Below are 57,671 nucleotides of genomic sequence, written 5' to 3'. Positions count from 1 at the left end.
TGTTGGTGTAGGTGTCCTTGTCGAAGAACGCCTTGACCGTGCCCATGTTCTGGTAGGCGAAGTTGCGCCCGACCACGCCTTCGTTCTTGACCGGGTCATACGGCTTGCCGATGCCGGACAGCAGCATCAGGCGCACGTTGTTGAACTGGAAGGCGGCGAGGATGACGATGTCCGCCGGCTGCTCCACTTCGCGGCCCTGGGCGTCGATGTAAGTCACGCCGGTGGCCTTGCGCTTGCTGTCGTCCAGGTTCACCCGCAGCACATGGGCGTTGGCGCGCAGCTCGAAATTCGGCACCTGGCGCAACGCCGGCAGGATGTTCACGTTCGGCGAGGCCTTGGAGTACATGTAGCAGACGTAGCCGCTGCAGAAGCCGCAGAAGTTGCACGGCCCCATCTGCGCGCCATACGGGTTGGTGTAAGGCCCGGAGGTGTTGGCCGACGGCAGGTTGTAGGGCTTGTAGCCGAGGCTGGCGGCGGCCTTTTCGAACAGCTTGGCCGACACCACGTTCTTCTGCGCTTCGAGCGGGAACGGGCTGGAACGGTCGGGTGCATAGGGGTTGCCGCCCTTCCCTTCGCCAACCCGCTTGCCGTTGACGGTCCAGGCCTGGCCGGAGGTGCCGAAGACCTTCTCGGCAAAGTCGAAATGCGGCTCGAGATCCTCGTAGCTGACGCCAAAGTCCTGGATGGTCATGTCTTCCGGGATGAAGCGCTTGCCGTAGCGTTCCTCGTAGTGGCTGCGCATGCGCAGCTCCATCGGGTCGACCCGAAAGTGCACACCCGACCAGTGCAGGCCCGCACCGCCGACGCCCTTGCCCGGCAGGAAGGCGCCGAGCTGGCGGTTGGGCAGCGCGACATCGTTGACGCTGTGGCGGATGGTCACGGTCTCTTTCGACACATCAACGAACAGCTTCTTGCGCACGCTGTAGGTCAGTTCGTCGATCACCTGCGGGTAGCTGCCATCCGGGTAAGTGTCCTGCATCGGCCCGCGCTCCAGCGCCACCACCTGCAGGCCGGCTTCGGTGAGTTCCTTGGCCATGATCGCGCCGGCCCAGCCGAAACCGACGATCACCACGTCAGCCTTCTTCATTGCATTGGCCATGCCTTATGCCCTCTCGCCGCGAATCGAAACGGCCGGGAACGGGTACGGCTCGTTGCGCTCGACCCAGTCCATGAAATCTGCCCGGGCGCCCGGGAAGCCGATCTGCGTCCAGCCGACCATGCCTTTGTTGCCGCCGTGAATCGGGTCGCAGAAGAAGCCCTCGCGGGTGTTCTGCACCAGCAGGCTGAAGAACACCTTGGCCGGCAACTGCTCGAAAACGATCTCACCGGCTTCGATCTTGCCGAGAATCTTGTCTCGGGTAGCGCTATCTTGCTCGGCAAAGGTTTTACCACTGGCGTTTCTGCTCCATGCCTCCGTGGCGGCGATGCCCAGTCGGTAGATCTGTTGCGGGCTGAGTTGCAGCTGGTAACCGAGCTCCGGGGCGGCATCGGCCTTGAACGGGCCTTGCATGTACCACTGGGCGCCGGTGGCATAAGGCGTGTTCATCTGGCGGTCGATGAACTCGGCGGCGCCCGCCTCCAGCGCACCCGGGCCGAGCTCGTCGGCGGGGATGATGCGTGACACGGCCGCTTGCACGAAGGCCCACTCTTCGGCGGTGAAGAAGGTTGGCTGATAGTTGCCCGCTGGCGGCGTGGCCGGCACCTTGGGTTCGCGCACGGGTTCGGCGAGCAACTGACTGGCACCGAGGCCGGTACTGGCCATGGTGACCACCGGGATCAGGGTCAGGGTCTTGCGCAGGAAGTCCCGGCGCGGGTTGTCGGGGGCATGCTCAGGCATTTCGGGTCCTCATCAGCATTAGGGCGGCCTTGGGTTGCGCCATCTGGTGTCCGGCCAGGGCCGGCAAAGCCGCGTAATCTAGCTGGTTTGGAAATGTTTTGAAACCGGTTTCAAACCCTGCGACATCCTGAGCCTTGACACTCTCCCACAGGAGACCTGCAGCACGTTAAAAATCGAAGGTGTAGCCCACAATCACCCGGTTCTCGTCCGCCGCATCGGCAAAGTTCGAGCGCATGCTCGCATTGCGCCAGCGCAGCGACACGTTCCTGAATGGCCCCGACTGCACCACATAGGTGATGTCCGTGGTCCGCTCCCACTCCTTGCCCTCGCCACCCCGAGCCTCGAGCGCCCTGCCCTTGCTCGTGGCGATACGCTGCGGGTCGACCTGGTCACCCTTCACGTAGCGCACATTGAAGGTCAGCCCGGGGATGCCCAAAGCGGCAAAGTTATAGTCATAGCGCAGCATCCACGCACGCTCGTTGGCCAGGGCGAAGGTGCTGATCTGCTGCTCGCTGAACAGGTAGGTATCGGTGCCGCCCACATAGGCGTAGGCGGTAGCGCCGCTGACCTTCTGGTAGCCACCACTGAAAGTATGGCCGTGCAGGCTGTAGCCAAAGTTGGTGCTCAAGGTGCGGTTGTCGACCGCCCCCAGCAACGCCCTGCCCTGTTCCCGGGCGTTGAACCAGCGCCATTCGGTGAATACCTCACCCGGCCCCAGGGCAACGCGGTACTTGAAACCGGCGAAATCACGCCGGAACAGATCTTCGAGCTCGCTGGTGTGCAGGCTCACAGACAGGTTCTTCAGCGGCTGGTAATCGGCCCCGGCGTAATACAGCCGGTCACTGCTCACCGTCGCTGAGTAGGCGCCCTGTTGCGCCATCGCCGTCAGGTCTTCGAAATCGGTGGAATCTCGCAGTTTGGTCACATCCACCTGCAGCACGGTGAAGGTGAAATCGTCCAGATCCTTGCTGACCAACTGTGCCCCGTTGAACCACTGCGGGAACAGGCGACTATAGTTCGATGCCAGCAGCGGCAACTGCGGGCTCAACCCACCCACCTGCAGCTCGGTCCGCGACAGTTTCGCCTTGAGCGTGGCAACCGCCTTGGCATACTCGTCCGCCGCGCGCTTGTCGCTGCCCCGCGGCAACAACCCGGTGCCGCTGCGGTCGGGCGAAGAATCAAGCTTGATACCCAGCATGCCGGCCGCATCCAGGCCAAGGCCGACGACCCCGTCGGTATAGCCGGACTGCCACTTGAGCATGAAGCCCTGGGCCCACTCGCCGCGCCGCGACTGGGTGGCGGTAGCGCCATGGAAATCGCGGTCGAAGTAGAAGTTGCGCAGCTCCAGGCTGCCCTTGCCATCGTCGACAAAGCTTGCCTGGGCCGCCTGGCACGCGCAGCCAAGCGCCGCGAGCATCAGCGATGCCCGCCGGGAGAGGGAAATGTTCATGGTTACGCCTTGTTGTTGTTCTTGTTGGAAAGCGTTGCTGTTCAGGCTTTGGGGTTTCTGACGTAGTGCATCACCACCAGGCAGGCGATCAGGATCAGCGGGGCAATCGACAGCATGCCCATGTAGCTGCTACCGGTGAGGTCGTTGATCTTGCCGACCATCACCGGTGCGACGATGCCGCTCAATTGGCCGACCGAGTTGATCGCCGCCGTGCCGGTGGCGATGGCCAGGCCCGAGAAGGTCGACTGCGGGATGGTCCAGAAGATCGGGATGGCGATGAAGGTACCCGCCGTGGCCAGCACCAGCGCGGCCATCATTGCCCAGGACGAGTCCGCGTACAGGCAGGCCAGCAGGTAACCCAGCGCCGACGCCAGCAGGCAGTACACCAGATAACGCTTGCGCTCCCCGGTGCGGTCGGAGCGCCGGGTCAACAGCACCATGCCGATGCAAGCCACTGCGTATGGCAGCGCCGACAACACGCCGACCCAGAGCATGTCCTGCACACCGGACGACTTGATCAGGTGCGGCATCCAGAAGTTCAGGCCGTAGGAAGCGGTTTTCACCACGTAGTAGATGAACGCCATGATCGCCACTTCACGGGTCAGCAGCACCCGCCAGATCGACCCTAGCACCGGCTTCTGCACGCGCCGGTCCTGGGCCAGGTTCTCTGCCAGCAGGTCTTTTTCCTGGCGGCTCAGCCAGCGGGCCGACTCGATATCGCGGTCCAGCTTGCACACCACCAGCACGCCCAGCAGCACACACGGCAACCCCGACATCAGGAACAGCCAATGCCAGCCGGCCAGGCCCAGCACGCCGTCCATGGTCCCCAGCAGGAAGCCCGCCGCCGGCCCGCCCACCGCACCGGCCAGGGGCACGGCGAGGAACCACAGGCCGTTCATCTTCGCCAGGTGTTTCCTGGGGAACCAGCAGGCCAGGTAGAACAGGATCGCCGGGCCGAAACCAGCCTCCATCACCCCGATCAGAAAACGCAGGAAATACAGCGTGTACTGGGTGTAGGCAAACACCAGCGCCGCCGTGGCCAGGCCCCAGGACACCATGATCCGGCAGATCCACGCCGGCGCCCCGTAGCGCTTGAGGCCCAGGCTGCTGGGCACCTCGAACAGCACGTAGCCGATGAAGAACATGCTCGCGGCGAGGCCATAGGCGGCGTCGCTCAGGCCCAGTTCAGCCTGCATCTGGGTCTTGGCGAAGCTGATGTTGATGCGGTCGAAGTAGGAAAACAGAAAGCAGATGATGGCCAGCGGCATGATGCGCCAGGCCACGCGGCGGTACAGCAGCAGTTCATCGATGTGGCTGTCGGCGCGCTCGCGCGCCACTTCGCCGGTCAAGGCAACCATGGTGGATCTCCATTCTTGTAATTATCGGAGAGCGACGGCGCCCGTTGTGGGCACCGCGTGCAACGGGTCAGGCAATGCGCACGAGCTTGTCCTTGAAAGCCTGGCCCTTGCGCACATACCCGGCGGCATTGGCCTGCATGCCGGCAATGGCGTCAGGGCTCAGTTCACGCACCACCTTGGCCGGTGCCCCGAGGATCAGCGAATTGTCGGGGAACACCTTGCCTTCGGTCACGATGGCGCCGGCGCCGACCAGGCAGTTGCGGCCGATCACCGCGCCATTGAGCACCACGGCCTGGATCCCGATCAGCGCGCCATCGCCGATGCTGCAGCCGTGCAGCATGGCCTGGTGGCCGATGGTGACGTTGCGGCCCACGGTCAGGGCGAAGCCCGGGTCGGCATGCAGCACCGCCCCTTCCTGCACATTGCTGTGCTGGCCGATGCGGATCGGTTCGTTGTCACCGCGCAGCACCGCCTGCGGCCACACGCTTGCGCCCTGCTCCAGGGTGACATCGCCGATCACCGTGGCGTCCTCGGCAACGAACGTTTCCGGATGAAGGGTCGGTGTCAGCGTGTCGTATCGGTAGATCGCCATTCAGTGCACTCCCTGGGCCTGGTCGTCGGTTTTCAGCACGCCGGCTGCACACAGCTCGGCGATGTGTTCATCGCTGTAGCCCAGCTCGCGCATGACTTTGTGCGTGTGTTCGCCAATCCGCGGGATCGGCCGGCGCGGCTGCAGGCGCTGGCCGTCCAGGGACAGCGGCAGCAAGGGCATCGGCGTGCTGCTGCCATCTTCCAGCTGCAGGTCCGCCATGCCGCCGCTCTGGGTCAGGTGCGGGTCGTCGAACAGCTCTTCCGGGCGGCGGATCGGCGCAAAAGGAATGCTGTTGGCCTCCAGTTCCACCGCCAATTGCCGGGCATCGCGCGTGGCGAACACCTCAGCCAGGTGCGCCAGCAGCCGCGGCCGCTGCACTACCCGGTCATTGTTGGTCGCCAACGCCGGGTCATCGAGCAAGGCTGTCTGGCCCAGCAGCTGGCACAGGGCCCGCCACTGGCCTTCACCCGTGGCCGCGACGAACATCTGCTCGCCGCCGGCGAAGGTGAACACGTCATAGATGGCCCAGGCGCTGATGCGATTGGGCATCGGTGCCGCCGCCTGGCCGGTCACCACGTACTGCTGCATGTGCTGGGCCGCGAGCAGTACGCAGTTCTCGTACAGCGCGCTCTGCACCTCCCGACCGACGCCCGTGGTATTGCGCTCGTTGAGCGCGGCCAGCACGCCGATGGCGCCGAACATGCCGCCCATGATGTCGTTCACCGAACTGCCGGCGCGCAGCGGGCGGCCCACCGGCCCGGTCATGTAGGCCAGGCCGGCCATCATCTGCACCACTTCGTCCAGGGCCAGGCGGTTGTCGTACGGGCCGCTGAGGAAGCCCTTGTGCGAGGCATAGATCAGCCGCGGGTTGCGCTGGCGCAGCGTGGCCTGGTCGAAGCCCAGCGTACGCATGCGCCCGGGCTTGAAGTTCTCGATGAACACGTCGGCGCTGTCGATCAGCGCCAGCACCGCCTCACGGCCCTGGGGCGTGTCGAGGTCGACGGCGATGCACTGCTTGTTGCGGTTGAAGGTGCGGAAGAACCCCGCTCCCGCCCCGAGCAAGCGGCGTGTGCCGTCACCACGGGTGGGCTCGATCTTGATCACTTCGGCACCCAGGTCGCCAAGGATCATGCCGCAGGTCGGGCCCATGACCATGTGCGAAATTTCGACGACACGAATGCCGTCCAAGGGGAGTCTGGACATTACGCGTTTCCTGGGTAGTTGAGCGGCAGGCCGGCACGGGCGATGGCGCCGTAGAGTGGTTCATCGGGCAAGGCCTCGTGTAGCTGCTGGCGCGTGGCGATCAGCGCCGGCAGGTCGATGCCGGTGTCGAAGCCCATGCTTTGCAGCATGAACACCAGGTCTTCGGTCACCGTGTTGCCTGACGCGCCCGGTGCAAACGGGCAACCGCCCAGGCCGGCAAGCGACGCATCCAGCTCGCGAATGCCCTGCTGCACCGCCACCAGGCTGTTGGCCAGGGCCAGGCCACGGGTGTCGTGGAAGTGCGCGGCGCGCAGGCGCTCGCCGGCAATGGCGCGCACGGCCTGGATCACCGTCGCCACCTGCCCGGGGTTGGCATAGCCCGTGGTGTCGCCCAGCGAAACCAGGTCGCAGCCGGCCTCGATCACCTGACGGGTCAGCGCGCAGAGGTCGCCCAGTGGTACCTCACCCTGGCGGGTGCAGCCAAAGGCCACCGACATGCCGGCGATCATCTGCACCTCATGCCGCCCCAGTTCGCTGCGCAGCTGGCACATGCGCCCCAGCTCCTCAACCATCTCCTGCGGCGTGCGGCGCACATTGGCCAGGCTGTGGGCCGTGCTGACCGATACCGGCGCAACAATGCGCTGGGCACCGGATTCCAGTGCATCCTGCGCACCGCGCAGATTGGGTGCCAGCACCGTTACCAGCAAGTCGGGATACGTCAGGGCGTGGGCCACCACCTGCCTGGCATCGGCCATCTGCGGCAGCAGCCGGGCCGGCACGAACGAGGCGACTTCCATGTGGCGCACGCCAGCGGCATAGGCGCTGTCGATCCAGCGCAGCTTGGCGGCGGTCGGCATCACCGTGTGCAGGCTTTGCAGCCCATCACGCATGCCGACTTCATTGATTGTTATTGTTGTCATCGGGGTCTCTCTGTCTGAAGCGTGGAGCCAGACTAAGAGCAGGACGACAGGCAGAAAAGACGTGTTTCACGGGCTGATCCATCGCCAGCCGCGATGGATCAATCCCGTGTTTGCCAAACCGGTGCCCGCAGCAGCAGGTGGTCAAGCAGGCGGCGTGCAGAAAGGCTCAAGGCATGGCGGTCGCGCATGCAAATGACGAACTCGCCCAGCGCCCAGTCATCGGTCAGCGGGATCACCCGCAGGTCGAACAGCTGCGCATAGCGCGCCACCGCTTCCTGGGGGAACACCGCCAGACCCAGGCCGAACTGCACCAGGCGATAGGCCGCGTCGAACGACGACACGTAGGAACGAAAGCGCAGTTCCTTGCCGGCCGCCTCGGCGCTGTTGCGCATGAAAGCATTGAGCGTGGCGAATGCCGACAAGCCCAGGTGCTCGTAATCCAGCGTCTCTTCGAACGCGATGCTGCCGCACTCGGCCAACGGGTGATCGGCGCCGACCACCACGGCCAGGTGATCCTGCCGGTATGGCACGAACTCCAGGTCGCCAACGGCCATGGACTTTCGGCAGATACCCAGGTCGGCACTGCCCTCTGCTACCCCACGTACCACGTCCGGGCTGAAACGCTCCTCGATATCAGCCTGGATCAGCGGGTTGTCGAGCATGAACGCCGACAGCTCCTCGGGCAGGAACTCCATGATCGACGACACGTTGGCCAGCACCCGCACATGCCCGCGCGCGCCTTCGGCGTACTCGCTCAACTCACTGTCCAGGCGCTCCATGGCGCGGGTCAGGCCGCGCGCATGGCGCAGCAGCGCGAGGCCCGCCGGGGTCGGCTCGACGCCGCGCTTGCTGCGCTTGAGCAGCGCCGTGCCAAACCGCGCTTCGATATCCGAAATCCGCTTGCTGACCGCCGACGGTGCCATGAACGCCCGCTCGCTGGCGCGGGCAATGGTGCCGGCTTCGCAGACCACGATGAACAGGTGCAACGACAGGTGATCGAGGGGTTGCATGGCGGTACCTGATGCTCGAATGGCAGCATCCTAGCACCTGCGTGGCAGGTCACGCCGCTGCATGGGCACTTCAATTCAGAGAGATACCGTCAATACCGATTAGATCGGCCGGCGGAGAGTTTTTTTGACAAACAGTTGCTCCGCGACCAAAGCCGTTTTCAAGGCATGCGTGGTGAGCTCGGCAACCTCTCTTCACGCGATTTTGTATTTTTTACATTCCGAAACATTATCAAATAGATTGAAAGTCTCCAGCCTGCCGTTCCCAGGCTAAGCCCGAGCGGACGCAATCAGAACAATCCTGGCCGTGAAAGAACTAGTTCCTACACAGTAGGCGGCCCTTTCTTACAGCCAACACGGAGTGCGACCGTAAATTTAAAGATAACCCGAAATTTCTGAAAGAATCTTCCTGCAAAGTTGAGGATGGCAACAAGCTGCCGACTTATAAGTCTCAACCGATCAAAACCCCGAGCTATCTTGACTTTGCTCGACAGCTCTTCAACTCTGAAAGTGCTCCGGCATTTCGGAGCAACAACCAAGGAGACTTAAATGGACAATCAATACGGCATCAATCTTATGACGTTGTCACTAGAACCTACCGGCGAAATGGAAGCGGAATTCTTTGGCGGTTCCGGTAGTGCTGGTGGGTGTGGTGGAAGTGGTGGGTGCGGAGGCGGCGGCGGTTGTAACGGTGGCAGCGGTGGCTGCTCCGGAGGCAGCAACTCCATTGACAACAAAGAACACACCCAACAATAACTAGAATGCGGGTGCCATCTTGACGAATGATAAGATGGCACTTGCCCGCAGGACCATATAATGAAAACCTTGAGAGTTTATAACTACGAAATACTCAACTTCGAACAAGAACCCGTCATCTTTACATCAACTGGCTTCACAAAACTGGTTGATCCAAAAATGACCAGCACCCTGGTTCGCCTGGGAAGCATGAACACTCAACATCTCTCCGAGGGCGATCTGGAGTCGCTTCTTCGCTCAGAGGATCTCCAACCGGAGCCTGCAACTGAATTTCTCAAATCCTTATCAGTGCTCGGAGACGAAGTTAGCTTACCCTATTTGAAGAGAGTCGTAATTTTCACCGACATGGTCATTTCTGAGTCTTTAAAAAAATTCCTAGAGGAACAGCGGCGGCAGCGACTGCAGATACTCCCTCTTCCCAATGATTTACCAGCCATTGCCTCAAGCCCTACATTATTTGTATTTGCATGCATGAAATTGCGACCCAACTCAATAAAAAAAATGTACACCACCGTACTCCAACAGAACCCAGGCTCAGCGGCTAGCATTGGATTCGTGAGCGGCAATTACTTCCATCTGACTGAGGCGCATCTACCGGAAATTGGAAATCCCTGTGCATTCTGTACGTTCGATCGAATCTCGCACTATGAAAGATTGAGAAGTAGCCACCATTATTGGAGCCGGATATGGGCATTCTGTAGCGCGCAGAATTTAGACTTACCTTTGACCCCTATAAATGAGTACCAACGCACACTTATTTTTGGAGCCATCGTGGAGTTCGCCGATAAGCTTACGCAAGCTCCAAAACTCAGGAGCACTCAAGACCGAATACTTCTCTCACGAACTGTGAATTTACAGAACGGCTTCCTTACTGAAGACAGCAGTATCCATTGGCCTCTTTGCGAATGCATAGGAGCTGAGCAATGAGCACTTCGCATGATCAATATTTAAAATTTGTCAGCAACGAGCTTATCGATGAGGTGCTAAATTTTCATGCTAAAGGGAATTATGTCATACACCCAGCCACGCAACACTTAAGTACGCTCCATCACGTCCCCGCTGCCGATCTTGCTACGCTCTCAGGCAATGAGCTATCACTACATCCACTGCCATCATGCAGCGACAATCCATCTCTAGCCCCTCAACCGCTACCTCATCACCATCCGCTACGGCGAAATGATTCTTGCAACGACTTCAAAGCCAGTCGAATTAACTTCGAAACAACCAAGGCAATTCTTGCTCCTCTGCTGAGAAAAGACAGCAGTAGCAAACGAGGCTATCCAAGCGGAGGCGCTCTCTATCCAGTTGAAGTATTCTGCGTAAACTTGAACAACCGGGTTGAGGGCTGGCCGAAAGTGCCCAGTGCATTGCACCTCTTAGCAAACTCTAGAACACTTGAAGTCCACAGCCAGACAATTGACGCCCACAAACTTTCCAGCGCCATTATAGGTTCAAGCACACAGATCGGATCGCCTGCGCTCGCACTTGTATATTACATATATTTACCCAAGGCACTTTTTAAGTATAGGCAAAGGGGATACAGACTTGCATTGATGGAGGCCGGATCAATGTACATGCTTACAGATCTTCGCTGTAAAGAACTAGGACTCAACAGCCGTCCTTGGGCTGCGTTCACCGACCATCAAGTCACAAAGCAGCTTAATCTCAACCCCACATTATTCCTGTCCACATGCATTCAACTTATAGGTTGACCCATGAATAACTACAGCGAAATACATAATCCAGGCATTGCGGATTTTGAATTGCTTCGACCGAGTGCGGTGACATATATGCCGCACAGTGCAGAGTTTGGCTCACGGTGGAGCACATACGGGTCGAGCAGTGGATGGACTTCGGAGGTAGCCGCTACCGCCTTGGGGGAGCACCTTGAGCGCAAGCACTTCTACCTTGACATTCCGATTCATGACACTGGCCCAATGGGCAAAACCTTGACACCTGAAGAGTGCGGAGCATTCAGCAAGGCATTTGCTCAGACATCGAGCCAGATCTCAATTGACACTATCGAAAACCATGCCTTTGATCTAACTCGCGCATTTAGAATAACTGACCTCACCCCCTGCAAAATACCAACAGCTTGCATTTCACTTACGCACTCAAAAAACAATATAGACAATGCGATCTACCCTGCAAGAGACACTTGCGGCTGCAGCGTTCACCTCACTCTGGAAGCGGCAATCTTAGGCGCAATGAAGGAGTCTTTCGAGCGGCAGTTCCTGCTTCGCTTCTGGTTAACTAAAACGTACACAGAAAAGATTGAGTACGATCAAGCCTGCGAACTACTGAAACAAAGCCGAAGCCTGCCACTGCTCCAGCAATTGCAATCATCTGGAAATTTGTCAATTCTGGATCTCACTGATAATCGTTTTCCTGGAAGCTGTATTCTCCTTTGCTATGGTAACGCTCAGCAAGGTTACGTGCGCGTCAGGTATTGCGCAGGCATGGCTTATGGGGACACTCGCTGCAGTGCACTGGAAAAATCAATAATTGAATTGTGGCAGACATTTCGATTCATGCAATCTTATAACGAGAAAGAAAAAATCACGGACCCTTACCTTCGACATTTCATGAACTGCAATAAATATGAAACCTTTCAACGCATTATCAATACTCGCCAATCACTGCCCTCTACCCCACCACAGTCCGTCACTGAGCACTTGACAGCCAAGAACCTTATAGATGCTGCAAGAACACATGGCATAAATGGCTATCTGTACTTAAATCACATAACCACCACCCACAAGATGTTGTTTTTCTGCAAGTACATTTCACCTAATTTATTCATGCACATGAACAATGCAAGCGGACTCAACATCAACAACCACTACTCAGCCGCCTTTCTCAAGGAGGTAATCGAATCTCAACTAAATGATATGGTGCCATTTCCATGAATCAATCTGCGCACCCAAAAACTCTAAAAATCAACGCCATACCGGGCATCATGAAACTTTTTCTGATTGAACATCTACGTGAACCCACCACACTGCTGTGGACAGGTATGGCACCCTGCTTGATGTTCATCCTGGTGACAGATCGCACCTCCAACGCCTTTGACCAATCTTATGTAAATGCTGCGGCCTGGTTTTATTCTTACTTATCATCAAGTTTCGCTTTTTTCGGATTCAGCTTTTATCTGGTTGGAAGAAGAGAAAGCGGCTTCGTTCGTTCCTTCATCTATCAGCAAGGTGCTGTCCGCACATTTCTGGTATCGCACACTCTCAGCTACTCACTCCTGAGCCTGATCTATGTGACAGGATTCTATCTTGTAACCAAACCGCTATATGGGAATTACGACTTGATAGAGTACCTGCATCTGGCTGCCTGTTTCTACACAGCCTACTTGGGATTTTGTTGTATAGGCTTGCTCGTGGTGGCGCTCCCCTTGAAATTCAGCACCACAAGCACAGTTTTTTCTCTCCTGTCATTCTGGATGTTGATTTCCGGATACGCCGGCGCCTCTCAGCATGGAAAGCTTGCTTCATCGGTTGCCTATTTCAACCCACTGTCCCTTAGCGTCCAACTTTACGATAGTCGACTACCGCTTTTTATCAGCTTTGCTATTGCACTGACGACCCTGTTGATTGGGCTTACCACTTCTATTAAATATTTTAGAATACAACCTGTCTGGAGCCGGTATTAATTGAAAATCTTAACCCTGACGGACCTCACATTTTCCTACCCCGCGCGCCCATTATTCGAGTCCATCAATCTTCATGTCGCACGAGGCGAGGCGGTCGGATTGCTAGGGATGAATGGTGCAGGCAAAACAACGCTTTTCGACCTGATATGTAAACTCAAAGCACCACAGGAGGGAGGCATTGTCAATCAAGCACAACAGCAGGCTTATCTTACTCAAGTTCTCACGCCGCCTCCTTTGCTGCGGATGCATGAGGTTGGCAAATTGATCAGGCTGTTTAATGCCAGAGCATTTACTCGCGCTGACGAAGCACTTACTCGTTTAGCCAGGTGGTCCGCACCGTTGGCCAAACGATACGCTGATATCGGACAAAAACGGGCGGCGACTTGCAGCTATGGCGAAGTACGCAGTTACTTCACACTGACGCTACTTTTGATGGAGTGCGATCTCATCATCCTTGATGAGCCCACTGCAGGCGTCGACCCTGAATTCAGGCACTTTATCTGGCTGGGCATCCAGCATGCCTGCCGTGAAGGTGCCGCCGTATTGGTATCCTCACATTACACCGAGGAAATTGCTCAACATTGCCATCGTTTTTATATGCTGGCCAACAGAAGAGTTACGGCCTTTGAAAGTGCCCAGCAGTTTCTATCTCATTACGACGCGCACTCGCTTGATGATGCGTTTATTAAAGCGTTTGTTTGATAAGCCAGTCTTCACGCAATCAACCTTACTTTCTCGACACGGTGCTGAGCGCAGCGGTCGCCGCAGGTGCCCGGAGCCCGTATGATGGCCGTCCACATCCGAGGCCAGCCATGTTCGACTGGGAAGACCTGCGTCACTTTTCCGCCTTCATCAGCACCGGCTCACTGTCAGCTGCGGCCAGGCAGCTGGGTGTCGACCACGCCACCGTGGCCCGGCGCATCGCCGCGCTGGAGGCCGCCTTGAGCCTCAAGCTGGTCGACCGCCGCCCCAGGGCCTACGCGCTGACCGAGGAAGGCCGCCGGGTTGGCGATTACGCCGAGCAGATGGCCCAATCGTCGTTCGCCCTGGAGCACTTTGCCAATGCCGGCCAGCAGCAGGTGGAAGGCGAAGTGGTGCTGGCCGCCCCGCCGGCGCTGCTCGGCAGCATCATTGCCCGGCGCCTGGGTGCGCTGATGCAGCGCTACCCGCAACTGCGCCTGAAGCTGGTCGGCAGCAAGTCGCGGGCCTCGCTGGCGCGCCGCGAGGCCGATATCAGCATCACCCTGGCCAGGCCCACAGAGCCGACACTGGTCGCCAGCCTGCTGGGTTACCTGGATTACCGTTTGTACGCCGCGCCCGCCTACCTGCGCAGCGCTGGCACGCCGCGCTACATCGGCTATGACCAATCCCAGGCCAGGTCACCGCAGCAGCAGTGGCTGCTCAGCCAGACCGGCAACCAACCCTTCATGTTGCAGAGCAACGACCTGCGCATCCAGGCCCAGGCGGCCGCAGGTGGAGTTGGCATCGCCTGCCTGCCGGCCTTCATGGCGCAGGAGCATGGCCTGGAGGTTGCCGACGCAGATGAACAGACCATGAGCATCGAGATCTGGCTGGCCGTGCACGAGGATGTGCGCAACACGCCGCGCATCAAGGCTGTCACCGACTTCCTGCAGCAACAGGTCAAGCCGCTGCTGCGCTTGTGAATTTATGCGGATGGCGCCTGCACCGATTCGGAATTTTCGCAGCCATCCATCACCGCTAAGCTTCCCTGCGTCGCACAACCGATTACTGAGGAGCCGCGGATGCAATACGTCAAACTGGGCAACACCGGCCTGGACATCTCGAAACTGTGCCTGGGCTGCATGACCTTCGGCGAGCCGGACGCCGGCACCCACCCATGGACCCTGGGCGAAGCCGACAGCCGCCCGATCATCCGCCACGCTGTCGAGCAAGGCATCAACTTCTTCGACACCGCCAACAGCTACTCGGCCGGTACCTCGGAAATCATCCTCGGCAAGTTGCTAAAGGAATTCACCCGCCGCGACGAGACGGTGATCGCCACCAAGGTGTTCTTCCCCGCCAACATGTGGGAAGGCAGCACCCGCCCCAACGAACAGGGCCTGTCGCGCAAGGCGATCATGGCCAACATCGACGCCAGCCTGGCCCGGCTGGGTACCGATTACGTCGACCTGTACCAGATCCACCGCTGGGACTACCACACGCCCATCGAAGAGACCATGGAAGCCCTGCACGATGTGGTCAAGGCTGGCAAGGCACGGTACATCGGTGCTTCGTCGATGTACGCCTGGCAGTTCGCCAAGGCCCAGCAGGTCGCAGCCAGCCACGGCTGGAGCCGCTTCGTGTCGATGCAGAACTACCTCAACCTGATCTACCGCGAGGAAGAGCGCGAGATGATCCCGCTGTGCCTCGACCAAGGTGTTGGCCTGATGCCCTGGAGCCCGATGGCCCGCGGCCGCCTGACCCGGCCCCATGGGCAGCAGACCGAGCGGACCCGCACGGACATTTCCGGGCAGTCGTTTTACGAGAAGACCGAAGTGGAAGATGGCCGGGTGATCGATGTGGTCGAGCAGATTGCCGGCGAGCGGGGTGTGCCGATGGCGCAGGTGGCGCTGGCCTGGGTGCTGGGCAAGCGCGGGGTGTCGGCGCCGATTGTCGGGGCCTCGAAAGTGGCGCAGCTGGACGATGCGATTGCGGCGTTGGCGTTCCAGCTGAGCGCCGAAGAAATTGCCCGGCTGGAAGCGCCCTATGTGCCGCATGCGGTGACGGGGTTCAAGTAAGCCTTGCAATGGCTTCTACGCGGGTGAACCTGCTCCTGCAGGTTCACCCTAACGCTGAAGATGATTCGGAACCCGTGTGGTTTTATCTGGGAGCCATTTGTCCGTTGGATCACCACGAGCCATAAGGAATCCCGTACCGTTCGATGTACGCCTTGGACTCCGGTTTGAGGGGCAAGGCATATTGGCCGCCGCTTTGGCCCCCGTCCGGGCCGATTTTCACCACCGTGCCCTGCACCCGCGCGACATCGAGCGCGGGCAGGCACGGCCCCATGAGCCAAACCCGGGCCACACCGCCTGGTGCCAGGCCAACACTTAGCATCTTGCGATAGTCCGTGATCCATTTGCCATCTGCTCGGCAGTACGCTTTTTCACCCACGAGCATCACCTTGCGAGTCGCCTCAGAAATCACGATATAGGCCTCATAGGTCTGCGGCTCGGCCAACGACTGCCAGCGGACGTAGAGCAGGCGAGGCAAGTCGGCACCCAACACATGTTTCCCTGCGCCAGCGCCAGGTTCCTGCGGCCAACCGCGTGGGTTGCCTTTGAGCTCCTTGGGGGTATTGATCGCGGCGATCCCGCTCATCGCTCGACGGAACACGCGGTCCTTTACGTCCACGGCATCGGCGGTCTCGATCCACACTTCCATGTAGTTGGGCGCGAATAATCCGAGATACCACGAATCGTAGGGGAAAGGAGGACCGCCAAGGGAGCAGCCGCTCAGGCACAGCATCAGCCCCGAGAGCACCAACGCCTTGAGCCTACTCATTGGGGTGCTCCCGGCGCACCATCCCCTCAGCCGGGCGATTGATGAACAGCACATCCAGCGCACTGTTGTTCCAGCCTTTGGCAGCATTCCAGTTCGCCGAAAGGTGGATGTAGCGGCGCCGAAGCAACGCAGCTTCATTAAACGTCAATGGTGTGTACGCCTCGCGCAGGGCAAAGGCCTGGAGCTTGGCAGCGATGGGTAGCAACTCATCGGGGAGTTCGAAAGCCTGGGTACCGGGGATATCGTTGAATGCCACTCCGGCGCGTACGGCCAATTCACGCATGATGCGCAGGTACACCAACGACAGCTCCCCGCGCACTTCGCGTTCGCCCGTGATGGCGACATACACGCGTTTGTCCGCCACGGTATCCCGGCGCCGCTGCTGGAGCGGTACTGACCAGGTGGCGATGCCCAGACCGGATGGGGGTATATAGTCCAGCCAGTGTTGTAGTTCGCGATGGTAACCCTGCCGGGTTCGCGAAAAGGCGGCACTGCGTTCGTTGGCGAGCATGTCGATTTCAACGCTGCTGTCTGGCTTGGACAACAGCAGCTTCTCGCGCATCAGGGGCAGGTAACCCCCACCGATGTCCGAATGACAGCCTGGCAGCTCGATATCCACTTCGGCCTGGGTCAGGGAGAAGTTGTGCCGGTATTCGTCACGCGCTGTCAGGTGGATGACCTGGCGTGCCATACCTGGCGCAAGGCGCAGGTTGAGCCCGGGGTTGTCGGCATTGTGCGGACTGAAATCACCGTCACCCGGCGAAACGATACCGGCCACGGTGTCGAACAGGCCGATGAAGTTGAGGGCGAAGTCGCTGTGATAACGCCAGGTGAATGTCGCCGTCAATAACGGCGAGCCGGCAGGCAAGGCACGGGCCAACAAGCTGTCCGGCCCCTTGAACAGCTCATTGGCGCAATGCCGCGCTGCCGCCGCCCCTCGGCTGAAACCGAATAGGTCGATTTCAATCCGGCGGATCTTGATCTGAGGGTTTGCTGCAGCAAACCGACGCAACTTAAATATGACCAAGGCCGGGACTTCTTCGACCCGCGCCACCACACCCGTGCTACCCCTCCCGGTGCCCTGGCTGTAAACCGAGTCGGCCAGGCCGCTGCGGGTGCCTATGCCTTCGAGATAGACTCTGAGATATGCCTGCTCCGCCCCTGAGAGCAATTTTTCCTCGCTCTGATCAGGATACAGGTCATGCAGACGCGCCACATTGCTGACGCCATTGCCGTAACTGTTATCCGGTGTGTTGCCTTGTCCGTCATAACCGTAGGTGGCGCAATACTTGAGCACATCCTCGGCGACCGGCTGTTCCATACCCAGGTTGAGTGCATGGCAGCCCTCGGTTGCGATGCTGTTGGCCAGCCCGCTGGAAGAGGAGGAAGAAGAGGAAGAGGTACAGGAGGAGGCAGGTATCGTGTTGCGCCTGGGCCTGTTCTTCGACGGTACCGGCAACAACCTGGCCACGACTGGCAGGGGTGAAGCCTGCCTTGAAGCCGTAGGAAGCGGGCCCATTGCGACGGTATCTGGCGAGGTTGAAGAGGCGGAAGCCCGAGGGCCACTGCGTGCTGGCTGGTAAGTGGCGCTGAACAAGGACGGCAGCAGAGCGGCCCGGCACGGGCAACCGCTGATGCTGTCCTCGGTACCTGCCAACCGGGCCCGGTCGCTTCGCATGGGCGCAATGCCACCGATGATCCTGTAGACCTTGCCGTCTTTGCCGCAGGTAACCCGATCGCCTTCGCGCGCCTGGGGCACGCCAGACATTCTGAATGCACTGCTCCCTTCCAGTACCACACCACCGCAGGAGGTCTTGTCGCCTTCACGAATGAAATAGCCTATTGCCACTGAATTCCCTCTCTACAAACCGCCTGCGAATGCGTTGGGCGCAGGCTTGGTTGGCGATGAATCACCGATGCACCGCAGTTGGCCGGGGGCATCGGGTGTCGAGTCGCAAGGGTCAAGGAGTGGTGTCTGAATGGTAAATAGGATGCGTCTTTCTGTGGTATAGGAGAATTCGTCTTTACCATCCAGGCCCTGACGCCCAAGGCATTCAGGTACTACCTCAGTGGCTGGCACGGGCTTCGCCCCTGTTCGCGGGCAAGCCCACTCCCACAGGAGAAATGCAAAACCTGTCGATTTGCCCGCGAAGGGGCCGCCATAGCAAAACAGCATCGCCGGACGAATTTAAGTCACCCTCACGACAAATGGAGTACATCTGTACTCTTCCCCATGTTTTCGCGCCACCCCTGCAGCAACACCGCCAGTGCCGCCATCCCCGCCGGTACCAGCAGCGAGGCGAATACCTGGGCGAAACTCCACCCAGCGCCAGCATCTGGGCACCGGCAAAGGCGCTGAGGATGGCACCGAAACGGCCGATGCCACTCATCCAGCTGGCCCCGGTGGCACGCGCCTCGGTCGAGTAGAACGCCGCCGCCAGGGCATTCATGCCCACGCTCGCGCCGTCCAGGCCAAAACCCACGGCCGAGGCGATGGCGCAGAGCCAGGCGAAATCACCGGCCACCTGGCCAATGGCGAAAATCACCGCGCCACTGAACAGGAAGGTCAGCATCAGCACCCGTTGCGGGTGGCAGCGGTCCATCGCCCAGCCCACCGAAACTGCACCGACCGGCCCGCCGATCTGGAAGCAGGCAGTGACGATGGCCGCTTACGACACCGAGAAGCCACCTCCCTCCTTCACCAGCGTCTGCAACCAGCCGCTGAACAGATAGACCAAGAACAGCGCCAGTACATAGCCCGTCCACAGCATCACCGTGCCGAAGCGATAGCGCGGCGAAAGGATGGTGCCAATCGCGCCGCCCTTGTGCGTACTGGCGGCGGGCACCACGAAGGTGCTGTCGGGCCCGCAGTGTGCCGGTGCCAGGCGCTAGACGATACGCCGGATGCGCTGCGGGTCGGCACTCTGGCTGACCAGGAAGGTAACCGACTCGGGCAGGCGCCAGCACAGCAACGGCAAGACCAGCAGCGGCAACACCCCGCCCAGCGCCAGCACGCTGCGCCAGCCCAGGTTGGGGATCATCCAGGCGCTGACGAAGCCGCCCAGCGCCGCACCCAGCGAAAAGCCGCAAAACGCCAGGGTGATCAACAGCGAGCGGCTGCGCGCCGGGGCGTATTCACTGACCAGGGTGCTGGCGTTGGGCATCGCCGCGCCCAGGCCCAGGCCGGTGAGAAAGCGCAGTGCGACCAGGGTTTCCAGGTTGGGGGAAAAGGCCGAGGCCAGGGTCCACAGGCCGAACAGCAGCACGCTGCCGAGCAGTACCGCCTTGCGCCCGTAACGATCGGCCAAGGGGCCTGCGACCAGGGCGCCGAGGGCCAGGCCGATCAGCGCGGCGCTGAGCACCGGGCCGAGGGCCTGGGCACCGAGTTGCCATTCGCTTTTCAATTGCGGGGCGATGAAGCTGCCAGTGAACTGGGCATGACCCTGGCGACGCTGGGGCGCTTGTGCCAGGAGCATCTGGGAATGACCCCGATGATCAACGCCCGGCTGGTGCTGGAGGCCAAGCGGGTGCTGGGGCATTCGGATGCGAGCGTGAAGGCGATTGCCCATGAACTGGGCTTTGCCGATGTGGGGTACTTCAGCCGGTTCTTTCGCAAGCAGTGTGGGGTGAGCCCGAGTGCGTTTCGTGGTGACAAACCTGGTTGAGGTACTGTCTGTGCTAATACCCCGTCATCTCCAGATACCCCCGCCCTTGAGCGCTGCCACTCACCCGCACCGGCCCTTCCCAATAGGGGAACCGCGTGCCCATCCAGGCCTTGGTCTGCGCCGCCTCGACTTGCACGTCAAGTTGCACGGAGGGCACGTGAACCCGCCAGCGGGTCGGTACGCGCTTGCCGTTGGCCTGGTCGCTCCAGGCCAGTGGCGTCAACTCGACCTCAGCCCCCTGCAACGCGCGCACCTGCCCGCCAGGGCCAACCCAGGTGCCGGCGCGGTACGGCGGCCCCTGGTCTTCACGCACCTGAAACAGCATCAGCTTGGCGCCACTGCCCAGGTGCAGCGAAAACCAGTCCCAGCCGCTTTGCCCGGCCGCCAGCGGCTGGCTGCTCCACTCCCGGTCAAGCCAGGCCTGCCCGGTCACCGGGATGCGTTGCCCGTCCCGTTCGACCTCGCCGCTGACTTGGTAGAACGGCTGGCTGTAATAGTACGAAGCCTGGCCTTTGCCGGACTTCTCGCTGTAACCATGATCGCCGTGCAGCACCAGCGGCTGGTCGCTGGCCAGGGTCAGGTCGTAGCGAAAGCCCTGGCCGCTGGCACGCATCTGCAGGCGGCGGATGCTGTCGTCGCCTTGCAGCGACCAGTCGTTGATCCATGCGCGGAACGGCCCGGTCTCCACACCGGCCTGGCCGATGCCGCCGCGTGCCAGCGCTTCGCTGACCTGGTGGCCACTCGGGTCGGTCAGGGCGGCATGGCCCATCCACAGGTTGGGGCTGTTCCAGCCTTGGGTCTCGGGGCCGGGGCGCAGGGCCGAGCGGAACAGCGTCCATTGCACGCCCCAGTCACGGCCCTGGGCATCGCGCAGGTTGGCGGTGACGTACCACCATTCAATGCGATAGCCGTCGTGGGCGCCGTGGTCGCGAGGGAACACCAGCGCAGTGTTGCGCGTGACCTGCTTGAACGCCGCCGCCTCGGCACCGAGGCCGGCATAGCTCCTGGCCGGCGGCGCAGGCGCGTCACACCCGGCCAGCAGCAGGCCGGCCAGCAACAGCCAGGTTTCAACCCTCACTGGCGAACCTTCGCAACAGCTCGCCTGGCTGGCGCCGCGCCAATTGCCACAGCGGCCAAGCGCTGGCCAGAAGGCTGGTCAGCACGCCGAGCGCAGCCAGTTGCGCGAGCTGGCTGGCAAACACATGCCAGGGCAGCCGCCAGCCGAATGCCTGCACGTTTACCACCGCCACCAGGCACCAGGCCAGCAGCAACCCGAGGGGGATCGCCAGCAGCACGGTGAAACTGCTGAGCATCAACGTCTGGCCCAGGCTCAGCCAGGCCAGCCAGCGGCGTGGCACACCCAGTGCCCACAACGGTGCGAGCTGCCCAAGGCGCTGCTGGCCCAGGGTCAGCTGACTGATGAACAGCGCCACGCCAGCGACGCCGAGGGTGAGGCTGTTCAGGGCTGCGGTGACGGCAAAGGTACGGCTGAAAATCTGCGTCGACCAGGCTTTCAGGCTGGCCTGCTCGACCACTTGCGAATCGTCCAGGCCATAGCGCTGCTGCAAGGTGTCCTTGACCTTCGCAACCTGCCCGGGCCGAATCAGCAGGCTCAGGCCGCTCAGGCTGGCCGCCGCCGCATGCCTGAGCAGCCAGTCGGCATTGACCAGTACATGCCCTTTCGGGTTGCCGTAGTCGGCGTGAATGCCCACCACCCGCATGCTTTGCGGCGGCTCGCCCGGCAGTTGCACGGCATCCCCGACCCCAGCACCAAGGCGCCGCGCCAATTGCTCGCTGAGCATGGCGCCCTGCCCGTTGGCCAACTGCTCCCAGGCATCTGGCGCCTGCTCCAGCAGCGGCCAGTGGCTGCGGTAGAACGGATGATCGATCACCCCTTGCACCTGCACCGGCCACTGCAGCAGGCGCCATTCCACTCGCCAGCTTGGCAACACGCTGCTGACGTCAGGGTCTTGCTGCAGCCGCTGATAGATCTGCAGCGCCTGAGTGCCGTCGCGGGGTGTGACATACAGGTCCGCGGCCAGGCGCTGGTCGAGCCAGCCGACGAAGGTGCGGCGGAAACCTTCGGTCATACCGCCCACGCCGACGCTGGCGGCCAATGCCAGCAGCAATGCCATCAGCGCCAGGCTCAGCGCCGGCAATTGCTGACAGCTGTCGGCGACGAACCACTGCGCCAGCGGCCGCCGGGTATGCCGCGCCAGGCCAGCGAGCAACAGGGCCAGCACGCCCGGCAACAACAATGCGGCCGCCAGCAACAGCGCGGCAAGCAGGGTGAAGGCACTGGGCAGGCTGTAGCCGAAGGCGCCGCAGCCCAGGGCAACCATCGCCAACCCGGCCGCGGCCAGTGCCTGACGCTTCAGCCAGGGCACCTGGGCCAGGCGCCAGGCCTGCGGTTGAGCCAATGCCAGCAAGGGCAACCGGGCTGCGCGCAACAGGCTGTCGATACCGGCCAGCAAGGCGCCGAGCAGGCTCACGGCAATACCCACCAGCCACCAGTACAGCGGCAGGTGCAGGTGCCCGGAGACCTGGGCGCCGTAAAGGCCGCGCAGGCTGGAAGCAAAATCGGGCAGCAACAGCGCTGCCAGCAGGTAGCCCGCCGCCACACCTGCCAGGCCACCCACCACGGCGAACAACCCAAGCTCCAGGGCCAGGGCCGCCAGCAACACCCTCAGGCTGACACCACAGGCGCGCAAGGTGCGCATCAGGCCCCGTCGTTGCTCCAGCGCCAAGCCGATCGCCGCATGGGCGATGAACAACCCGACCACGAAAGCCAGCAGGCCGAGGGCCGTGAGGTTCAGATGAAAGCTCGCGGTGAGGCGTTGCAGGTCGGTGTCATCGTCCGCTGGCTGTACCTGCAAACGTTCGACGAAGGCCGGCGGCAGAGGCTGGTTGGTGTCGCTGATCAGCCGTGAAAGCTGACCCGGCGCATCCAGCAAAGCCTGTGCCACGCCGATATCGACCAGCATTACGCCGGGCGCCAACTGTTCATTGAGGATCAGCGGCGGCAACGCCTGGCCATCGACCGTGCGCGGCCTACCCGTTAGTAGGCGCAGTGTGTCCGGCCCGACCCAGGCTTGCCCCGGTGTGCCGATGAAGGCCTGCAAGTCGAAGCTCGCCGGGTCGGCACCGGCGACGGCCATACCCGGCAGCAGGCTCAGCGGCTCGATGCCGATCAGCCTGACGGCCACGGCTGGCTCGCCGGCCAGGCGCAAACGCCCCTCCAGCACTGGCGTCACCTGCCAGCCTTGCCTGCGCAGTTGCACATACAGCGCCTGGTCGAAGTGCTGCCCATCGCGGGCAACGATCTGCAGGTGCGCCGCCCCGCTCAGCACGGCGCTGGCCTGGGCATAGTCGCTGCGCGCCTGGGCATTGAGGGCCTGCACACCGGTCCACAAGGCCGTGGCCAGCCACAGGCCGGTGAAGATGCTGAGGCACTGCAGGCGGTGGCGCCACCAGTGGCTGCCCAGCGCCTGCAGGGCAATCAGCAGGTTGCTCATGAGGCTTGCACCCGGCCCTGGTGCAACACGCAGCGACGCTGCAGGCAGGCAGCCAGGCGCGGGCTGTGGGTGACCATCAGCACGCTGCTTCCGGCCTCGCCGACCAATTGCAGAAGCAAGGCAAGCACCTCGTCGCTGCTGGCTTCATCAAGGCTGCCGGTGGGCTCGTCGGCAAGCAACAGCGCCGGCCGGCTGGCCAGTGCCCGGCCGATGGCGACCCGTTGCTGCTGGCCGCCCGACAACTGCTCTGGATAGCGGTCCAGTAAAGCCGCCAAGCCCAGGCGCTCGGCCAGGTAGGCCAGCCATTGCGGGTCGTGGCGCTTGGCCAGGCGCGCCTGGAAGGCCAGGTTGGCCGCCACGTCGAGGCTGCTGATCAGGTTGTACTGTTGGAACACCAGGCCGATGCCCTCCCGACGCCAGCGGGCCAGGGCGGCTTCGCCGTGGCCGTGCAGGGGTTCGCCGTCGATGAGGATGCGCCCGCTGTCGGCACGGTCGAGGCCGGCGACCAGGTGCAGCAAGGTGCTTTTGCCGCTGCCGGATTCGCCCATCAGGGCCAGGCTGCTGCCGCGCGAGAGGGACAGGTCGACGCCACGCAGGACCTGGAGCGGGCCTTGGGCGGTGGGGAAGGATTTGTGCAGGTGCTCGATGACCAGCATGGGGGCTTTGGCCTTTTTCTAAGGTCAGACCTTAGGCATAGCTGCATTTAGCGCTTGCTGGCAAATGGATGGGTTGCATTCGAGGGCCTCTTCGCGGGTAAACCCGCTCCCAAAGGAATCACCTCAGACTTGAAGTCTGTGCAGTACCTGTGGGAGCGGGTTCACCCGCGAAGAGGCCCTTAAAAGCGACCTAGTTCACAAACGCATGCTGCACTTCCCCGACAGTCGCCGCCAGGCTGTTCAGGTGCAGGCTCAACACCCGCTCCACCGGTGCCTGGTCCAGCGGCCAGTGCAAGGCAATGCTCCCGGCCAGCTGCCCCTGCACCCGCACCGGCAAGGCGATCGCCCGGATCAGGAACGGCAAGCGCACTGGATACTCCCAATAGCCTTCGGTACGCTGCCCGAAGCCCTTGTGCGCATCCCCTTCCAGGTCGCGCATCAGCGCTTCACCCCCCACCCATTCATGCCCGGCCAGGCGCCGCACCTCGTCCACCGCCAGCTCCTTCAGGCACGCCCGGCCCATTGCCGAATGGAACAGGCTGGCATGCTGGCCGACAATCTGGCAGTTGCTCGGATAGCGTTTGCGCAACACCTGGGGAATCGCGCTTTCCATCACCTCCAGCCGCTCGCCGTCGAAGCACGACAGGTCAACCACCAGCCCGGTGCGCTCGCTCAGTTCCAGCAGCAGCGGCGCGGCGCTTTCCACCAGCTGGCGCTTGAAGCGCTGCTGGCGGTCGCCGAACAGGCGGCGGGCGCACAGGCGGTAACGCCGGTCGCTCAGGCCACGGTAGACCCAGCCCTGCTCCTGCAAGGTGGCGAGCATGCGCGACGCCGTGGCCTTGGGCAGGCCAGTGAGGTAATGCAACTCTTCCAGGCCCAGGGCCTGATGCTCGCCAAGCAGCTCGACGATAGCCAGCGCGCGCTCCACCGAGCGCACGCCGCCGCTGTCTGTAGCTGTGCCCATGTCTTCGACCTCCCTGTCTGTGCGTGGATGGTCATCATGCCCAGCAAGATACGGGCCGGGCCAGCCCCTTCAGCGTGCCAACAGGCTCGGCGGCGGGCGCCGTTCCACCCAGCGGGTCAGCTGTTCATGGGCGTAGGCCAGCTGCAGCACGGCATGGTCGGCCTGGGCCGGGCCTATGATCTGCAGGCCCGTGGGCAACCCGGCGGCATTGAAACCGACCGGCACGCTCATGCTCGGCAGGCCGGCCAGGGTCGGCCCGATCACCACCTCCATCCAGCGATGATAGGTGTCCATGGTCCGCCCCCCAACCTGCTTCGGCCACGCCTCGGTTGCGTCGAAAGGGAACACCTGGGCCGAAGGCAACAGCAGGAAATCGTAACGCTCGAACAACCGGTTCAACGCCTGGTACCACGCGCTGCGGTCCACTGACGCCTGGTAGACAGCAGCGGCGCTGAGCTGCAAACCACCCTCCACTTCCCATTGCGCCTCGGGCTTGAGCAGCGCCCGCTTGCCTGGGTCGGCATAGGCCGCCGCCAGGTTGCCGTGCACCAGGAAGTGGCGGTGGGTGAGCCAGCATTGCCACAACCGGGCCTGATCGAACGCGGGCTGGCAGGCCTCGACTTCGCAGCCGAGCTCGGCGAAATCGGCCAGGGCCGCTTCGCACAGGCCCAGTACGCCATCTTCCATCGGCAGATAGCCGTCGTAATCACCCAGCCAGCCGATCCGCGCGCCCTTGAAGTCACGTTGCAGCCCGGCCGCGAAATCCCGCCCGCCTTCATTGAGCGACAACGGCACCCGCGGATCATACCCGGCCTGCACCGTCAGCAAGCGGGCGACATCGGTGACGCTGCGCCCCATCGGCCCCTCGGTGGCCAGCTGCTGCACGAACAGCTCCGGCGTCGGCCCATAAGGCACCCGCCCCAGCGACGGGCGCAGGCCGAACACATTGTTGAACGCCGCCGGGTTGCGCAGCGAACCCATCATGTCGCTGCCATCGGCCACCGGCAGCAGGCGCATGGCCAGCGCCGCCGCCGCGCCACCGCTGCTGCCACCGGCCACGCGGGTGGGGTCGTAGGCATTGGTGGTGGTGCCGAACAGCGTGTTGTAGCTCTGCGAGCCCAGGCCGAACTCCGGCACGTTGCTCTTGCCGAGGATGATCGCCCCGCTCGCCCGCACCCGCGCCACACTGATGGCGTCGTGTGCCGGCACCTGCCCGGCGAACAGCGGCGAGCCCAGGGTGGTGCGCAGCCCGGCGGTGGCGGCCAGGTCCTTGATCGCCTGGGGCATGCCGTGCATCCAGCCGCGTGACTGGCCGCGCGCCAGTTCGGCATCGCACCCATCGGCCTCGGCCAGCAATACATCGGCGCCGCGCAGCGACACCAGCGCATTGACCTGCGGGTTGTAGCGCTCGATATGGCCCAGGTAAGCCTGCATCACCTCGCGGCACGCCACCTGGCGGGCATGAATGGCCTTGGACAAGGCCTCGGCGTCGAGGGCGACGATCGGGTCGATGGCTAACGCGTTCACGGTTTCACTCCAAGGTTGTAGGCGACGGCCTTGCCGGCGCGCGGTGCTTCTTTCAGGCAATAGGTACCGAGCAGGGTCAGCAGGCAGGCGAACAGCACGTAGAAAGACGGCGCCACCGGGGTGCCGAGCACCTTGCTCAGCCAGGTGACGATCAACGGCGCAAAGCCGCCGAACACCATCACCGCCACGTTGTAGGCTACCGACACCCCCGTGGAACGCACCTCGACCGGGAACTGCTCGGCCAGGGCGGTCGGCGCCGGGCCGAAGAAACCGCCGATGGCGCTGCACAGCAGCAGCTGCATCACCAGCAGGCGCTCGATCGACGGCGCCGCAGCCACCCACACATACAGCGGGTAGACCATGACGAAGAACGCCAGGGTGAAGGCCATCAGCACCGGTCGCCGTCCGAGCCGGTCCGACAGCGCGCCGGCCAGGGGAATGACCACGGTCATCAGGCCCACCGCGAGCATCTGCACCAGCAGCACCTGGTCCAGCGGCAGGCCAAGGTTCTTGTGGGCAAAGGTCGGCATGTTCACCAGCACCACGTAGAACGACACCGTCGCGCCGCAGGCCAGGCCCATCGACACCAACAGGGCGCGGCGGTGCTCACGCAGTACCTGGCCCAGGCTTGGCTCCTGACCCTTGGCCTGCTTGCGTGCTTCCAGAAACTCCTCAGGTTCTTCCATGTGCTTGCGAATCCACAGTCCCACCGGGCCGATCAGCAAGCCGAGCACGAACGGGATCCGCCAGCCCCAGCTGTCCAGCGCCTCGGGCGTGCACAGGTGGGTGACCAGCGCGACCATCGCCGCCCCGGAGAACACCGCCAGGCACTGCCCCACCAACTGCCACGAGCCATACAGGCCCTTGCGGTTGGCCGGCGCGCTCTCCACCAGGAACGCCGTGGCACTGGCATACTCACCGCCGGTGGCAAAGCCCTGCAGCATGCGCGCGACCACGATCAGCAGCGGCGCCCCCATGCCGATGGCCAGGTAGCTGGGGGCGAAGGCGATCATGGCGATCGACACTGTCATCAGGCGGATGATCAGCTGCATCGCCGCCTTGCGCCCCTTGCGGTCGGAATACACACCCAGCAACACCCCGCCCACCGGGCGCATGAAAAAGCCCACGCCAAAGGTGGCCAGGGCCATCAACAACGAACTGTATTCATCGTCCGAGGGGAAGAACTGGCGGGCGATGATGCTCGCCAGAAAGCCATACACGATAAAGTCATACCACTCCAGCGCATTGCCGATGACCGCCGCGACCACTTGCCGGGTACGCGACGCGCCTGTATTGGAAATCTGCATGCGGAACACTCCATCTTCTGTTCAAGTGATCGCCCAGGCGCAGCCGCGCACGGGTTCCAGCGGCAGTCGTCAATACAGGGGAATCAGGCCGGCTTGAGCCAGCTCTCGGCCATGGCGCCCCAATAGGCGGCGCCGGTCAGCAGGATGTCGTCGTTGAAGTCATAGGCCGGGTTGTGCACCATCGGCCGCTGCACGCCGTTGCCGATGAACAGGTAGGCGCCCGGGCAGCGCTGCAGCATCCAGGCGAAGTCCTCGCTGCCCATCAGCTTGCGGGTGTTGCCGTCGACCTTGTCGGCGCCTAGCAGCGCTTCGCCGACCTGCTGGGCGAAGGCGTTTTCCGCGGCATGGTTGACCAGCACCGGATACGCCGGCCGGTGCTCGATGCTGGCCGTGCAGCCAAAGCTCTCGGCCTGGCTGACGATGATCGCCCGCACCCGCTCCAGGGTCTGCGCCCGTACCTGGGCATCCAGCGCCCGCAGGCTCAGGCGCAGCAGCGCCTGCTGCGGAATCACGTTGGCCGCCTCGCCCGCCTGCAGCGCGCCGACCGTGACCACCGCCGCCTCCTGGGCATCGATATTGCGCGCCACCACGGTCTGCAGCGCCATCACCACACTGGCCGCAGCCACCAACGGGTCGACCGTCAGGTGCGGCATCGAACCATGCCCGCCGACGCCCTCGATGGTCACCGTCAGCAGGTCCTGTGAAGCCATCATCGGCCCCTCACGGAAGCCCAGGTGCCCTGCCGGCAGCCCCGGCATGTTGTGCATACCGAACAGCGCATCACAGGGGAAGCGCTCCAGCAGCCCATCGGCGAGCATCGCCTCGGCCCCACCCTGGCCCTCCTCGGCCGGCTGGAAGATCAACGTCAGCGTGCCATCGAACTGCCGCGTCGCCGCCAGGTAGCGCGCCGCACCCAGCAGCATGGTGGTGTGCCCGTCGTGGCCGCAGGCGTGCATGCAGCCCTGGTGGCGGCTGCTGTAGGCGGCGCCGGTGGCCTCGTGGATCGGCAGCGCGTCCATGTCGGCGCGCAGGCCCAGCTTGCGCGGGCTGCTGCCGTTGCGTAGCACGCCGACCACACCGGTCTTGCCGATGCCGGTGTGCACCTCGTAGCCCCACTGTTGCAGCAGCGTGGTGACCAGGGCCGAGGTGCGGCTTTCTTCAAAGCCGAGTTCAGGGTGAGCGTGGATATCGTGGCGGATGGCGTGCAGGTCGCTGGCCACGTCGTTGAGCCAGGCCAGGATGTGCTGGTGTTGCTGCATGGGGAATCTCCTCGCGCGGGTGGGTCCCGTTCTTGTTGTTCGCTTTGAGATCACGACGGGGAAGGCAGGTCGTGCTTGGCAACAGATAAGCGCGAGTGGCGAGGGAGTACAAACGAATGTGGTTCCACGCAGTGGAACTGCCTTAGAAAAAGTGATTGCAGAGCGCGTACCCTGCCGCCAGCACCCAGAGGTTCAGGAGGATCATGGAGAGGCTCCGCCCTTGCTGGCAACGCCTTGAACGGGCAACACAAGTGCCACCCTCACTACAACGGTCCGATGTCTCCTCAACCACTCAAATGGGTGCTCCCGAACCTTCCGTGACACTCACGAGCACGGCGTATTCCGTCGCGTTGCCATCACTCCGAAGCCATTGGCATTTGGCATGCGCACAATTTTTTTCGCGGTACAAATGAGACCTGGTTCACTTTTTTAGAAAAACTTTGAGCGCCGATTTTTACTGCTTTCTTGACACTTGAACCCCCTGACTTTGGGGGCCAAACCCCCATCTCCAATGCTCGATACTCATCGCCAATAGCATGGCGCCATCATTGCGCCGCATCACAAAACAGGGAAAAAATCGCGCCCCTCGCCGGAACTTCTTCCACAGCGGGGTGCCCTACTCGGCATTGCTGGCAACACGATATTCATGTGCCAGCACTCAAATTGCCGCAGCCGAGTGGCGCGATTTTAGGTCCACGCCATTGGCGTTTCAGGACGATCAAGCAGGCTCATGGACGATGTACCGATGACACAGACATTCGATGTCGAAGCACTGATCAAGCTGCGTGGCCAGACGCGGGCGATCTCCGATGCGCTGAAGGCGCAGGCGGCGGATTACCTTGCCACCGTGGCACCGCTGATCCGTCCGCAGACCCTGTTTGGCGAATACCTGCAAGGCGCCCAGCGCAGCAGCGGGCGCGAAACCCAGGGGCATTTCCAGTCGTTGATCGAACTTTACGAGCGCATCGGCTCGGCCGCGCCGTTCCAGCTGGTCAGCGAGCTGGAAGTGCCGCTCAACCTGATCAGCACCACCCCCGAACTGTTCCCGCTGGAATACGACAAGGTCCTCGAACAGAGCGGCCAGGTCATCCGCATCACCAGCCCGACGCGCTGGGTGGTGGGCTACCACGCCTTCGACCTGGCGCAGTTCCGCAACGTCATCAAAGACCCCAACCGCAGCAGCGCCGAGCTGTACCGCTTCGTGGTGCACTACCTGGTGCTGTTCTATTGCCTGAGCAAGTCGCCGGGCCTTGGTCGGCTGTTTGAAGGGCTGCGCTATGGCCTGAGCTTCGAGCGCCTGAAGGGCTTCGGCGACCTGCCGTTCTGCGTGGTCAGTTCGCCGGTGCGTTCGGCACTTCCCGACGACTCGGTCATCCGTAGCAGCACGCAGATTGCCGGCAACACCAGCTTCGAAGAATTGGTGGGCCGCGACAACATTCTGGAAATGAACGACGACATCCGTCAGCGCCTGCTGCTGACGATCGAAGGACTGTAACGCGCGCCCCCGGCAACGGGCCGCGCAATGATTCGCAGCGAATTGCTCGCACTGGAGAACACGATGGCGAAGAAGGAAAGCACCCAGCACAAACTCGACCGCGTTCGCGCACCTCGGGTCCACATCACCTACGACGTGGACATCGGCGATGCGCTCGAAAAAAAGGAGCTGCCCTTCGTCGTCGGCGTGCTGGGCGACTTCTCCGGCAACCCGCTGGAGCCGCTACCCAAGCTCAAGGACCGCAAGTTCGTCTTCATTGACCGCGACAACTTCAACAGTGTGCTCAAGGGTATCAAACCGCGCCTGACCTACCGCGTCGACAACACCCTGGCCAACAACGGCACTCAGCTGGGCGTCGAGCTCAACTTCAACACCCTCGAAGACTTCGAGCCACAGAACGTGGTCAAGCAGGTCGAGCCGCTGCGCAAGCTGCTGGAGGTGCGTAACAAGCTGGCCGACCTGCGCAACAAGATGGGCGGCAACGACAAGCTCGAAGAACTGCTGATGGACGTGCTGCAGAACACCGAGAAGCTGAAAACCCTGGGCAAGGAATTCGGACGCGAAGCCGCCGTACCTGCCAACGAAGGCAAAGAGTAAGCAGGAGCCAGACGATGACCGACAAGCAAGCATTGCCCCAGCATGAAACCGACTTGGTCGAAGTCGAAAACTTCGCGCCCCAGGCCTCCCTGCTCGACAGCATCATTTCCGAAAGCCGTGTGGCCCGCTCGGAAACCGAGCGCAGCCGCACCCGTGACCTGATCGGCGAACTGGTCGGCCAGGTACTGGAGGGCGAACTGACGCCCAGCAAGGACCTGATCGCCGTACTCGACGCACGTATCGCTGAAATCGACGCAATGCTCTCCGAGCAGATGAACGAGATCATGCACGCCAGCGAGTTCCAGCAGCTGGAGGCCTCCTGGCGCGGCCTGAAGTACCAGGTCGACCAGACCGAGACCAGCACCACGCTGAAGATCCAGTTGCTCAACGCATCGAAAAAGGACCTGGTCCGCGACCTCAAGGCCGCTTCCGAATTCGACCAGAGCGCGCTATTCAAGAAGATCTACGAAGAAGAGTACGGCACCTTCGGTGGCGCGCCGTTCGGCATGCTGGTGGGTGACTACGAGTTCACTCGCAGCCCCGAAGACATGTACCTGCTCGAAGAAATTTCCCACGTCGCCGCCGCCGCCCACGCACCGTTCATTTCTGCGGCATCGCCCGAGCTGTTCGGCTGGGACTCGTTCACCGACATGTCCGGCCCACGCGACCTGGCAAAGATCTTCGACACCGTCGAGTACGCCAAGTGGAAGTCGTTCCGCGCGTCCGAAGATTCGCGCTATGTCGGCCTGACCCTGCCGCACGTACTCGGCCGCCTACCCTACGGCCCGGATACCGTGCCCGTTGACGAGTTCAACTTCGTCGAGAGCGTCGATGGCCGCGACCACAACAAATACCTGTGGATGAACGCCGCCTACGCCCTGGGCACCCGCGTGACCGACGCTTTCTCCCGCTACGGCTGGTGTGTGGCGATCCGTGGCGTTGAAGGCGGTGGCCTGGTCGAAGGCCTGCCAACCCACACCTTCAAGACCGACGACGGTGAGATTGCACTCAAGTGCCCGACTGAAATCGCCATCACCGACCGCCGCGAGAAAGAGCTGTCCGACCTGGGTTTCATTCCCCTCGTGCACTGCAAAGGCACCGACTACGCCGCGTTCTTCGGCACACAGTCGACCCAGAAGCAGAAGCAGTACAACACCGACATCGCCAATGCCAACGCGCGGCTCTCGGCGCAGCTGCAGTACATCTTCGCCACCTCGCGTATCGCCCATTACATGAAGGCGATCATGCGCGACAAGATCGGCAGTTTCGCCTCGCGCAAGGACGTCGAGTCGTTCCTCAACGAATGGCTGGCCGACTACGTGCTGCTCGACGACACCGCCAGCCAGGAGGCCAAGGCCAAATTCCCGCTGCGCGAAGCCAGCGTCGAGGTGGTCGAGGTGCCTGGCAAGCCTGGAGCCTACAAAGCGGTTGCATTCCTGCGCCCGCACTACCAGCTCGACGAACTGACCGCCTCGCTGCGCCTGGTCGCCGAACTGCCGCAATCCACCCGTAGCTGATCGAACCCGAGCCAGGAAGGCGCTTTTCACCCATGAGCCGTAACTACCAATTAGTGCCAACACTGTTGGATCGCCTGCTTGATGACACCCCTCATCAGGCAAGCGAGGCGGTTTCCAGGCGGTTGTGCTCCCTGGCCGATTACAAGGCCAGCCTGATCCGCGACCTGGAGGTGCTGGTCAACACCCGTCAGTGCATGGTCGCCGAACGCCTCGGCGGCCATGGGCAACTGGCTGGCACCATCCTCGAATACGGCATGCCCGACTTCACCAGCAAGGGCGTGCTCAACCCCGAGGACCGGCGCCTGATCCAGGCCCAGCTGGAGCGTGCCATCACCGTTGGTGACAAGCGTTTTCGAGCGGTACGCGTACAACTGATGACCCAGCAGGTGGGCCACCGCATGCTGACCTTCCGGGTCGATGCCGTACTGCATCTGCAGGACGCCACCCGCCAGGTCTCGTTCGACGCCGTACTGCAGATCAATACCCAAGAATACAAAGTGCAGAACCTCAACTGATGCTCGACGATCTGCTGCCCTACTACGAAAAGGAACTCTCGCACCTGCGCTTTCTCGGCCAGGAGTTTGCCCGCGAGTACCCGAAAATCGCCTCGCGCCTGCTGATCGAGGGGGACAACTGTGAAGACCCCCACACCGAACGCCTGATCGAAGCGTTTTCGTTCCTTTCCGCGCGCATCCACAAGAAACTCGATGACGAATTTCCGGAAATCGTCGAAGCCTTCCTCGAGGTGCTTTACCCGCATTACCTGCGCCCGACACCGGCACTGTCGATTGCCGAGTTTTCCGCCGGCAACCGTTCGCCTTTGGCAGCTCGATACGACATCGCCCGCCATACCGAAGTCGCCTCACGCAATGTCGAGGGCGTTGCCTGCAGGTTCCGCACCTGCTACCCGGTGCAACTGTGGCCCGTGGCCGTACAGGACGCCTCTTTCGCCGAACTTGAACGCTCGGTGTTCAACGGCCATAGCGCCGACCTCGTGGCGCACCTGAAAATTGCACTGGTTGCCACCACCGACCTGCACTTCGGCCAGCTGGATATCCACTCGCTGCGTTTCTTCCTCGACGGTGAAAGCACGCTGATGCTGCAGCTTTACGAGCTGCTGTTCAACAACCTGGCCAAGGCCACCGTCAGCTTCACCGAAAACGGCCAGCGCCGGGAGATCGGCCTGCCGGCCGATGCCTTGCAGGCCGTCGGTTTCGAGCAGGATGACGGCCTGGTGGACTACTCGGCGCGCTCGTTTGCCGGCTACCGCTTGCTGCACGATTACTTCACCTTCCCCGACAAGTTCATGTTCTTCGACATTGGCGGGCTCAAGCGTAGCCTGGCCGGTCGCGACGCCCAGGCCATCGAGCTGAACTTCTACTTCGCCCACTTCGAGCTCGGCGAGCGCCTGGTACGCCTGGCGCAGAACCTGGGGCGGCACAACTTCAAACTCGGCTGCACACCGATCATCAACCTGTTCAAGCAGCAGGCCGAACCGATCAAGCTGACCCACACCCAGCATGAATACCCGGTCACCCCGGATGTACGCCTGCAGGGCAACGCCGAAGTGGTGTCGATCGACCGTGTGCAACGCGTGCGCAAGCTCGGCGGCCGGGACAAGGTCAGCGAGTGCAACCCGTTCTTCGAGCCACGTGGCGAGCTCGGCCCCGATGCCTGCTACTGGATCGGCCGCCGCCAGCCGTCGCGGCGCGGCAGCCAGAGCGGTACGGACATGGTGATCCGCGTGGTGGACCGGGAACTGGACCTGATCGACAGCAGCAGCGACACCCTCAGCATCGCCCTGACCTGCAGCAACCGCGACCTGCCGCAACTGCTCAGCTATGGCGGTAGCCAGAGTGACCTGAGCCTCGACCAGGACAGTGTGGTCGACACCATCCGCCTGCTGCGCAAACCCACCGCCACCGCGCGCGTGCCACTCGGCGACGGTCTGATCTGGCGGCTCATCTCGCACCTGTCGCTGAATCACCTGTCGCTGGTGGCGCAGGGTAAGGAAGTGCTGCAGGAAATGCTCAGCCTCTACAACTACCGGCGCGGGTTGGCTGTGCGCAAGCAGATCGGCGGCATTCTGTCGATCAAGAGCGAACCGGTCGTCGCCCGCATCGGCCACCCAAGGCCGAACTTCGTCCGCGGCGTAGGCATCACCCTGGAACTCGACGAGAGCCAGTACATCGGCAGCGGCGTGTTCCTGTTCGGCAAGATCCTGGACCACTTCTTTGGCCAGTACTGCACCGTCAACAGCTTTACCCAATTGACCCTACGTACCCGTCAGCGGGAAAAGAGAATCGTACAATGGCCACCCAGAACCGGCGATCAGCCACTGGTCTGATCGACCAGGCGCGTGCCCAGCCCTACCGGTTCGAATTCTTCCAACTGGTGCGGCTGCTGCGCCTGCACTACAGCAGAGCGGGACGTATCGACCCGGAAACCCGGCCGCACGACGACCCGCTGCGCTTCCGTTCGCAGCTGTCGCTGGCGTTCCCGGTCAGCGAAGTGAGCGAGCTGAAGTTCGAGCGCGCCGAACGCACCAACGCAAACGATCAACCGCTGTCGGAGGTGCAGGTCACCTTCATGGGCCTGGTCGGCCCGTCCGGCGTGCTGCCACGGCCGTACACCGAGCTGCTGATCAATCGCCACGTCCAGCACCGCGACGATGCCGCGCACGCGTTCATGGACCTGTTCTCCCACCGCATGGTCGCGCAGTTCTACCAGGCCTGGCAGAAGTACAAGTTCCACATCGAGCACGAACGCAAAGGCAGTTCGGACTTCGAGCGCTACCTGCTGAGCATGGTGGGCTTTGGCGAGCAGGCGCGTCAGCGCAAGTTCACAAGCAAAGGTTCGGGCCTGCGCCACGAGCTGTTCAGCTACTTCGCCGGGTTGTTCAGCCAGCGCCCGCGCAACCCGCAGAACCTGCAAGCCATGCTCAGCTTCTATTTCGCCCTGCCCTTCACCCTGCGCCCGTTTGCCGGGCGCTGGCTGAAACTCGAACCTGAGCAATGCACGCGCCTGGGGCGGCAGAACGCCCAACTGGGGCAGAGCAGCGTGATCGGCAACCGCGTGTGGGACTACCAGTCGTGCGTGCGGATCGAAATCGGCCCGCTTGAGCTGGCCGACTACCAGCGCTTTCAGCCCGGCACCGAGGACTACCACAAGCTCGTGGAGCTGGTGCGTTTCTACCTCGGCCCCAGCCTGGACTTCGAACTGGCACCAATGCTCAAGCCCGAAGCTGTGCCGGTCGCCCGCCTGGGACGTGAAGGCGGTATGGCACTGGGCTGGCTGGGCTGGCTGAAACGCCCTGGCAGCCAGGTCGAACCTGCGCGCTGCGGCATTTTTAGTATTCCTTTTGATGGGGTCTCGCTGTGAACCTTAAGTCACTGTTTGCCAAGCTCAACGACACCTGCCGCGGCGCCACGGAAAGCGCGGCCGCGCTGTGCCTGGCCGAGCGTCACTACGAAGTGGACATCGAGCACGTGCTGCTGCAACTGCTCGAAGGCGATGACAACGACCTGCTGCCCGTGCTGCGCCACTACGATGTGGTGGTCGAGCGGTTGCAGTCACAGCTTGCCAACGCCCTGCAGGGCTTCAAGACCGGTAATACCCGTACCCCGGCGTTGTCGCCGCACATCACCCAGCTGATCGAGCGCGCCTGGGTGCTGGCCTCGATCGAATATGGCACCAGCCAGATTCGCAGTGGCTACCTGCTGCTGGCCCTGCTCGATGACGCTGACCTGCGTCGCCTGCTGCTGGCCAGCGCGGCAGAGCTGGGCAAGATCAACGTCGACGACCTGCGCGCCAACCTCCAGGCCTTGACCAGCGCCAGTGGCGAAGCCCAGCAGGCCGCGGCTTTGCCGGCCGACGCCAGCGGCCCTGCCCCACTGCGGGGCACGGGCAAGACGCCAGCGCTGGACCAGTACACCGTCGACCTGACCCGCAATGCCCGCGAAGGCTGGATCGACCCGGTGCTAGGTCGCGAATTCGAGGTCCGGCAGATGGTCGACATCCTCACCCGCCGCCGGCAGAACAACCCGATCCTCACCGGGGAAGCCGGAGTCGGCAAAACAGCCGTGGTCGAAGGCCTGGCATTGCGCATCGCCCAGGGCGACGTGCCGGAGCCGCTCAAGGGCGTTGCCATCCATACCCTCGACCTGGGCTTGCTGCAAGCCGGTGCCGGCATCAAGGGCGAGTTCGAGAACCGCCTGAAATCGGTGATCGAGGAAACCAAGCGCAGCGTGCACCCGATCATCCTGTTCATCGACGAAGCCCACACCCTGATCGGCTCCGGTGGCCAGGCCGGGCAGAACGATGCCGCCAACCTGCTCAAGCCGGCGCTGGCACGTGGCGAGCTGCGCACCATCGCTGCGACCACTTGGGCTGAGTACAAGAAGTACTTCGAAAAAGACGCCGCCCTCGCCCGTCGCTTCCAGGTGGTCAAGGTCGAAGAACCTGAAGAAGACCAGGCCATCTACATGCTGCGCGGCCTGCTGGAAAAGATGCAGAGCCACCACCGGGTGGCGGTGATGGACGATGCGCTGGTCCAGGCCGTACGCCTGTCCAGCCGCTACATCACCGGCCGGCAACTGCCGGACAAGGCCGTCAGCGTGCTCGACACGGCCTGCGCCCGGGTTGCCCTGGGCCAGACCTCGCAGCCCGGTCGCCTTGAAGACTGCCTGCGCCTGGTCGACAACCTGCGCAGCGAAATCGACCTGCTTGAGCAAGAGCAAAGCAAAGGCAGCGACCACCAGCGCCGCCTCGCGCAGCTGCACGAACAGGTCGAACAGGCCGGCCAGCGCCAGCAGCGCCTGGAGCAGCAGTGGCAGCGTGAGTTGGAACTGGTCAAGCAGATCCATGCCTTGAGCGAAGCCAGCGACTGCGACCACCGCGCGGCCCTGGCCGAACTGCGGGTGCAACTGGCCGATGTCCAGGGTGAAGAGCCGCTGGTCCATGCCCTGGTCGATGGCGCCACCATCGGTGAAGTGATTTCCGGCTGGACCGGCATCCCCCTGGGCAAGATGCTGCGCGACGAGATCGACACCGTGCAGCGCCTGCCAGCATTGATGGCCGAGCGCGTGCTGGGCCAGGATCATGCCCTGCACGAGATCGGCAAGCGCATCAAGATTTCCCGGGCGCGCATGGAAGACCCGAACAAGCCGATCGGCGTGTTTCTGCTGCTCGGCCCTAGCGGCGTGGGCAAGACCGAGACCGCGCTGGCCCTGGCCGACACCCTGTACGGCGGCGAGCGCAATGTCATCACCATCAACATGTCCGAGTACCAGGAAGCGCACACCGTTTCCAGCCTCAAGGGCTCGCCACCCGGTTATGTCGGCTACGGCGAAGGGGGCGTGCTGACCGAAGCGGTACGGCGCAAGCCTTACAGCGTGGTGCTGCTCGACGAGGTGGAGAAAGCCCACCCGGATGTACTCGAACTGTTCTTCCAGGTATTCGACAAAGGCGTCCTGGACGATGGTGAAGGGCGCGAGATCAACTTCCGCAACACCGTGATCATCCTTACCTCCAATGTCGGCACCGAGCACATCATGCGCACCTGCCTGGGCGCCGAGCAGGTACCGGCACCGGCACAGCTGGTCGACGACCTGCGTGACCAGCTCAACGGCGTGTTCAAGCCGGCCTTCCTCGGCCGCCTGAGCATCGTCCCCTACTACCCGGTGCAAGACGCCATCCTCGAGCGCATCGTCGGCCTCAAGCTGGAACGCATCCGCCAGCGTTTCGAGCGCAACCACCAGGCCCAGTTGCACTTCAGCCCGGCGCTGGTGCCGGCGATTGCCGCGCGCTGCACCGAGGTCGACAGCGGGGCGCGCAACATCGACAACATCCTCTCGGGCAGCCTCATGCCGGAGCTGGCCGAGCAGGTACTGGCACGCATGGCCGAAGATCAGCCGATCAACAGCCTGCGCATCGACCTGGATGAAGCCGGCGGCTTCGCCTACAGCCTGGCGTGAAGATGCAGCCGTTGACGCAAGGACCATCAGCAGCGCCCCGGGGCAACCGGGCGCTGCCAGAACAAGATTTCAGGAGCAGGACAATGGGCAGGTTACTGGGTGTACTGATCATGGCCTCGGCGCTTTGCGCCTGCGGCATCACTGACCGCGTCGGCAAGCGCGTCGACGACACCTGGGCAGGTGACATGCTGTTCAGCAGCGACGAAAAAGTGGTGCTGATCATTGACGGCGGCAATCAGCTTAACCCGGACGTGGCCGGCACACCGCTGTCGGTGGTGGCGCGCGTCTACCAGTTGACCAGCCTCGATCGCTTCATCACCAGCGATGCCGACACCCTCCTCGACCACCCTGAACAAGCGCTGGGCGAGACCGTGCTCGATACCCGCGAAACCGTGGTGCTGCCAGGTATCGGCAGCGTCCAGAACTGGCCGCTGGCCAAGCAGGCGCGGTATGTCGCCGTGGCCGCGTTCTTCCGCGACGAAAGCGGCGGGCGCTGGAAGATGGCCTTCAATGCCGACGCCTTCCGCAAGGACGGCATCTTCTTCTCGTCCGAGGGCGGGCGGGTGCTGCTGGACCTCAACCAGATCACCGCCGAGCGTGGCCAGGATGTGCTCCAGCTCCCGGCCCAGCAAGCCATCGCCACCCTGCAGCCGGCGCAGCCGCTGGAAACAGAGCCGACCGTCAGCCAGCAACTGCAAGCCAAGGCACTGGACGCTGCCCAGCAGGCCGCTGGCGATGCTGCCGAGCAATCGGCCAAGAAAGCCATGACCAATGTATTCGACTCAGCACTGGAAGGTATCCAATGAGCAACAAGAGCCGCGTGATGTGGTCGGAGGGCATGTTCCTCCTGCCCCAGCACTTCCAGTATCAGGATGAGTTCCACCAGCACCAGCTGGCCCAGGCGACCTTGCGCTCGTCCCCTTTCCACTGGGGGGTGCAGGCGCTCGAAGTCGATGAACAGGCACTGAGCAGTGGCGTGCTGCAACTCAATCGCCTGCACATGGTGTTCCCTGATGGCTCGGTGTTCGACGCCCCGCAGCATGACCCGCTGCCTGCTGCACGCGACCTCAAGGAGGTGCTGCAGGGCTCCGGGCTGAAGGTGTATGCCGCACTCAAGCTGGCAGAGCCATACAGTGCCAACTACCTGGAAGAAGGCGCCGAGCGCAAGGGGGCGCGCCGCTACCGCAAAGCCTTCGCCACGCTGCCCGACCTCAACGAAGGCGACCTGGAGAACGAAATCACCAGCCTGCGCCTGAACGTGGTGCTGCTGGTCGATGGTGACGCGCTGGATGGCTACAGCTACTGCCCGCTGCTGCACCTGCAGCGCAACAACGTCAACGCGTTCAGCGTCGACAGCCAGTTCGTCCACCCGGCCTTGCACCTGGGCGCCCACGAAACCCTGCTGACCATTGCCCAGCGCCTGCTGGCGCTGCTGCAGAGCAAGAGCGAGACCTTGTCCGGGCGCCGCCGTGAACGCGCCGACCAGATCACCGAGTTCGGTTCCAGCGACGTCAGCCTGTTCTGGCTGCTGTATACCGTCAACCGTGCCTACCCGGGCCTTGCGCACCTGCTGCAGCACCCGCGCCTGCACCCGGAGCAGCTTTATCGCTTCCTTGCCGAGCTGGCCGGCAGCCTGCTGACCTTCTCGCTCAATGCACGCCTGGACGATATCCCGGCCTACGACCATCAGGATCCGGCCGCTTCGCTGCTGAAGCTCGACCGCCTGGTGCGCGAGCTGCTCAACAGCGTGGTGCCGAACCAGTACATCCCGATTCCGCTGGACCAGACCCGTTCGTCCTACTACGTCGGCCGCCTCAACGACCCACGCCTGGTCGACGCCGACTTCTATATCTCGGTGCACGCCGACATGCCCGGTGCCCAAGTGCTGGAGCTGGTACCGCGGGCCTTCAAGGTCGGCTCGCCGGAAGACATCGAAGTGGTGGTCAATACCGCCATGCCGGGGGCCACGCTCAACCACTGCGTGCGCACGCCCAATGCCATCCCGGTGCGCCTGGACAACCAGTACTTCGCGATCGAACCCCACGGACGGGTGTATGAACGCATGATGAGCGCCCACGCCATCGCCTTCTACGTCCCCAGTGCCTTCAAGAACCTCAAGCTCGAACTGATGGCGGTGCTCAAATGACTGTTGCCGTAATGCCGGGCGGCGCAACCGCCGCCGAACAACCCTCCACCCTCAAGGCCATGGTCAAGGACTTCCTGACCATGGCGCTGATGATCCGCCGTGGCAACAAGGTGGTCGATGTGCAGCGCCTGCGTGCCGGCGTCGACGAGTTCTTCCCGGCCCTGGAGCGCGATGCCCGCCGCGCCAACTACAGCGTCGAGCAGGTCAAGGACGTGCAATACGCGCTGTGCGCCTTCCTCGACGAAAGCGTGCTGAACGCCGGCCCCAGCGAGATCCGCAACCAGATCGAGATCAACCCGCTGCAGTTCCAGTACTTCGGCGTGCACCTGGCCGGCCAGGGCTTCTTCGACAAGCTCGAAGCCCTGCGCACCGACGTCAAGCGCAACCTCGACGTGCTGGAGGTGTACCACCTGTGCCTGGCCCTGGGCTTCGAAGGCAAATACAGCCTCGAGCAGAAAGACCAGCTGCGTTACATCGCCAATACCCTGGGCCAGGACATCGCCCGCCACCACCCGCCACGCAAGGCCCTGGCGCCGCAGTGGGCGCTGCCGGACCAGGTGTCGCAGATGCTGCGCTACGAAGTGCCGCTGTGGTTGTACCTGGTGCTCGTCGCGCTGGTCTGCGGGGCAGTCTACCTGACCCTCGACTGGTTGCTGGGCAAGGAAGTCGCCGCGTTGGCGGAGCAGGTTCGCCGGCTGTTCGGCGTTTAACTCGGGTACGGTCAGGACGACATGAAAGCACTACTGCGCTGTTTGAAAAATTTCTGGTTTGCCTTGGCACTGGTCTGGTCCATCGGCCTGCTGGCCTGCTGGTTCGCCTTGCCGCGCTGGCAGTTCACGCCTGAACAGGTGTATGTGGCAATGACGCTGTTCAGCGCCGTGTGCCTGCTGCTGATCGTGTTGCGCCAATACCGCCGCATCCGTGCCGAGCAGAACATCGAGAGCCTGGTGCAGCTGGAAGTCGACCGCTCGCTGGGCGCCGAAGGCGAGTTCCGCGACCAGCACGTGCTGCGCGAACGCCTGAAGCACGCCATCGCCATGTTGCGTTCGGCGCGCTCGGCCGGTGGTGGCGGTGCCTCGGCACTCTCCGACCTGCCGTGGTACCTGGTGATCGGCATGTCGGCCTCGGGCAAGACCTCGCTGCTGACCCGCTCCGGGCTTTCGGCCTCGATCGCCGGGGCCCAGGCCAGCGGCTTCGACAGCGGCACCCAGCACTGCGACTGGTACTTCAGCCCCGAAGCGGTGCTGATCGACACCGCTGGCCGCTACCTGCGCGATGACGCCTCGGCCAGCGAGTTCGCCTCGTTTCTCAAACTGCTGCGCAAGCAGCGCAGCAAGCCTGCGGTGAACGGCCTGGTGCTGGTGGTGAGCCTGCCAGAGATCATCTGCGCCACCGTGGCCGAGCGCGAAGCCATGGCGGCGCGCCTGGTCAGCCGCATCGACGAATACAGCGAGTGCCTGGGCGTGAACCCGCCGCTGTACCTGATGCTCAGCAAGACTGACCTGCTGCCAGGCTTCAGTCAGGCCTTCGAAGGCCTGGACAATGCGCAGCGCCAACAACCGCTGGGCATGACCTTCCCGCTCGCCGAAGTGCGCCACAAAGGCCTGCGCAGTGTCGCCGAAGCCCGCTTCGCCCAACTGCTGGGCAGCCTGCGCGAACATGTCGAGCACCAGGTGATCGCCGCCGGCAACACCGCCAACGTAGAGCTGCTGCAGTTCCCCAGCTACTTCGCCGAGCTTTCCAGTGTGCTGGGTGGTTTCCTCGAGCAGTTCGAGCGCACGGCCGACGGCCGTACCCCGCCGATCGTACGTGGCGTTTACTTCACCAGCGCGCTGCAGACCGACGAACAGCTGCCACCGGTCTACGAAGAGGCCTTGGGCGCGCATTACGCCCTGCAGGCCAGCGAGCGCCCGGCATCGGGCAAGCCGGCCAGCAAGATTGGCGACAAGAGCTTCTTCATCACCGAAACCTTCCGCCAGGTGGTGTTCCCCGACCGCAACCTGAGCCTGTACTACTCCCGCCAGGGCCGTACCCGCGCCCTCACCCCTGCCCTGGCCGGCGCTGCCGCGCTCGCCGGTGTTGCTTTGCTGGCCTGGGAAGGCGTGTCGTTCCACAACAACCGCCAGGTACTGGCCACCATCAGTGGTGAGCTGAGCGAACTGGAACAGGCCCCTGACCAGGCCGAGCGCCTGGCATCCGGCCAGGCGATGGAACAGCTGCGCCACTACCTCGGCCAGTTCGAAGGCTACGACAGCGAGGGTGTGCCGCTGGCATTGGGCGCCGGCCTGTACAGCGGTGCCGAACTGCTCAGCCCGCTGCGCCAGGCCTACCTGCAGCAACTGCGCACCCAGGCCCTGGAGCCGATCGGCAAGCAGTTGCAGGTGCAACTGCGTGCCCTCAACCAGTTCGCCGAAACCGTCGACCGCACGCCGCTGGCCGACACCGGCAAGCGCCGCGCGGCGAAGGCAGCGGATGCCGCGCCGGGCAAAGACATCAAGGTGTTCAAGGCGCCGACTGCTGCCGCACTGACCACCAACGTTCCGCGCAGTGGCGCGCAACTGGCCGGCCAGGTGCAGGCCGCTGCCAGCGAAGCCGGCCAGGACGGCCGCCGCCGCGCACTCGATGCGCTGCATGAAAAGGCCCGCTCGGTGTCCAGCGCCGACCCGTCCGAAGACACCGCCCTGACCGCCGGCCTGTCGCTGTCCGAGGACAGCCTCGGGCGCCTCAGCGAGCAGCAGGTGGCCTCGGTGATCGAAGCCTACAGCGCGCTGAAGCTGTACCTGATCCTGACCCGCCCGCAGGAGCACCCGGACGCCGACTTCGTCGCCGCCGAACTGCCCCGCGCCTGGGCTCAGGCCGCGCAGGCCCAAGGCCACGACATCGACCCAGTGCTGGTCGAGGCCAACAGCGCCCTGTACGTACGCTACCTGCAACAAGGCACGGCACCGGCATTGCGCCGCAACGAGCAACTGGTCAGCGATGCCCGCCAGAGCCTGCGTTCGTTCATGATCGCCAGCTCCCTGGTCGACCGTGAGTACCTGCGCCTGCAACTGGAATCCGGCCGTCAGTATCCGAACCTGACCCTGGCCGACATGGTCCCGGCCACCAGCCGCAACCAGCTGTTCTCCGCCGAAGCCGTGCCGGCCTTCTACACCCGCCAGGGCTGGGAAGAATATGTGCAGCCAGAGCTGATCAAGCTGCTCTCGGGCGACCTGCGCAACGACAGCGACTGGGTGCTCGACGGCGAAGGCGGCAATGGCCTGGTGCAGAAAGCCAACTTCATGCGCGAGCTGCTGGCCCGCTACAAGGCCGACTACGCCGAAGCCTGGTTCAACCTGCTCGAAGGCGTTGGCGTTCGCCACTTCACCGACATGGCCAACGCCAACGAGCGCCTGGCGGTGCTTAGCGACGTGCAGAACTCACCGGTGAAGAGCCTGCTCGCCGCCGTCAACCACAACACCGACTGGGACCTGCCCAAGCAAGCGGCCGCCTCCACGGCCAGTGCAGCTGAAGACAGCTTCTGGGCCAGCGTCAAGGGCGCTTTCAGCAGCCAGGGCGCTGCGGTGGAAAACGTTGTCGCACAACTGCCGCGCGTCAATGACGGCAGCCTGGCCAAGCGCTTCGAACCGGTCTCGCGGCTGTTTGCCGCGCAGAATGCCGAAGGCGCCGACAGCACCGTGATGGACCGTTACCTGGCTGCCCTGCGCAAGCTCAAGGTGCGCCTGAGCAACATCCAGCGCTCGCAGGACGTTGGCAAGAACAGCAAGCTGCTGATCAGCGAAACCCTTGAAGGCCAGCCTTCGGAAGTCACCCTGGTGCGCAACTACGTCGAGACAAGCGTCGACACGTCGGCCGGAAAGCTGTCCGGCGCCCTGCTGCGCTTGTTCAATTCGCCGCTGCAGTACACCTGGGAAACCTTGCGCGACCCGGCCGGGCAACAGATCGCCAAGGCCTGGGCACAGGACGTGGCGCGCCCTTGGCAGCAGGTCATGGCGCACCGCTATCCGATCGTCGCCGACAGCAAAAACGAAGCCTCGGTCAAGGACCTGCAGCGTTTCGTCGACCCCGAAAGCGGCCTGCTGCCGGCCTTCAAACGCAATGAAATCGGTAACCTCGCCGGTGGCGAAGGCCTGGGCATGGGCACTGGCAACAGCACCAGCCCACTGGTGAACACGAAAATGGTCGATAGCATCGACAAGGCCAGCTCGGTCGGCCAGGTGATCGCCAGCCTCTCGGACCGTGAGAACGGCTTCGAGATCATGCTCGAACCCTCTGCGCGCTACACCGACATCATCTTCACCCTCGACGGCCAGGAGCAGCACTACCGCAACGGCCGCACCAGCTGGAACCGCTTCGCCTGGCCGGGCAGCAACAACGCCCCGGGCGCACGACTGGACGTGGTCACCCTGGAAGGCCAGCGCATCACCGTGTTCGACTACCCCGGCCGCTGGGGCCTGCTGAAGATGAACGACAGCGCCCGGGTCAGCGACCTGGACACCGTGCAGCAGCGCTTCACCTGGCAGTCGGTGGCTGGCCCGGTGAGCCTGGTGGTGCGCAACTATGGCGGCGTGAAGATGACCGACCTGGCCCAGGTCAAGGCACTCAGCGTGCTCAACGACAGCGCACGGGTGAACTGATGCTGACCCTTACCCTGACAGGGGCGCCCGGCCAATGATCGGATGTTTTGGCAAAGTCCCGGCCAGTGCCGACTTCGTCAGCCTCAACGGCACCTTGCCAGAGGTGTGCGAATTCGACCTGTGGCTGCAGAACGGCCTCGGCCGCATGCAGGCACAGGCCGACTGGCGCGAGCGTTTCGATGCCCTGCCGGTGTGCTTCTTCTGCTACCGCAGCCGCACCGGGCAGTGGCTGCTCGGCGGCTTCATCAGTTCGCGCGATACCAGTGGCCGGCGCTACCCGTTCATGGTGTTCCAGAGCATCCGCATGGACCACGATGTGCGCTTCGTCAGCCCGCACATCCTCTGCGAGCTGTTCGCCGGGCAGATCAAGCCGTTGCTCATGCAGGCCGCCCAGGGCGCCGACATGGCCGAGCTGTTCGAGCGGATCAAGGCCATGCGCGGCTGGACCGCCCAGGACCTGGACCTGTACCGCCGGGTGCACGAGAAGTTTCTTCACGACTTCAACCTGCGCGACGTGGCCCGGCCGCTGCGCCACAGCTACCCGGAGTTCGACACCCAGGCCGGCATGGCCAGCCTGTACCGCCTGCGCACTGCCTTGCAGCAAGCGCACACGCCGCCGATCTGCCTGCCGCTGCCGGCCCAGAGCGGCCTCAAACGGCCCATGGCCGACCTTTGGTGCACGCTGCTGTCGCGCCTGCGCGGCAGTGCCGGCATGCCCGACGTCAGCGTGCTGGTGGACAACTTCATGCGCCCCGGGCTGCTGTGCTTCGCCTCCCGCGGCAGTGACGAGATCTACCGGCTGCTGACCGGCATTGCCGACAGCAGCGAGCGGCATGACCTGCTGGACCCTTTGCCGTACCCATCGAGCGGCAGCCCCCTGGTGCTGCCAGCCGATGACCTGGCCCTGAACGATTTCATAGAGCGCTTCGCCAGCGCGCGGGACGAACAGTATTGATGAACAGGCTCAAGTACTACTTCTTCAAATATCAGCCGTATGTGCTCGGCGTGGTGTTTTTCCTGGCCATCTTCCTGGTCTGGGCGGCTGGCATCGCGCTGGGCTTTGCCTCGCTCTCCAGCCTGCTGGCCGGCATCGGCGTGTTCGTGCTGCTGTCCGCCCTTTACGTGTTGCTGATGTACCGTGGCGTATCGCAGCACCATGACCTGCAGGCGCTGCTGCGCGAGGACGCCGACCAGGCGGTGCTCAACGCCAACCCGCAGGACCGCGAAGAAGTCAGCCTGCTGCGCGAGCGCCTGCTGCAGAGCATCGAGCGCCTGCAAGGCAGCAGCAAAGGCGGTGCCAACAAAGATGCGCTGTACGCCCTGCCCTGGTACCTGGTGATCGGCCAGCCGGCGTCGGGCAAGAGCACCATGCTCTACCAGTCCGGCCTGACCTTCCCTTACGCCGAGCGCGAAGGCGCACGGGTCGCCGGCTTCGGCGGCACACGCAACTGCGACTGGTTCTTCAGCTCCGAGGCGGTGCTGCTCGACACCGCCGGCCGCTACATGGACAACCAGGAAGAAGCCGGCAAGTGGCGCGCCTTCCTCGGCCTGCTGCGCCAGCACCGTCAGCGCCGCCCGTTGAACGGCCTGATCGTCGCGGTCAGCATCGAAGACATCCTGCACGCCGGTGCCGATGGCCGCGAGCGCCTGGCCAAACGCCTGCGCGAACGCATCCAGGAAGCCCACGAGCTGCTGGAGCTGCGCCTGCCGATCTACCTGGTGTTCACCAAGTGCGACTTGCTGCCAGGCTTCACTCACTTCTACCGCCAGCTGGACGCCCACTCGCGCGACGAAGTGATGGGCAAGACCTTCAGCCACGAGGGCTTCGAACAGTCCGACTGGAGCACACGCTTTGCCACCGCCATGAACGACCTGGTCGGGCACTGGCAGGCACTGGCCGACCAGCAACTGCTGCTGCAGGACATTCAGCTGACCCGTCGCGACCCGGCCGCCTACCGCCTGCCGCTGGAGCTGGCAGCGCTCAAGCCGCTGCTCAACACGTTTGTTGCCGACCTGCTGCGGGCCAACCCCTACCAGGGTGCCGAGCTGCTGCGTGGTTTCTATTTCACCAGCGCCCTGGATGCCGACGAGCCGGCCCATGGCCGCTATGCCAGCGACGTGCGCGAGCGCTTCGCCCTGGCCGCACCGGGCAACGACGCAGCGGCAATCAGCCAGGCCGAACCATTGTTCATCACCAGCCTGTTCCGCAAGGTGATCATCCCCGACCAGCACCTGGTGGCGCTGTACACCAGCAACCGCCGCGAACACCGCCGCAAGGCCGGCTGGGTCGGCGCGGCCAGCCTGGCCGGCCTGCTGCTGTGCCTGGCCTGGGGCTGGTCGTACAGCAACAACAAGGCGTCGATCCAGGCCCTGGCGGCCAACCTCGACAGCGCCCGCCAGCAGGATGCCGCTGCCCGCCAGCAATACACCGCCTGGCACAGCCTGGACCAGTTGCGCCAGGCTGCCGCCGAGCTGTATGCCCGCCACCATGGCGAAGGCGTACCGCTGAGCATGCGCATGGGCCTGTACAGCGGCCACGACGTCGAGCCGTTCGTGCGCCAGGCGTACTTCGCCCAGCTGGAAAAGGTCATGCTCAAGCCCACCGCCGACAACCTGACCCGCTCGCTGTACCTGCTCAGCAGCATCAAGATCTACCAGCGCAACGCCTCGCGCCTGGAGACCGTGAGCGGTATCGACAGCGTCGAGCCTCGGGCCCTGCCGGTGGACAACCGCGCACAGTCGGTGGCCACCTTCGGCCAGACCACCCTCGACACCTACCTGATGCTGTCCAAGGCCCAGCGTGAACAGGCCCAGCCGGCGGTGCTCAAGGCGCGCATCCCGGATTACTGGTACCCGGCCATCTACAAGCAGGTACCGCGCCCGGCCGGGCAGTCGGCGCAAGCCTTCGGCGAGGGTGAGGACTACCAGTTCGCCGGGCGCCAGATCGCCTTCTACAGCGACCAGATCCGCGAAGAAGATGTGCCGCGCATCCTCAACAACGCGTTCCTGGTGTCCAGCTCGCGCAACTACATCAACAGCCTGCTGACCCGTTCGCTGCGCGCCATCGAGACCATCACGCTGGAGTCCGACACCCTGTTCGCCTTCGGCCGCGCCGACTTCCAGAGCCTGGAAGCCGCCGGCCAGCGTCAGCTGAGCAGCATCGCCAACAAACTGCTGAACACCCCCAACGTCGGCAAGATCGTGATCACCGGCCATGCCGACCAACTCGGCGACCGCCAGAGCAACCTGCAGGTTTCGCGGCAACGTGCGCAGACCATCAAGACCTACCTGGTGGGCAAGGGCCTGCCGGCGGAACTGGTCGATGCGGTGGGCGAAGGCAGCAACAAACCCTTGGTGCGCTGCAACATGCAAGCGCCGCGCACCGAACTGATTCAGTGCCTGGAACCCAACAGGCGCGTAGAGATCGAGGTTCGGGCACTTGATTGAAGCCCGGTCTCAACACGACGCCTGCGGCTGGTCCGCAGGGGTCACACTCAGGGCAGGTCCAGGTACTGGATCAAGGAAGCCCTTTATACCTATGGAGAAATGTAGAAATGGCATTTGACGCATACATCAAGATTGACGGCATCCCAGGCGAAGCACTGGATGACAAGCACAAGGACTGGATCGAAGTACTGGGCTACCAGTACGGCGCCACCCAGGCTACCTCGGCGACCGCCAGCTCCTCCGGTGGTGCTTCGTCCGAGCGTGTCAATCTGAGCGATTTCACCATCCGCAAGTACGTCGACAAAGCCTCCGCCAAGGCCTTCGAAGCGTGCTGCAAAGGCCAGCACATCAAGGAAGTGGTGCTGAACGTGAACCGTGCCGGTGGTGACAAGGTGACCTACCTGACAATCACCCTCGAAGAGGTGGTGATCTCCTCGGTCAACTTCCTCGGCAACCTGCCGCTGGACGGCGAAGCCAAGTCCGAAAGCGACCTGCCGATGGAAGAGATCAAGTTCAACTTCTCGCGCATCAAGACCACCTACACCCAGCAGAAGCGCTCCGACGGCGCCGGTGGCGGCAAGGTCACCGGCGGTTGGGACCGTTCGCTGAACAAGGTCTACTCCTGAGCCTGACCTGAGCTGGCGCCGGTAACGGTCAGCTCGTTCGAGGGTCCCGTGCCTGCAAGGGCACGGCGACCTTCCTTTCACCTTCACACAGAGCCGTCCATGCACGACATTCTTGACGACCTATCGCTGTCTGCCCTGCGTACCCCGATTGACGGTGGCGCCGGCGAGGACCTGAGTTTTTCCAGCCTGTTCGATCAGATCAAGGAGGCGCGCCGCGCCGACCCCGAGTACCTGACCCAGGGCGACTGGCAGACCGACCTCAAGCAGGCCGACTGGGAGCAGGTGATACAGCTGGCTGCCGCCGGCCTCACCGAGCACAGCAAGGACCTGATGCTGGTGGCCTGGCTAAGCGAAGGCCTGGCCCACAGGAAGCAGTTTCCGGGCATCCGTTTTTCCCTGGCGGTGGCGCAAGCCCTGCTGGAAGATTTCTGGGACACGCTCTACCCCTCCCTCGACGAGGGCGTGGACGAGCGTGCTACCCGCCTGGCGTGGTTGACCACCACGCTGACCGAGGTGGTCCGCACCCTGCCGATCACCCAAGGGCAAGGCTACAGCCTGCTCAAGTATGAAGAGTCGCGCCAGGTCGAGAACCTGGCCCGGCAAAACCCGTCGGCCATGCACCAGGCCCTGGAAGAAGGCAAGATCAACGCCGAACTGTTCCAGCGCTCGGTGGTGCTGACCGATACCGGGCACCTGCACGGTTTGCACGCCCAGATCAGCGAATGCCTGGGCGCCTGCCAGCAACTGCAGGCCGCGGCCGACGCCGCGTTCGGCCATGACGCGCCGAGCTTTCTCGCCCTGGACGACGTGCTGGTGCATGCCCGGCAACTGGTCGAACGCCTGCTCAAGGAGCGTGGCGTCGACGTGGCGCAAGCGCCTGCGGTGCCGGCCGAAGAAGCCGCGCAGCCTGAACGGCCGGCAGCGGTCAGCACGGCCGCGCCCGCCGCACAGCGTGGCGGCGATGCCCCCCTGCGCACCGTACCGCTGACCCGCGAAGAAGCCTTCACCCTGCTGCAGGGCGTGGCGCAGTTCTTCAAGCAGACCGAGCCGCACAGCCCGGTGCCGTACCTGGTGGAGCGCGCCATCAAGTGGGGCAACATGCCGCTGGAATCCTGGCTCAACGATGTGATCAAGGACAGCAGTGTGGTCGATGGCATTCGCGATGTGCTCGGCACCTTGCAACCTCGTGACTGATTTGTGGTCCTAGCCGGCTGAAAAGGAGTTTCGACATGCGTCCCATCATTCTCTTGAACGACCCCACCGACCGCGGCGGCATGGTCGTGCAGGGCTCCTCCTCGACCCTGGTCAACGACCGCGCCGTGGCCAGGCTCGGCGACAAGGTGATGTGCCTGCACGGTGCCTGCGTGATCGCCAGCGGCGACACCACCACCCTGGTCGACGGCAAGCCGGTGGCCCGCCATGGCGACAAGACCGCCTGCGGCTCCAGCCTGATCGCCACCAACAGTGACACCGGAATACTGTAAGGACTGCCAGCATGTTGAAACCCTTCGCCCAGGGCCATCGCTCGTTGTGGGACGTGATCGGCGAGCGCCGCGAACAAGCACAGCGCCTGGCGCCGCCGCCACGCCCGCGCGCGGAGTACGACACCACCCGCATCGGCGTCAGTGATGCCTGGCTGTGGCTGCCCAACCTGACCCCGGCCGAGGCCAAGGCAGGCAAGGCGCTAGGCAGGGTCAACGCCGACTTCGAGCACGACCCGCGGCTGGTCACCCCGGCCGGGCACCGCCACACCGTGCGGCGCATTCGCGCAGGCAGCGCGCGTGCCGAAGTCAGGATCTTGCCCAGGGCCCTGCAGTTGTTGCAGGCCATGCTCGGCCAGTGGCACGACTTCGCTGGCGGCCTGGACTGGGACCAGACCCAGGTGGTGGTGTTCGCCCCCACCGGCCTCGACGCCGAGGCCTGGCTGGATGCACTGCTCGAAGCCTGGCCGTTCGACTACTTGCCCGGCCACGGTTTCAGCGCCCCCGGGCAGACCTTCGCCACCTGGTTGCCGTGGGCCCAGGGCAACGAGCTGGAAGCCGCCAACCTGCTGTGCATCGGTATCGACAGCTGGGCTACGGTGGACCGCGCCGGAAGCGCTAAAGGCGAGCGCATGGCCGGTGAAGCGATTGCCGTGCTCAACCTGCGACGCATCGACCTGGCCAACCCCGAGGGCAATGCGCGCTGGCAGTTGCGAGCTGCGGTGAGCCACGACCATGGGCCGCGGGCGCTGCTGCCCCGCAAAGGCTGCGGCGGCCTGGAGCAGGTGAGCGAGCAGCTGTGCGAACAGGCCGGCATTGCCTTGACCGACGTGAAAGGCCTGGTTACCGACGGCCACCACGATGACAACCGCCTGGAGCACCTGTACCAGCTGCTCGACACCCACCTGCCCGACTGCGACATGCAGCAACACGTGATTGGCCATGCCCTGCTGGCGGGTGAATACGCGCCGGGCATCAGCGAAATGAGTGCGCTGGCGCTGGCGTTGCAAGCGGCCAACAGCCTGGAAGGTGCAGTGCTGGTGCTGGATCGGCATGCATCGACACAGACCCAGGGCTGGTTGCTGGGGCCGGCACTGAACGAGGCTGTCGATTTGCAACCGATAGAGAACGTTTGATTATCAGGAGACCCTTGTCATGGACCTGACCTTCGGCACCCTGCTTTCGCAAAGCGGCCGCCTGCTGCAACTGACCACTCCGTTGGGTGCCGATCAGCTGCAGGCCCTGCGCGCCCATGGCGTCGAGCGCATCGGCCGCACCCCGCGCTACACCCTCGACGTGCTGGTGCAGGACACCGAGTACGACCCGGAAAAACTCATCGGCCAGCCCGTCAGCCTCGCCCTGCTTTGCGACGACGGCAGCCAGGCCCCGCGCCATGGCCTGGTCGAGAGCGTGCGTTACCTGGGCAGCGACGGCGGCCTGCATGACTGGCAGCTGGTGTTCGCGCCCTGGTTCAGCCTGCTCGAATACCGCAGCGACTGCCGCATCTGGCAGGACAAGGCCCTGCCCGCCATCCTTGAAGCCGTGTTCGCCCAGTACGAGCAGGCCAAGGGCAACTACCGCCTCGACCTGCGCCGCGAATACGCACCGCTGTCCTACGTCACCCAATTCAACGAGACCGATGCCAACTTCGTGCAGCGCTGGTGCGAGCTTGAAGGCATTTTCTGGTACGTCGAGCACAAGGCCGACAGCCACTGCATCGTCTTTACCGACAGCGTCGACACCCTGCCCGCCCTCGCCCCGCAACAAGTGCCGTTCCACACCCAGAGCGTGACCCAGAAGCAGGATGGCATCACCCAGTGGAGCACCGGTTCGCAGCTGCTCAGCGGCAAGCTCAACTGGCGCAGCGTCGACTACCTGGCCCACAGCCAGCCGCGCGAAAGCGTGATGCCGGCGCTGCAGGCCGCCTCTGCCCCGGCGGCCTTGGAGCGTTACGAATACCAGGGCCAGTACAACTGGCAGAAGCAGGAGCGCGGCGACTGGCTCAGTCGCGTGCAGATCGAACAGCACGAATCCCAGGCCCGCCGCGTGCACGGCCAGGGTGGCGTGCGCCAACTCGAAGCCGGTCGCTGGTTCGAGCTGACCCAGCACCCGCTGTACGAGCGCAAGGCCGCCGAAGCCCGGCAGTTCCTGCTGATCGAGGTGCAGTTCTTTGCCGAAAGCAACCTGCCCATGGCCCAGCAGCGCCGCGAAGCCCCCGGCAGCCTGGCACCGCTGTTCAAGACCGTGCGCCCGGCGCCGGACGATTCGCTGCTTGGCTCGGCCCTGAGCGAAGCTTCTTATGGCTTCTTCACCAGCCACTTCGAAGGCCAGTTGCACAGCGCGCCGTACCGCAGCCCGTTCGAGCACGCCAAACCGACATCGCCTGGCCCGCAGACCGCCGTGGTGGTCTCGCCCAGCGGCCACGAACTGTTCACCGACAATCTCAACCGTGTGTGCGTGCGCTTCCACTGGGACCGCTTGAGTCAAGACGGCGAGTTGAGTTCCTGCTGGCTACGCATGCTGCAACCGAGCAGCGGCCCCGACTGGGGCAGCGTGCACGTGCCACGCGCTGGTGAAGAGGTGGTGGTCACCTTCCTCGACAACGACATCGACCGCCCGCTGATCATGGGCCAGGTGTACGGCGGCCATAAACCGGCCTGGCACTCCAGCGGTTTGATGAGCGGCTACAAGAGCAAGGAAATCGGCGGCGGCGGCTTCAACCAGTGGGTGATGGACGACTCCACCGGCCAGGTACGCACGCAGATCCACAGCAGCCATGGCCACACCCAGCTCAACCTCGGCTACCTGATCGACCAACGCGGCAACAACCGCGGCGCCCTGCGCGGCAGCGGCTTCGAGCTGCGCACCGACGCCTACGGCGCCCTGCGGGCCCAGCAAGGCCTGTACCTGAGCACCTGGAAACGCAGCAACGCTCAGGGCGCCCAGCTCGACGTCAGCGAAGCCCAGCAGCAGTTGCAGAACAGCGAACAACGGCTCAAGACCCTGTCCGATACCGCCAAACAGCACAACGCCGACGCCCTGCAAGCCGGCCTGGACAGCCTGACCCAGCTCAACGCCGACACCGACGTCACTTATGGCAACGACAACAGCAGCCCGAGCCAAGGCCCGAGCGAACAGCAACGCAACGGCGGTGACACCGCCTGGGCGATCCGCAGTGGCGGACGCGGCAAGACGCCGGGGTACCAGAAGCCACTGCTGATTGCTTCTTCCCCGGCGGACATCGCCACCGCCACGCCGCAGAACACCCACCTGCACAGCGGCAAGCACCTGACCGTGAGTACCGGCGAGGATGTCAGCATCGCCAGCGGCAAGTCGTTGCTGGCCAGTGTGGTGCAGAGCATCAGCCTGTTTGCGCAGAGCGCCGGGGCCAAATTGTTTGCAGCCAAGGGCAAGGTCGAACTGGAAGCGCAAAGTGATGCCATGGAACTGACTGCACTGCAGAACATGAAGCTCACGTCGCTGGAACAGTTGATCGAGATGTCGGCACAGAAAGAAATTCTGCTTACCAGCGGTGGTGCCTACATCCGCATCAAAGGCAGCAATATCGAGGTGCATGCGCCGGGAACCATCGACATCAAGGGGGCGAAGAAAACGCTGGATGGTCCAGCCAGCATGGAGCACTCGTTCAAAGAGCTACCCAACGGCCCTGACTCCGGCATGTATGACGAGCAGAACAGATTGATGACCGGATCCGGAACACCTCTAGACAACGTGGCGATCGAAGTAGACATACCCGGTAAAGAAAAAAGGGTGTATTTCACCGACCAAGATGGCCATACCCCACGTTTCTTCAGTGACACGCCAAGTGCCGCCAAGGTAAGGCTCATGCCTGATGAGTTTTTTATACCGGCGGATGCTGAAAAATTCGTACCGAGAACAAAGTCATGAAACAAGATTTCAAGTTCAACGAAAAGCCTTGCTCAGTCAATCGCTTAGGCCTTGAGTGTGAAGATGGATGGTCGCTTGGTCAGCAAGAGGCGGTACGTAGGCTCTCCATTAAAACCCGTGTCGAATTCAAGCAGACTGCTCGTTATCAATTGATCGAAAATTTCAGCACACGCGCCGAACGGATTGCTGGCAATTATGCTCGGATCTATCTTGAGCTTGAGCGCAATGGTAAACCTGAAATGAAGGGGCGCTTCTATTGGACTGGGTTAGCGGCCTTCGCGAGTAAACAGGTCATGTGCGCCTTGGACTACGCGAGCGACAGTAAATGGCGCTACACAGGGTTCGCCATACCTGCTTTCCAAAGAACAAAAACGCATCTGGGCAAAGGAAATTTCTGGTTATTTCAAGATATTTTTGTCTGGCACTGGTTCTATATAAATTTTCCGGAAGATTTCCAAAATTGCTTCAAAAAGAGGAACTGGAACTCCTACTCCGAGTGCTTTAAATCCGCATTCAAAGAACTGCCATGGCTGGAAGATGCATTACCTAAGATAAATAACTTAGAAACCACTCCTTATCTAGAGCAAGGCTTTGCATTTTTCCCCAAAATAGAGCGTTTGAGGCAAGGGGAGAGGCGCCGTGACTATCAGTTTCAATCGCTCATGGCCATCGCCAATCACGAACAGCTGAAAATCCTGCAGCCTCTTATCTATGACAGCCTTGAATTCCGGGCTCTTCTCACTAGTCAAGCACTCTTGGAAGGTCATATTGGGGTGCCACGGCGCCTTGCCGCTTTTAGCACGCAATGCGAGACAAACGATTCAAAGTACGATGTAGTAATGACGGAAGGCAAGCTTTACGACCCCGTCGACAGAATGAAATTTATTGGCAGCATCGCAAACACTTACCACTACCTCATGCTTAACGAAAAAGAGCAAACGGAAAGCATCATAAAAACCATATCAACCTGGTGCGACAATGCGTAATTTTATTTACATACTAATTTGCCTGGCGCTTTCCGGGTGCGGAGACAACGACATGAAAACAGCAACACCAACCATCAACTTCAGAATGAACGAGTCCGTACAAAAAATTTTTGACTCATCAAGTGCCCCGCTGAGCAAAGACTGCAACAGCACGTTGTGCATGTATCAGTTCGACATTCCATCCAGTAGTCCTAACAAAGCAAAAGTTACGATTTCTTCAGCTTCAGCTTCCTTGATTTTCGATGATGTCATCAGTGCAGCCCTGAGCACTTACAAAAGCGATCAGCTGAATCATGCTTATATAACGTTGGGCGGTGTGCCATCGAACGCTCGGCACGAGCAGGCTATTGATTATTTTTACACCCTGCTGGATAAGTTGCACGCTGCAGGATGGAAAAGGTACATCCTGCCCGACGAAGCGCGCATCCCTGGCACTCAAGCGGACAAATTTGATGACCCGGACATGGTCCTTGGTACTCCAGTGAGCACAGGGCCTTGGAAAGACCCTGCACTTAAGCTTAAGAAAGAAGAATGGCTGTCCCTTCCAATGTTCAGCAGCTGGTACTTCAATAAAGACGATGTTTATGTACTTCTTCGCGTGCAGAGGGAGAATAGTTCTGGTGAAGAGAAAACTCTTGGGTCTTACTTGTTCACCCTGACCTTCAGGACCGAATCCGAGTTTTACAAGGGCTTCGTAGATGATGAAGCGCGTGAAAAATGGACCACCCTCCTCCCCGCCGAACTCAAACGCATGGCCCAGGAACGCGCCCAGACCGAAGCACGCCTGAAAAAAATGGGCATCGCCATCGATGAGGACTACCAGGACCCGCCCATCAAGGCCCTGGAATAACCACCCGATCAGCCCCCACTCAGGAGACCCCTTGTCATGGACCTGACCTTCGGCACCCCGCTTTCGCAAAGCGGCCGCCTGCTGCAGCTGACCACCCCGTTGGGTGCCGATCAGCTGCAGGCCCTGCGCGCCCACGGCGTCGAGCGCATCGGCCGCACCCCGCGCTACACCCTCGACGTGCTGGTGCAGGACACCGAGTTCGACCCGGAAAAACTCATCGGCCAGCCCGTCAGCCTCGCCCTGCTTTGCGACGACGGCAGCCAGGCCCCGCGCCATGGCCTGGTCGAGAGCGTGCGTTACCTGGGCAGCGACGGCGGCCTGCATGACTGGCAGCTGGTGTTCGCGCCCTGGTTCAGCCTGCTCGAATACCGCAGCGACTGCCGCATCTGGCAGGACAAGGCCCTGCCCGCCATCCTTGAAGCCGTGTTCGCCCAGTACGAGCAGGCCAAGGGCAACTACCGCCTCGACCTGCGCCGCGAATACGCACCGCTGTCCTACGTCACCCAGTTCAACGAGACCGATGCCAACTTCGTGCAGCGCTGGTGCGAGCTTGAAGGCATTTTCTGGTACGTCGAGCACAAGGCCGACAGCCACTGCATCGTCTTCACCGACAGCGTCGACACCCTGCCCGCCCTCGCCCCGCAACAAGTGCCGTTCCACACCCAGAGCGTGACCCAGAAGCAGGACGGCATTACCCAGTGGAGCAGCGGCTCGCAGCTGCTCAGCGGCAAGCTCAACTGGCGCAGCGTCGACTACCTGGCCCACAGCCAGCCGCGCGAAAGCGTGATGCCGGCGCTGCAGGCCGC

At 62.7% G+C, this 57,671-nt stretch carries 47 protein-coding genes and 3 pseudogenes (1 of these 50 running past the window's edge); 31 read left to right on the top strand and 19 right to left on the bottom strand.

Features of this window, described 5'->3' with window-relative positions; translation table 11 throughout:
* From ACIPZ8_RS26760 to ACIPZ8_RS26725, 8 genes are all read right to left on the bottom strand, one after another.
* Positions 1–1,099, bottom strand: partial view of a GMC family oxidoreductase gene (locus tag ACIPZ8_RS26760; RefSeq protein ID WP_400729868.1) — the 5' portion only. Its footprint begins 686 nt before the window's first position; only the first 1,099 of its 1,785 coding nucleotides appear in the window; the start codon lies at positions 1,097–1,099; its stop codon lies off the left edge, out of view.
* A gap of 3 nt (positions 1,100–1,102) precedes the next feature.
* On the bottom strand, positions 1,103–1,837 hold the full coding sequence (locus ACIPZ8_RS26755; protein ID WP_400729865.1) for a gluconate 2-dehydrogenase subunit 3 family protein: 735 nt from the start codon (positions 1,835–1,837) through the stop codon (positions 1,103–1,105).
* Between the two features lie 166 nt (positions 1,838–2,003).
* Positions 2,004–3,287 (bottom strand): OprD family porin, encoded by a 1,284-nt coding sequence (locus ACIPZ8_RS26750; RefSeq protein ID WP_400729862.1) that lies wholly within the window; start codon positions 3,285–3,287, stop codon positions 2,004–2,006.
* A gap of 41 nt (positions 3,288–3,328) precedes the next feature.
* On the bottom strand, positions 3,329–4,645 hold the full coding sequence (locus ACIPZ8_RS26745) for an MFS transporter (RefSeq protein WP_400729859.1): 1,317 nt from the start codon (positions 4,643–4,645) through the stop codon (positions 3,329–3,331).
* Positions 4,646–4,712: 67 nt separating this feature from the next.
* Positions 4,713–5,237: a gamma carbonic anhydrase family protein gene (locus tag ACIPZ8_RS26740; protein ID WP_400729856.1), complete on the bottom strand. Its 525-nt coding sequence runs from the start codon at positions 5,235–5,237 to the stop codon at positions 4,713–4,715.
* Complete coding sequence (locus ACIPZ8_RS26735) at positions 5,238–6,440, bottom strand: CaiB/BaiF CoA transferase family protein (protein WP_400729853.1); 1,203 nt, start codon at positions 6,438–6,440, stop codon at positions 5,238–5,240.
* Positions 6,440–7,360 carry a hydroxymethylglutaryl-CoA lyase gene (locus ACIPZ8_RS26730; RefSeq protein WP_400729850.1) on the bottom strand — a complete coding sequence of 307 codons (921 nt, stop codon included), beginning with the start codon at positions 7,358–7,360 and terminating at the stop codon, positions 6,440–6,442. The genes ACIPZ8_RS26735 and ACIPZ8_RS26730 overlap by 1 nt, the downstream gene beginning before the upstream one ends.
* A gap of 98 nt (positions 7,361–7,458) precedes the next feature.
* Positions 7,459–8,370 carry a LysR family transcriptional regulator gene (locus ACIPZ8_RS26725; RefSeq protein WP_400729847.1) on the bottom strand — a complete coding sequence of 304 codons (912 nt, stop codon included), beginning with the start codon at positions 8,368–8,370 and terminating at the stop codon, positions 7,459–7,461.
* Between the two features lie 546 nt (positions 8,371–8,916).
* On the opposite strand from ACIPZ8_RS26725, the gene ACIPZ8_RS26720 reads away from it, so the two are divergent.
* The 8 genes from ACIPZ8_RS26720 to ACIPZ8_RS26685 all read left to right on the top strand — a co-directional run bounded on the left by ACIPZ8_RS26720 (position 8,917) and on the right by ACIPZ8_RS26685 (position 15,540).
* Entirely contained in the window at positions 8,917–9,123 is a 207-nt protein-coding gene (locus ACIPZ8_RS26720) for a hypothetical protein (protein WP_400729844.1), read from the top strand.
* Between the two features lie 60 nt (positions 9,124–9,183).
* Positions 9,184–10,050 (top strand): McbB family protein, encoded by an 867-nt coding sequence (locus ACIPZ8_RS26715; protein WP_400729841.1) that lies wholly within the window; start codon positions 9,184–9,186, stop codon positions 10,048–10,050.
* Positions 10,047–10,835 (top strand): SagB/ThcOx family dehydrogenase, encoded by a 789-nt coding sequence (locus tag ACIPZ8_RS26710; protein WP_400729838.1) that lies wholly within the window; start codon positions 10,047–10,049, stop codon positions 10,833–10,835. Before ACIPZ8_RS26715 ends, ACIPZ8_RS26710 begins: the two co-directional genes overlap by 4 nt.
* 3 nt (positions 10,836–10,838) lie before the next feature.
* Positions 10,839–12,032, top strand: coding sequence for a YcaO-like family protein (locus tag ACIPZ8_RS26705; protein WP_400729835.1), 1,194 nt, complete (start codon positions 10,839–10,841; stop codon positions 12,030–12,032).
* Positions 12,029–12,781, top strand: coding sequence for a hypothetical protein (locus ACIPZ8_RS26700; protein WP_400729832.1), 753 nt, complete (start codon positions 12,029–12,031; stop codon positions 12,779–12,781). Before ACIPZ8_RS26705 ends, ACIPZ8_RS26700 begins: the two co-directional genes overlap by 4 nt.
* Positions 12,782–13,483 (top strand): ATP-binding cassette domain-containing protein, encoded by a 702-nt coding sequence (locus ACIPZ8_RS26695; RefSeq protein WP_400729829.1) that lies wholly within the window; start codon positions 12,782–12,784, stop codon positions 13,481–13,483.
* A gap of 110 nt (positions 13,484–13,593) precedes the next feature.
* The gene (locus ACIPZ8_RS26690) at positions 13,594–14,445 is read left to right on the top strand and encodes a LysR family transcriptional regulator (RefSeq protein WP_400729826.1); all 852 of its coding nucleotides are present in this window, start codon (positions 13,594–13,596) and stop codon (positions 14,443–14,445) included.
* A 99-nt stretch (positions 14,446–14,544) separates the two neighbouring features.
* The gene (locus tag ACIPZ8_RS26685) at positions 14,545–15,540 is read left to right on the top strand and encodes an aldo/keto reductase (protein WP_400729823.1); all 996 of its coding nucleotides are present in this window, start codon (positions 14,545–14,547) and stop codon (positions 15,538–15,540) included.
* Between the two features lie 109 nt (positions 15,541–15,649).
* On the opposite strand, the gene ACIPZ8_RS26680 is transcribed toward ACIPZ8_RS26685, so the two are convergent.
* Positions 15,650–16,306: a DUF2931 family protein gene (locus tag ACIPZ8_RS26680; RefSeq protein ID WP_400729820.1), complete on the bottom strand. Its 657-nt coding sequence runs from the start codon at positions 16,304–16,306 to the stop codon at positions 15,650–15,652.
* On the bottom strand, positions 16,299–17,627 hold the full coding sequence (locus ACIPZ8_RS26675; protein ID WP_400729904.1) for a type IV secretion protein Rhs: 1,329 nt from the start codon (positions 17,625–17,627) through the stop codon (positions 16,299–16,301). The genes ACIPZ8_RS26680 and ACIPZ8_RS26675 overlap by 8 nt, the downstream gene beginning before the upstream one ends.
* A gap of 34 nt (positions 17,628–17,661) precedes the next feature.
* Between ACIPZ8_RS26675 and ACIPZ8_RS26670 the strand changes: the two genes are divergently transcribed.
* The gene (locus ACIPZ8_RS26670) at positions 17,662–17,889 is read left to right on the top strand and encodes a hypothetical protein (protein WP_400729902.1); all 228 of its coding nucleotides are present in this window, start codon (positions 17,662–17,664) and stop codon (positions 17,887–17,889) included.
* A 95-nt stretch (positions 17,890–17,984) separates the two neighbouring features.
* On the opposite strand, the pseudogene ACIPZ8_RS26665 reads toward ACIPZ8_RS26670, so the two are convergent.
* A pseudogene (locus ACIPZ8_RS26665) lies at positions 17,985–18,155 on the bottom strand (PAAR domain-containing protein); the annotation flags it as partial.
* 350 nt (positions 18,156–18,505) lie between these two features.
* Positions 18,506–19,725: pseudogene (locus ACIPZ8_RS26660) on the bottom strand (MFS transporter); the annotation flags it as partial.
* A gap of 3 nt (positions 19,726–19,728) precedes the next feature.
* On the opposite strand from ACIPZ8_RS26660, the pseudogene ACIPZ8_RS26655 reads away from it, so the two are divergent.
* Positions 19,729–19,971 (top strand): annotated as a pseudogene (locus ACIPZ8_RS26655) (helix-turn-helix transcriptional regulator); the annotation flags it as partial.
* A gap of 13 nt (positions 19,972–19,984) precedes the next feature.
* On the opposite strand, the gene ACIPZ8_RS26650 reads toward ACIPZ8_RS26655, so the two are convergent.
* The 7 genes from ACIPZ8_RS26650 to ACIPZ8_RS26620 all read right to left on the bottom strand — a co-directional run bounded on the left by ACIPZ8_RS26650 (position 19,985) and on the right by ACIPZ8_RS26620 (position 29,199).
* Positions 19,985–21,049 (bottom strand): lipocalin-like domain-containing protein, encoded by a 1,065-nt coding sequence (locus ACIPZ8_RS26650; protein WP_400729817.1) that lies wholly within the window; start codon positions 21,047–21,049, stop codon positions 19,985–19,987.
* Positions 21,039–23,486, bottom strand: coding sequence for an FtsX-like permease family protein (locus ACIPZ8_RS26645; RefSeq protein WP_400729815.1), 2,448 nt, complete (start codon positions 23,484–23,486; stop codon positions 21,039–21,041). The genes ACIPZ8_RS26650 and ACIPZ8_RS26645 overlap by 11 nt, the downstream gene beginning before the upstream one ends.
* Complete coding sequence (locus tag ACIPZ8_RS26640; protein WP_400729812.1) at positions 23,483–24,142, bottom strand: ABC transporter ATP-binding protein; 660 nt, start codon at positions 24,140–24,142, stop codon at positions 23,483–23,485. The genes ACIPZ8_RS26645 and ACIPZ8_RS26640 overlap by 4 nt, the downstream gene beginning before the upstream one ends.
* A gap of 190 nt (positions 24,143–24,332) precedes the next feature.
* Positions 24,333–25,106, bottom strand: a complete 774-nt coding sequence (locus tag ACIPZ8_RS26635; RefSeq protein WP_400729809.1) for an IclR family transcriptional regulator — start codon at positions 25,104–25,106, stop codon at positions 24,333–24,335.
* Positions 25,107–25,175: 69 nt separating this feature from the next.
* The gene (locus ACIPZ8_RS26630) at positions 25,176–26,633 is read right to left on the bottom strand and encodes an amidase (RefSeq protein WP_400729806.1); all 1,458 of its coding nucleotides are present in this window, start codon (positions 26,631–26,633) and stop codon (positions 25,176–25,178) included.
* On the bottom strand, positions 26,630–27,940 hold the full coding sequence (locus ACIPZ8_RS26625; protein WP_400729803.1) for a citrate-proton symporter: 1,311 nt from the start codon (positions 27,938–27,940) through the stop codon (positions 26,630–26,632). Before ACIPZ8_RS26625 ends, ACIPZ8_RS26630 begins: the two co-directional genes overlap by 4 nt.
* 83 nt (positions 27,941–28,023) lie before the next feature.
* A complete protein-coding gene (locus ACIPZ8_RS26620) occupies positions 28,024–29,199 on the bottom strand; it encodes a M20 aminoacylase family protein (protein ID WP_400729801.1) in 1,176 nt (391 codons plus the stop codon).
* Positions 29,200–29,944: 745 nt separating this feature from the next.
* On the opposite strand from ACIPZ8_RS26620, the gene ACIPZ8_RS26615 reads away from it, so the two are divergent.
* The 21 genes from ACIPZ8_RS26615 to ACIPZ8_RS26515 form a co-directional block, all read left to right on the top strand.
* A complete protein-coding gene (locus ACIPZ8_RS26615; protein WP_400729798.1) occupies positions 29,945–30,694 on the top strand; it encodes a hypothetical protein in 750 nt (249 codons plus the stop codon).
* Between the two features lie 63 nt (positions 30,695–30,757).
* The gene (gene tssB / locus ACIPZ8_RS26610; RefSeq protein ID WP_400729795.1) at positions 30,758–31,291 is read left to right on the top strand and encodes a type VI secretion system contractile sheath small subunit; all 534 of its coding nucleotides are present in this window, start codon (positions 30,758–30,760) and stop codon (positions 31,289–31,291) included.
* A 14-nt stretch (positions 31,292–31,305) separates the two neighbouring features.
* Positions 31,306–32,808 carry a type VI secretion system contractile sheath large subunit gene (gene tssC / locus ACIPZ8_RS26605; protein WP_400729792.1) on the top strand — a complete coding sequence of 501 codons (1,503 nt, stop codon included), beginning with the start codon at positions 31,306–31,308 and terminating at the stop codon, positions 32,806–32,808.
* 32 nt (positions 32,809–32,840) lie between these two features.
* Positions 32,841–33,323 carry a type VI secretion system baseplate subunit TssE gene (tssE, locus tag ACIPZ8_RS26600; protein ID WP_400729789.1) on the top strand — a complete coding sequence of 161 codons (483 nt, stop codon included), beginning with the start codon at positions 32,841–32,843 and terminating at the stop codon, positions 33,321–33,323.
* A complete protein-coding gene (gene tssF / locus ACIPZ8_RS26595; RefSeq protein WP_400729786.1) occupies positions 33,323–35,155 on the top strand; it encodes a type VI secretion system baseplate subunit TssF in 1,833 nt (610 codons plus the stop codon). The genes tssE and tssF overlap by 1 nt, the downstream gene beginning before the upstream one ends.
* Positions 35,119–36,189, top strand: a complete 1,071-nt coding sequence (tssG, locus tag ACIPZ8_RS26590; RefSeq protein WP_400729783.1) for a type VI secretion system baseplate subunit TssG — start codon at positions 35,119–35,121, stop codon at positions 36,187–36,189. The genes tssF and tssG overlap by 37 nt, the downstream gene beginning before the upstream one ends.
* The gene (gene tssH / locus ACIPZ8_RS26585) at positions 36,186–38,783 is read left to right on the top strand and encodes a type VI secretion system ATPase TssH (protein ID WP_400729780.1); all 2,598 of its coding nucleotides are present in this window, start codon (positions 36,186–36,188) and stop codon (positions 38,781–38,783) included. Before tssG ends, tssH begins: the two co-directional genes overlap by 4 nt.
* An 83-nt stretch (positions 38,784–38,866) precedes the next feature.
* On the top strand, positions 38,867–39,589 hold the full coding sequence (gene tssJ / locus ACIPZ8_RS26580) for a type VI secretion system lipoprotein TssJ (RefSeq protein WP_400729777.1): 723 nt from the start codon (positions 38,867–38,869) through the stop codon (positions 39,587–39,589).
* Positions 39,586–40,929, top strand: coding sequence for a type VI secretion system baseplate subunit TssK (tssK, locus tag ACIPZ8_RS26575; RefSeq protein WP_400729774.1), 1,344 nt, complete (start codon positions 39,586–39,588; stop codon positions 40,927–40,929). The genes tssJ and tssK overlap by 4 nt, the downstream gene beginning before the upstream one ends.
* Entirely contained in the window at positions 40,926–41,639 is a 714-nt protein-coding gene (gene icmH / locus ACIPZ8_RS26570; RefSeq protein ID WP_400729771.1) for a type IVB secretion system protein IcmH/DotU, read from the top strand. Before tssK ends, icmH begins: the two co-directional genes overlap by 4 nt.
* A 21-nt stretch (positions 41,640–41,660) precedes the next feature.
* The gene (locus ACIPZ8_RS26565) at positions 41,661–45,566 is read left to right on the top strand and encodes a type VI secretion protein IcmF/TssM N-terminal domain-containing protein (protein WP_400729768.1); all 3,906 of its coding nucleotides are present in this window, start codon (positions 41,661–41,663) and stop codon (positions 45,564–45,566) included.
* Positions 45,567–45,600: 34 nt separating this feature from the next.
* Positions 45,601–46,521 (top strand): type VI secretion system-associated protein TagF, encoded by a 921-nt coding sequence (tagF, locus tag ACIPZ8_RS26560; RefSeq protein WP_400729765.1) that lies wholly within the window; start codon positions 45,601–45,603, stop codon positions 46,519–46,521.
* A complete protein-coding gene (tssM, locus tag ACIPZ8_RS26555) occupies positions 46,521–49,013 on the top strand; it encodes a type VI secretion system membrane subunit TssM (protein ID WP_400729763.1) in 2,493 nt (830 codons plus the stop codon). The genes tagF and tssM overlap by 1 nt, the downstream gene beginning before the upstream one ends.
* A gap of 107 nt (positions 49,014–49,120) precedes the next feature.
* Positions 49,121–49,639: an Hcp family type VI secretion system effector gene (locus tag ACIPZ8_RS26550; protein WP_400729760.1), complete on the top strand. Its 519-nt coding sequence runs from the start codon at positions 49,121–49,123 to the stop codon at positions 49,637–49,639.
* A 99-nt stretch (positions 49,640–49,738) separates the two neighbouring features.
* Positions 49,739–50,833, top strand: a complete 1,095-nt coding sequence (gene tssA, locus ACIPZ8_RS26545) for a type VI secretion system protein TssA (RefSeq protein ID WP_400729758.1) — start codon at positions 49,739–49,741, stop codon at positions 50,831–50,833.
* Positions 50,834–50,868: 35 nt separating this feature from the next.
* On the top strand, positions 50,869–51,123 hold the full coding sequence (locus ACIPZ8_RS26540; RefSeq protein ID WP_400729755.1) for a PAAR domain-containing protein: 255 nt from the start codon (positions 50,869–50,871) through the stop codon (positions 51,121–51,123).
* Positions 51,124–51,134: 11 nt separating this feature from the next.
* Positions 51,135–52,256, top strand: coding sequence for a hypothetical protein (locus ACIPZ8_RS26535; protein WP_400729753.1), 1,122 nt, complete (start codon positions 51,135–51,137; stop codon positions 52,254–52,256).
* A gap of 19 nt (positions 52,257–52,275) precedes the next feature.
* Entirely contained in the window at positions 52,276–55,029 is a 2,754-nt protein-coding gene (locus ACIPZ8_RS26530; protein ID WP_400729750.1) for a type VI secretion system Vgr family protein, read from the top strand.
* On the top strand, positions 55,026–56,015 hold the full coding sequence (locus ACIPZ8_RS26525) for a DUF2515 family protein (protein ID WP_400729747.1): 990 nt from the start codon (positions 55,026–55,028) through the stop codon (positions 56,013–56,015). The genes ACIPZ8_RS26530 and ACIPZ8_RS26525 overlap by 4 nt, the downstream gene beginning before the upstream one ends.
* Positions 56,016–56,067: 52 nt before the next feature.
* Positions 56,068–56,865: a hypothetical protein gene (locus ACIPZ8_RS26520; protein ID WP_400729744.1), complete on the top strand. Its 798-nt coding sequence runs from the start codon at positions 56,068–56,070 to the stop codon at positions 56,863–56,865.
* Positions 56,866–56,901: 36 nt separating this feature from the next.
* A partial coding sequence (locus ACIPZ8_RS26515; RefSeq protein ID WP_400729741.1) for a type VI secretion system Vgr family protein occupies positions 56,902–57,671 on the top strand: 770 nt, incomplete at its 3' end.

This window comes from Pseudomonas sp. NPDC089422, from assembly GCF_044749405.1.
GTDB lineage: Bacteria > Pseudomonadota > Gammaproteobacteria > Pseudomonadales > Pseudomonadaceae > Aquipseudomonas.
Note: the sequence above shows the minus strand (reverse complement) of the source record. Positions and strands in the feature narration are given on the sequence as shown.

What these genes read in the sequence shown, in the direction of transcription:
- tssC (WP_400729792.1), top strand. Translation starts at nt 31,306, where the DNA reads ATGACCGACAAGCAAGCATTGCCCCAGCATGAAACCGACTTGGTCGAA.
- ACIPZ8_RS26705 (WP_400729835.1), top strand. Translation starts at nt 10,839, where the DNA reads ATGAATAACTACAGCGAAATACATAATCCAGGCATTGCGGATTTTGAA.
- tssJ (WP_400729777.1), top strand. Translation starts at nt 38,867, where the DNA reads ATGGGCAGGTTACTGGGTGTACTGATCATGGCCTCGGCGCTTTGCGCC.
- ACIPZ8_RS26565 (WP_400729768.1), top strand. Translation starts at nt 41,661, where the DNA reads ATGAAAGCACTACTGCGCTGTTTGAAAAATTTCTGGTTTGCCTTGGCA.
- ACIPZ8_RS26710 (WP_400729838.1), top strand. Translation starts at nt 10,047, where the DNA reads ATGAGCACTTCGCATGATCAATATTTAAAATTTGTCAGCAACGAGCTT.
- ACIPZ8_RS26735 (WP_400729853.1), bottom strand. Translation starts at nt 6,440, where the DNA reads ATGTCCAGACTCCCCTTGGACGGCATTCGTGTCGTCGAAATTTCGCAC.
- tssM (WP_400729763.1), top strand. Translation starts at nt 46,521, where the DNA reads ATGAACAGGCTCAAGTACTACTTCTTCAAATATCAGCCGTATGTGCTC.
- ACIPZ8_RS26670 (WP_400729902.1), top strand. Translation starts at nt 17,662, where the DNA reads ATGCTGTTGGCCAGCCCGCTGGAAGAGGAGGAAGAAGAGGAAGAGGTA.
- tagF (WP_400729765.1), top strand. Translation starts at nt 45,601, where the DNA reads ATGATCGGATGTTTTGGCAAAGTCCCGGCCAGTGCCGACTTCGTCAGC.
- ACIPZ8_RS26730 (WP_400729850.1), bottom strand. Translation starts at nt 7,360, where the DNA reads ATGACAACAATAACAATCAATGAAGTCGGCATGCGTGATGGGCTGCAA.
- tssE (WP_400729789.1), top strand. Translation starts at nt 32,841, where the DNA reads ATGAGCCGTAACTACCAATTAGTGCCAACACTGTTGGATCGCCTGCTT.
- ACIPZ8_RS26740 (WP_400729856.1), bottom strand. Translation starts at nt 5,237, where the DNA reads ATGGCGATCTACCGATACGACACGCTGACACCGACCCTTCATCCGGAA.
- ACIPZ8_RS26530 (WP_400729750.1), top strand. Translation starts at nt 52,276, where the DNA reads ATGGACCTGACCTTCGGCACCCTGCTTTCGCAAAGCGGCCGCCTGCTG.
- ACIPZ8_RS26680 (WP_400729820.1), bottom strand. Translation starts at nt 16,306, where the DNA reads ATGAGTAGGCTCAAGGCGTTGGTGCTCTCGGGGCTGATGCTGTGCCTG.
- ACIPZ8_RS26520 (WP_400729744.1), top strand. Translation starts at nt 56,068, where the DNA reads ATGAAAACAGCAACACCAACCATCAACTTCAGAATGAACGAGTCCGTA.
- ACIPZ8_RS26550 (WP_400729760.1), top strand. Translation starts at nt 49,121, where the DNA reads ATGGCATTTGACGCATACATCAAGATTGACGGCATCCCAGGCGAAGCA.
- ACIPZ8_RS26535 (WP_400729753.1), top strand. Translation starts at nt 51,135, where the DNA reads ATGTTGAAACCCTTCGCCCAGGGCCATCGCTCGTTGTGGGACGTGATC.
- tssK (WP_400729774.1), top strand. Translation starts at nt 39,586, where the DNA reads ATGAGCAACAAGAGCCGCGTGATGTGGTCGGAGGGCATGTTCCTCCTG.
- ACIPZ8_RS26745 (WP_400729859.1), bottom strand. Translation starts at nt 4,645, where the DNA reads ATGGTTGCCTTGACCGGCGAAGTGGCGCGCGAGCGCGCCGACAGCCAC.
- ACIPZ8_RS26640 (WP_400729812.1), bottom strand. Translation starts at nt 24,142, where the DNA reads ATGCTGGTCATCGAGCACCTGCACAAATCCTTCCCCACCGCCCAAGGC.
- ACIPZ8_RS26615 (WP_400729798.1), top strand. Translation starts at nt 29,945, where the DNA reads ATGACACAGACATTCGATGTCGAAGCACTGATCAAGCTGCGTGGCCAG.
- ACIPZ8_RS26755 (WP_400729865.1), bottom strand. Translation starts at nt 1,837, where the DNA reads ATGCCTGAGCATGCCCCCGACAACCCGCGCCGGGACTTCCTGCGCAAG.
- ACIPZ8_RS26725 (WP_400729847.1), bottom strand. Translation starts at nt 8,370, where the DNA reads ATGCAACCCCTCGATCACCTGTCGTTGCACCTGTTCATCGTGGTCTGC.
- tssG (WP_400729783.1), top strand. Translation starts at nt 35,119, where the DNA reads ATGGCCACCCAGAACCGGCGATCAGCCACTGGTCTGATCGACCAGGCG.
- tssF (WP_400729786.1), top strand. Translation starts at nt 33,323, where the DNA reads ATGCTCGACGATCTGCTGCCCTACTACGAAAAGGAACTCTCGCACCTG.
- ACIPZ8_RS26750 (WP_400729862.1), bottom strand. Translation starts at nt 3,287, where the DNA reads ATGAACATTTCCCTCTCCCGGCGGGCATCGCTGATGCTCGCGGCGCTT.
- ACIPZ8_RS26685 (WP_400729823.1), top strand. Translation starts at nt 14,545, where the DNA reads ATGCAATACGTCAAACTGGGCAACACCGGCCTGGACATCTCGAAACTG.
- ACIPZ8_RS26720 (WP_400729844.1), top strand. Translation starts at nt 8,917, where the DNA reads ATGGACAATCAATACGGCATCAATCTTATGACGTTGTCACTAGAACCT.
- ACIPZ8_RS26620 (WP_400729801.1), bottom strand. Translation starts at nt 29,199, where the DNA reads ATGCAGCAACACCAGCACATCCTGGCCTGGCTCAACGACGTGGCCAGC.
- tssB (WP_400729795.1), top strand. Translation starts at nt 30,758, where the DNA reads ATGGCGAAGAAGGAAAGCACCCAGCACAAACTCGACCGCGTTCGCGCA.
- ACIPZ8_RS26675 (WP_400729904.1), bottom strand. Translation starts at nt 17,627, where the DNA reads ATGGAACAGCCGGTCGCCGAGGATGTGCTCAAGTATTGCGCCACCTAC.
- icmH (WP_400729771.1), top strand. Translation starts at nt 40,926, where the DNA reads ATGACTGTTGCCGTAATGCCGGGCGGCGCAACCGCCGCCGAACAACCC.
- tssA (WP_400729758.1), top strand. Translation starts at nt 49,739, where the DNA reads ATGCACGACATTCTTGACGACCTATCGCTGTCTGCCCTGCGTACCCCG.
- ACIPZ8_RS26645 (WP_400729815.1), bottom strand. Translation starts at nt 23,486, where the DNA reads ATGAGCAACCTGCTGATTGCCCTGCAGGCGCTGGGCAGCCACTGGTGG.
- ACIPZ8_RS26690 (WP_400729826.1), top strand. Translation starts at nt 13,594, where the DNA reads ATGTTCGACTGGGAAGACCTGCGTCACTTTTCCGCCTTCATCAGCACC.
- ACIPZ8_RS26635 (WP_400729809.1), bottom strand. Translation starts at nt 25,106, where the DNA reads ATGGGCACAGCTACAGACAGCGGCGGCGTGCGCTCGGTGGAGCGCGCG.
- ACIPZ8_RS26525 (WP_400729747.1), top strand. Translation starts at nt 55,026, where the DNA reads ATGAAACAAGATTTCAAGTTCAACGAAAAGCCTTGCTCAGTCAATCGC.
- ACIPZ8_RS26700 (WP_400729832.1), top strand. Translation starts at nt 12,029, where the DNA reads ATGAATCAATCTGCGCACCCAAAAACTCTAAAAATCAACGCCATACCG.
- ACIPZ8_RS26625 (WP_400729803.1), bottom strand. Translation starts at nt 27,940, where the DNA reads ATGCAGATTTCCAATACAGGCGCGTCGCGTACCCGGCAAGTGGTCGCG.
- ACIPZ8_RS26715 (WP_400729841.1), top strand. Translation starts at nt 9,184, where the DNA reads ATGAAAACCTTGAGAGTTTATAACTACGAAATACTCAACTTCGAACAA.
- ACIPZ8_RS26540 (WP_400729755.1), top strand. Translation starts at nt 50,869, where the DNA reads ATGCGTCCCATCATTCTCTTGAACGACCCCACCGACCGCGGCGGCATG.